The 57,671-nt window shown below is 55.3% G+C and carries 53 protein-coding genes and 1 other RNA gene (2 of these 54 cut by a window edge); 29 read left to right on the plus strand and 25 right to left on the minus strand.

The window, feature by feature from the left end; genetic code table 11:
• The 5 genes from L462_RS18165 to selO all read left to right on the plus strand — a co-directional run.
• On the plus strand, window positions 1–269 hold the end of the coding sequence (locus tag L462_RS18165) for a glutathione peroxidase (protein ID WP_014169696.1). The gene continues 283 nt to the left of window position 1, outside the view; only the last 269 of its 552 coding nucleotides appear in the window; the start codon falls outside the window, past its left edge; its stop codon occupies window positions 267–269.
• Window positions 269–1,024: a vitamin B12 ABC transporter ATP-binding protein BtuD gene (gene btuD, locus L462_RS18160; protein WP_032677976.1), complete on the plus strand. Its 756-nt coding sequence runs from the start codon at window positions 269–271 to the stop codon at window positions 1,022–1,024. The genes L462_RS18165 and btuD overlap by 1 nt, the downstream gene beginning before the upstream one ends.
• A 74-nt stretch (window positions 1,025–1,098) precedes the next feature.
• A complete protein-coding gene (locus L462_RS18155) occupies window positions 1,099–1,563 on the plus strand; it encodes an NlpC/P60 family protein (protein ID WP_020884403.1) in 465 nt (154 codons plus the stop codon).
• 294 nt (window positions 1,564–1,857) lie between these two features.
• Window positions 1,858–2,568, plus strand: coding sequence for an EAL domain-containing protein (locus L462_RS18150; RefSeq protein WP_020884402.1), 711 nt, complete (start codon window positions 1,858–1,860; stop codon window positions 2,566–2,568).
• Window positions 2,569–2,632: 64 nt separating this feature from the next.
• Window positions 2,633–4,075, plus strand: a complete 1,443-nt coding sequence (gene selO, locus L462_RS18145; protein WP_032677977.1) for a protein adenylyltransferase SelO — start codon at window positions 2,633–2,635, stop codon at window positions 4,073–4,075.
• 59 nt (window positions 4,076–4,134) lie between these two features.
• Here selO and L462_RS18140 read toward each other — a convergent pair whose 3' ends face one another.
• The 5 genes from L462_RS18140 to L462_RS18120 are packed head-to-tail and all read right to left on the minus strand — an operon-like array spanning window position 4,135 to window position 8,921.
• Window positions 4,135–4,905 carry a 3-hydroxybutyrate dehydrogenase gene (locus tag L462_RS18140; protein WP_032677978.1) on the minus strand — a complete coding sequence of 257 codons (771 nt, stop codon included), beginning with the start codon at window positions 4,903–4,905 and terminating at the stop codon, window positions 4,135–4,137.
• 10 nt (window positions 4,906–4,915) lie between these two features.
• The gene (locus tag L462_RS18135) at window positions 4,916–6,310 is read right to left on the minus strand and encodes a GntP family permease (RefSeq protein WP_196480799.1); all 1,395 of its coding nucleotides are present in this window, start codon (window positions 6,308–6,310) and stop codon (window positions 4,916–4,918) included.
• Window positions 6,311–6,363: 53 nt separating this feature from the next.
• Window positions 6,364–7,545 (minus strand): acetyl-CoA C-acetyltransferase, encoded by a 1,182-nt coding sequence (locus L462_RS18130; RefSeq protein WP_032677980.1) that lies wholly within the window; start codon window positions 7,543–7,545, stop codon window positions 6,364–6,366.
• A gap of 9 nt (window positions 7,546–7,554) precedes the next feature.
• A complete protein-coding gene (locus L462_RS18125; protein WP_014169704.1) occupies window positions 7,555–8,211 on the minus strand; it encodes a CoA transferase subunit B in 657 nt (218 codons plus the stop codon).
• A 2-nt stretch (window positions 8,212–8,213) separates the two neighbouring features.
• On the minus strand, window positions 8,214–8,921 hold the full coding sequence (locus tag L462_RS18120) for a CoA transferase subunit A (RefSeq protein WP_032677981.1): 708 nt from the start codon (window positions 8,919–8,921) through the stop codon (window positions 8,214–8,216).
• A gap of 140 nt (window positions 8,922–9,061) precedes the next feature.
• Here L462_RS18120 and L462_RS18115 point away from each other — a divergent pair, with 140 nt between their 5' ends.
• A complete protein-coding gene (locus L462_RS18115) occupies window positions 9,062–9,985 on the plus strand; it encodes a LysR family transcriptional regulator (RefSeq protein ID WP_020884395.1) in 924 nt (307 codons plus the stop codon).
• On the opposite strand, the gene L462_RS18110 is transcribed toward L462_RS18115, so the two are convergent.
• From L462_RS18110 to ppsR, 8 genes are all read right to left on the minus strand, one after another.
• On the minus strand, window positions 9,952–10,731 hold the full coding sequence (locus L462_RS18110) for a heme ABC transporter ATP-binding protein (protein WP_032677982.1): 780 nt from the start codon (window positions 10,729–10,731) through the stop codon (window positions 9,952–9,954). The genes L462_RS18115 and L462_RS18110 overlap by 34 nt on opposite strands.
• Window positions 10,724–11,716, minus strand: coding sequence for a FecCD family ABC transporter permease (locus L462_RS18105; protein WP_032677983.1), 993 nt, complete (start codon window positions 11,714–11,716; stop codon window positions 10,724–10,726). Before L462_RS18105 ends, L462_RS18110 begins: the two co-directional genes overlap by 8 nt.
• The gene (locus L462_RS18100; protein WP_032677984.1) at window positions 11,716–12,537 is read right to left on the minus strand and encodes a heme/hemin ABC transporter substrate-binding protein; all 822 of its coding nucleotides are present in this window, start codon (window positions 12,535–12,537) and stop codon (window positions 11,716–11,718) included. The genes L462_RS18105 and L462_RS18100 overlap by 1 nt, the downstream gene beginning before the upstream one ends.
• Entirely contained in the window at window positions 12,534–13,562 is a 1,029-nt protein-coding gene (locus L462_RS18095; RefSeq protein WP_032677985.1) for a hemin-degrading factor, read from the minus strand. Before L462_RS18095 ends, L462_RS18100 begins: the two co-directional genes overlap by 4 nt.
• A 47-nt stretch (window positions 13,563–13,609) precedes the next feature.
• Window positions 13,610–15,595: a TonB-dependent hemoglobin/transferrin/lactoferrin family receptor gene (locus L462_RS18090; protein WP_032677987.1), complete on the minus strand. Its 1,986-nt coding sequence runs from the start codon at window positions 15,593–15,595 to the stop codon at window positions 13,610–13,612.
• 76 nt (window positions 15,596–15,671) lie between these two features.
• On the minus strand, window positions 15,672–15,860 hold the full coding sequence (hemP, locus tag L462_RS18085) for a hemin uptake protein HemP (protein ID WP_032677988.1): 189 nt from the start codon (window positions 15,858–15,860) through the stop codon (window positions 15,672–15,674).
• A gap of 166 nt (window positions 15,861–16,026) precedes the next feature.
• Window positions 16,027–17,073 (minus strand): 3-deoxy-7-phosphoheptulonate synthase AroH, encoded by a 1,047-nt coding sequence (gene aroH / locus L462_RS18080; protein WP_025204385.1) that lies wholly within the window; start codon window positions 17,071–17,073, stop codon window positions 16,027–16,029.
• A 152-nt stretch (window positions 17,074–17,225) separates the two neighbouring features.
• A complete protein-coding gene (gene ppsR / locus L462_RS18075; protein ID WP_020884387.1) occupies window positions 17,226–18,059 on the minus strand; it encodes a posphoenolpyruvate synthetase regulatory kinase/phosphorylase PpsR in 834 nt (277 codons plus the stop codon).
• Window positions 18,060–18,394: 335 nt separating this feature from the next.
• Between ppsR and ppsA the strand changes: the two genes are divergently transcribed.
• The 3 genes from ppsA (at window position 18,395) to L462_RS18060 (ending at window position 24,785) form a co-directional block, all read left to right on the plus strand.
• Entirely contained in the window at window positions 18,395–20,773 is a 2,379-nt protein-coding gene (ppsA, locus tag L462_RS18070) for a phosphoenolpyruvate synthase (protein WP_020884386.1), read from the plus strand.
• A 232-nt stretch (window positions 20,774–21,005) separates the two neighbouring features.
• Window positions 21,006–22,406 (plus strand): MFS transporter, encoded by a 1,401-nt coding sequence (locus tag L462_RS18065; protein ID WP_014169716.1) that lies wholly within the window; start codon window positions 21,006–21,008, stop codon window positions 22,404–22,406.
• 3 nt (window positions 22,407–22,409) lie between these two features.
• Window positions 22,410–24,785 (plus strand): glycoside hydrolase family 3 N-terminal domain-containing protein, encoded by a 2,376-nt coding sequence (locus L462_RS18060; RefSeq protein WP_032677989.1) that lies wholly within the window; start codon window positions 22,410–22,412, stop codon window positions 24,783–24,785.
• Window positions 24,786–24,790: 5 nt separating this feature from the next.
• On the opposite strand, the gene rprA is transcribed toward L462_RS18060, so the two are convergent.
• Together rprA and ydiK are read right to left on the minus strand one after the other, a co-directional pair.
• An RNA gene (gene rprA, locus L462_RS24210) (antisense sRNA RprA) lies at window positions 24,791–24,898 on the minus strand.
• Between the two features lie 208 nt (window positions 24,899–25,106).
• On the minus strand, window positions 25,107–26,222 hold the full coding sequence (ydiK, locus tag L462_RS18055) for an AI-2E family transporter YdiK (protein WP_020884383.1): 1,116 nt from the start codon (window positions 26,220–26,222) through the stop codon (window positions 25,107–25,109).
• Window positions 26,223–26,419: 197 nt separating this feature from the next.
• Here ydiK and L462_RS18050 point away from each other — a divergent pair, with 197 nt between their 5' ends.
• The 3 genes from L462_RS18050 to L462_RS18040 all read left to right on the plus strand — a co-directional run bounded on the left by L462_RS18050 (window position 26,420) and on the right by L462_RS18040 (window position 30,163).
• A complete protein-coding gene (locus tag L462_RS18050) occupies window positions 26,420–29,476 on the plus strand; it encodes a D-2-hydroxyglutarate dehydrogenase YdiJ (RefSeq protein WP_032677991.1) in 3,057 nt (1,018 codons plus the stop codon).
• On the plus strand, window positions 29,473–29,883 hold the full coding sequence (gene menI / locus L462_RS18045; RefSeq protein ID WP_014169720.1) for a 1,4-dihydroxy-2-naphthoyl-CoA hydrolase: 411 nt from the start codon (window positions 29,473–29,475) through the stop codon (window positions 29,881–29,883). Before L462_RS18050 ends, menI begins: the two co-directional genes overlap by 4 nt.
• A gap of 85 nt (window positions 29,884–29,968) precedes the next feature.
• Complete coding sequence (locus L462_RS18040; RefSeq protein WP_003857766.1) at window positions 29,969–30,163, plus strand: YdiH family protein; 195 nt, start codon at window positions 29,969–29,971, stop codon at window positions 30,161–30,163.
• A 51-nt stretch (window positions 30,164–30,214) separates the two neighbouring features.
• Here L462_RS18040 and L462_RS18035 read toward each other — a convergent pair whose 3' ends face one another.
• The gene (locus L462_RS18035) at window positions 30,215–30,844 is read right to left on the minus strand and encodes a winged helix-turn-helix transcriptional regulator (RefSeq protein WP_032677992.1); all 630 of its coding nucleotides are present in this window, start codon (window positions 30,842–30,844) and stop codon (window positions 30,215–30,217) included.
• 67 nt (window positions 30,845–30,911) lie between these two features.
• Entirely contained in the window at window positions 30,912–31,571 is a 660-nt protein-coding gene (locus L462_RS18030) for a winged helix-turn-helix transcriptional regulator (RefSeq protein WP_020884379.1), read from the minus strand.
• 450 nt (window positions 31,572–32,021) lie between these two features.
• Between L462_RS18030 and L462_RS18025 the strand changes: the two genes are divergently transcribed.
• From L462_RS18025 to L462_RS18000, 6 genes are read left to right on the plus strand one after another with little or no spacing between them, the layout of a single operon-like run.
• Entirely contained in the window at window positions 32,022–32,552 is a 531-nt protein-coding gene (locus L462_RS18025; RefSeq protein WP_020884377.1) for a fimbrial protein, read from the plus strand.
• A 54-nt stretch (window positions 32,553–32,606) separates the two neighbouring features.
• Entirely contained in the window at window positions 32,607–33,284 is a 678-nt protein-coding gene (locus L462_RS18020) for a fimbrial biogenesis chaperone (RefSeq protein WP_032677993.1), read from the plus strand.
• A 44-nt stretch (window positions 33,285–33,328) separates the two neighbouring features.
• A complete protein-coding gene (locus tag L462_RS18015; protein ID WP_032677994.1) occupies window positions 33,329–35,854 on the plus strand; it encodes a fimbria/pilus outer membrane usher protein in 2,526 nt (841 codons plus the stop codon).
• Window positions 35,855–35,856: 2 nt separating this feature from the next.
• Window positions 35,857–36,804, plus strand: coding sequence for a fimbrial protein (locus L462_RS18010; RefSeq protein WP_032677995.1), 948 nt, complete (start codon window positions 35,857–35,859; stop codon window positions 36,802–36,804).
• A gap of 8 nt (window positions 36,805–36,812) precedes the next feature.
• Window positions 36,813–37,328 carry a fimbrial protein gene (locus L462_RS18005; protein WP_082209475.1) on the plus strand — a complete coding sequence of 172 codons (516 nt, stop codon included), beginning with the start codon at window positions 36,813–36,815 and terminating at the stop codon, window positions 37,326–37,328.
• 47 nt (window positions 37,329–37,375) lie between these two features.
• The gene (locus L462_RS18000; RefSeq protein WP_032677997.1) at window positions 37,376–38,044 is read left to right on the plus strand and encodes a helix-turn-helix transcriptional regulator; all 669 of its coding nucleotides are present in this window, start codon (window positions 37,376–37,378) and stop codon (window positions 38,042–38,044) included.
• 95 nt (window positions 38,045–38,139) lie between these two features.
• Here L462_RS18000 and fdhF read toward each other — a convergent pair whose 3' ends face one another.
• From fdhF to ycgZ, 4 genes are all read right to left on the minus strand, one after another.
• On the minus strand, window positions 38,140–40,290 hold the full coding sequence (gene fdhF / locus L462_RS17995; RefSeq protein WP_032677998.1) for a formate dehydrogenase subunit alpha: 2,151 nt from the start codon (window positions 40,288–40,290) through the stop codon (window positions 38,140–38,142).
• 192 nt (window positions 40,291–40,482) lie between these two features.
• Window positions 40,483–40,761, minus strand: a complete 279-nt coding sequence (locus L462_RS17990; RefSeq protein WP_014169732.1) for a biofilm development regulator YmgB/AriR family protein — start codon at window positions 40,759–40,761, stop codon at window positions 40,483–40,485.
• A gap of 29 nt (window positions 40,762–40,790) precedes the next feature.
• Window positions 40,791–41,111 carry a hypothetical protein gene (locus L462_RS17985; protein WP_020884369.1) on the minus strand — a complete coding sequence of 107 codons (321 nt, stop codon included), beginning with the start codon at window positions 41,109–41,111 and terminating at the stop codon, window positions 40,791–40,793.
• 4 nt (window positions 41,112–41,115) lie between these two features.
• Window positions 41,116–41,355 carry a regulatory protein YcgZ gene (ycgZ, locus tag L462_RS17980; protein ID WP_020884368.1) on the minus strand — a complete coding sequence of 80 codons (240 nt, stop codon included), beginning with the start codon at window positions 41,353–41,355 and terminating at the stop codon, window positions 41,116–41,118.
• Window positions 41,356–41,696: 341 nt separating this feature from the next.
• On the opposite strand from ycgZ, the gene L462_RS17975 reads away from it, so the two are divergent.
• From L462_RS17975 to L462_RS17935, 9 genes are all read left to right on the plus strand, one after another.
• Window positions 41,697–42,917, plus strand: coding sequence for a diguanylate phosphodiesterase (locus tag L462_RS17975; RefSeq protein WP_032678000.1), 1,221 nt, complete (start codon window positions 41,697–41,699; stop codon window positions 42,915–42,917).
• Window positions 42,918–43,105: 188 nt separating this feature from the next.
• Window positions 43,106–43,834 carry a MerR family transcriptional regulator gene (locus L462_RS17970; protein WP_020884367.1) on the plus strand — a complete coding sequence of 243 codons (729 nt, stop codon included), beginning with the start codon at window positions 43,106–43,108 and terminating at the stop codon, window positions 43,832–43,834.
• 312 nt (window positions 43,835–44,146) lie between these two features.
• Entirely contained in the window at window positions 44,147–44,515 is a 369-nt protein-coding gene (sufA, locus tag L462_RS17965) for a Fe-S cluster assembly scaffold SufA (protein WP_008500631.1), read from the plus strand.
• Between the two features lie 8 nt (window positions 44,516–44,523).
• Window positions 44,524–46,014 (plus strand): Fe-S cluster assembly protein SufB, encoded by a 1,491-nt coding sequence (gene sufB, locus L462_RS17960; RefSeq protein WP_020884366.1) that lies wholly within the window; start codon window positions 44,524–44,526, stop codon window positions 46,012–46,014.
• 9 nt (window positions 46,015–46,023) lie between these two features.
• A complete protein-coding gene (gene sufC, locus L462_RS17955) occupies window positions 46,024–46,770 on the plus strand; it encodes a Fe-S cluster assembly ATPase SufC (protein ID WP_020884365.1) in 747 nt (248 codons plus the stop codon).
• Entirely contained in the window at window positions 46,745–48,016 is a 1,272-nt protein-coding gene (gene sufD / locus L462_RS17950; RefSeq protein WP_032678001.1) for a Fe-S cluster assembly protein SufD, read from the plus strand. The genes sufC and sufD overlap by 26 nt, the downstream gene beginning before the upstream one ends.
• Window positions 48,013–49,233, plus strand: coding sequence for a cysteine desulfurase SufS (gene sufS, locus L462_RS17945; RefSeq protein ID WP_032678002.1), 1,221 nt, complete (start codon window positions 48,013–48,015; stop codon window positions 49,231–49,233). Before sufD ends, sufS begins: the two co-directional genes overlap by 4 nt.
• A gap of 14 nt (window positions 49,234–49,247) precedes the next feature.
• Window positions 49,248–49,664, plus strand: coding sequence for a cysteine desulfuration protein SufE (gene sufE, locus L462_RS17940; RefSeq protein WP_025204370.1), 417 nt, complete (start codon window positions 49,248–49,250; stop codon window positions 49,662–49,664).
• A gap of 97 nt (window positions 49,665–49,761) precedes the next feature.
• Window positions 49,762–50,775: a L,D-transpeptidase LdtE gene (locus L462_RS17935; RefSeq protein ID WP_020884361.1), complete on the plus strand. Its 1,014-nt coding sequence runs from the start codon at window positions 49,762–49,764 to the stop codon at window positions 50,773–50,775.
• 60 nt (window positions 50,776–50,835) lie between these two features.
• Here the strand turns inward: L462_RS17935 and lpp are convergent, their stop codons facing one another.
• From lpp to L462_RS17915, 4 genes are all read right to left on the minus strand, one after another.
• Window positions 50,836–51,072, minus strand: coding sequence for a murein lipoprotein Lpp (lpp, locus tag L462_RS17930; RefSeq protein WP_001082307.1), 237 nt, complete (start codon window positions 51,070–51,072; stop codon window positions 50,836–50,838).
• A 310-nt stretch (window positions 51,073–51,382) separates the two neighbouring features.
• Window positions 51,383–52,795 carry a pyruvate kinase PykF gene (gene pykF / locus L462_RS17925; protein WP_014169744.1) on the minus strand — a complete coding sequence of 471 codons (1,413 nt, stop codon included), beginning with the start codon at window positions 52,793–52,795 and terminating at the stop codon, window positions 51,383–51,385.
• A 377-nt stretch (window positions 52,796–53,172) separates the two neighbouring features.
• Window positions 53,173–54,318: a trans-sulfuration enzyme family protein gene (locus tag L462_RS17920; RefSeq protein WP_032678003.1), complete on the minus strand. Its 1,146-nt coding sequence runs from the start codon at window positions 54,316–54,318 to the stop codon at window positions 53,173–53,175.
• An 11-nt stretch (window positions 54,319–54,329) separates the two neighbouring features.
• Window positions 54,330–55,700 (minus strand): pyridoxal-phosphate dependent enzyme, encoded by a 1,371-nt coding sequence (locus tag L462_RS17915; protein ID WP_032678004.1) that lies wholly within the window; start codon window positions 55,698–55,700, stop codon window positions 54,330–54,332.
• A gap of 399 nt (window positions 55,701–56,099) precedes the next feature.
• On the opposite strand from L462_RS17915, the gene L462_RS17910 reads away from it, so the two are divergent.
• Together L462_RS17910 and L462_RS17905 are read left to right on the plus strand one after the other, a co-directional pair.
• Window positions 56,100–57,122, plus strand: a complete 1,023-nt coding sequence (locus tag L462_RS17910) for a methionine ABC transporter ATP-binding protein (protein ID WP_020884357.1) — start codon at window positions 56,100–56,102, stop codon at window positions 57,120–57,122.
• Window positions 57,115–57,671 carry the 5' portion of a methionine ABC transporter permease gene (locus L462_RS17905; protein ID WP_025204366.1) on the plus strand. The gene runs 112 nt beyond the window's last position, so 557 of the gene's 669 nt are visible here — the first part of the coding sequence; its start codon is at window positions 57,115–57,117; its stop codon lies beyond the right edge, outside the window. Before L462_RS17910 ends, L462_RS17905 begins: the two co-directional genes overlap by 8 nt.

A 57,671-nucleotide genomic window follows, 5' to 3' on the forward strand; every position in this document is an offset into this window, starting at 1 on the left:
GCAAAATCGACGTTAACGGTGAACATCGCCATCCCCTGTATGCGAAGCTGGTGGCGGCCGCGCCGACCGCCGTTGCGCCGGAAGGCAGCGGTTTTTATGAGCGCATGGCCAGTAAAGGACGCGCGCCGCTCTATCCGGACGATATCCTGTGGAATTTTGAAAAATTCCTTATTGGTCGTGACGGACAGGTGGTGCAGCGTTTTTCACCGGACATGACGCCTGAAGATCCGATTGTGATGGAGTCTATCAAGCTGGCGCTGGCGAAATAATGACGTTGCTGATGCAGCTCACGGACGTCGCCGATACGGGGCGTCTCGAGCCGATAACCGGTGCCATCAATGCAGGCGAAATCCTGCATCTTGTCGGGCCGAACGGCGCAGGAAAAAGCACCTTACTGGCGCGCATGGCAGGGCTGACTGCCGGCGCGGGGGAGATAACCCTGCTGGAGCATAACCTTGCTGACTGGTCGCCAGTCTCGCTGGCGCACAGGCGCAGCTATCTGGTGCAGCAGCAGGTCCCGCCCTTTGCGATGCCCGTCTGGCACTACCTGATGCTGCATCTGCACGATAAACAGCATACGTCGCTGCTCACTGAGGTGGCGGCGGGATTAGGGCTAGAAGATAAACTGTCCCGGCATGCCAGCCAGCTTTCCGGGGGCGAGTGGCAGCGCGTGCGTCTCGCGGCCGTCATTTTGCAGATTCACCCGGCCGGCAATCCGCATGGCAGACTGCTGCTTCTGGATGAACCGATGAGCGGTCTGGATGTGGCACAGCAGGCCGCGCTGGACACCCTGTTAAGCTCCCTGAGCAGAAAAGGGATCGGCGTGGTCATGAGCAGTCATGACCTGAACCATACGCTGCGTCACGCCCACCGGGTGTGGCTGTTGGCGCGAGGAAAGATGATTGCCAGCGGCACGCGCGATGCGGTATTGACGCCGCCAAATCTTGCCCGCGCGTACAATATGTCTTTCCGCAGGCTGGATATAGAAGGGCATAAGATGCTGATTTCTACCGTGCAGGCGTAACCGTTTCTTGCCTGTTAACGCCGTTGCACGCTAAATTACGAAAAGAACAAAAAAAGCAGAGGATTCGTCTGAAAATGCGATTCTGGTTTCTCCTGATGGCCGCGTTATTTCTTGCGGGATGCAGTAGCCATCGTGCGCCGCCGCCTAACCCGCGGCTTTCAGATTCTATTACCGTCATTGCCAGCCTTAACGATCAGCTGAGCAACTGGCGCGGCACGCCCTATCGTTATGGCGGCATGAGCCGTGGGGGCGTGGATTGTTCTGGCTTTGTTCTGATGACGTTTCGCGATAAGTTTGATTTACAGCTTCCGCGCGAAACGCGCAAACAGGCGGAAATTGGCACGGAAATCGATAAAGATGATTTGCTGCCCGGCGACCTGGTTTTTTTCAAAACCGGCTCGGGTGACAGTGGGCTTCACGTCGGTATTTATGATACCGATAATCAGTTTATTCACGCCTCGACCAGCCGTGGGGTGATGCGCTCGTCGCTCGATAATGTTTACTGGCGTAAAAACTTCTGGCAGGCACGACGTATTTAGTCTGTCAAAGAGCAGTCTCTTATGATGGCATGATAACTAATAAATCATGCCATTTTTTCTCAAATAAGAGTTTTAAAGTTAAATTTACGAAAAATGACTTATCTCCTCAGGTGTCTGTTTTATCTAAAACTGGCTATTACTGAGCAACCAGGATAAGATTATTTTAGATTCAGGGATAAATCTGAAAAATAATACGGAACTAATGAAATTAATCTTATTAAAATCAAGACAGTGGAATTGTGTCGGCAATTGCTCCAGGATGTCCTCTCTCATCTTTAATGCGGGGCGAGTGCAATGATTATTACGCTAGATAATGCTTACCAGTCTGAACTGATGCTTCTGCCTGCCCGAAATAGCGCCGGCGAGCTTAAAGGTTTAGAGGTTCTGGTTAACTTTACTGGCGTCGGTACCCACGTTCGGATCCCCACCGAACTCGTTATCCCGCGGCTTTCTGCTGAAGAAGAGTTAGCGTTGTTTAACGAGAAACTGCAATTGCTTGATACCTGTAAACTGTTTTTTATTCAGCATCAGTTAATTGCATGGATCAATATTACACCTGTAATTGTTGAATTTTTATTAAGTAATGGGAACGCTGTTTCAATACTTGAGCGTTATCCGTTTCTTGAGTTTACTGTTAATGAGAATTATCCAGGTTTAAATAACGGGAAGGACGATCTGCAACTGGCGAGAATGGCAATCCATTTTCCGCTGGTGCTGGCAAACTTTGGCGCAGGCGCAGCGTCGTTGAAAGCCGTTTATGATGGATTGTTTAAACGGGTCATTCTCGACAAGGGATTTATCCAGCAGCGTGCTTCTGAACTCTCTTTTGAGCCTTTTATGCGCGCAATCCTTTGGCAAATAACGCCTCACTGTCAGTCCGTGCTCGTCGGCGGCATTGATGACCACGGTTTATTGCAGCGCGTCTTGTCCTTTAACTTTGGCGCAATGCAGGGGGCGCTCTGGCCAGCCGTCTCTGCAGAGCACGTCACCACGCTCGTTCAGTGATAACCCTCTCTTTCGCCCGTGTTTAAGTCCGGGTAAACCCTCTACACTAAAAGCAGGAGGACCTATGACCCTGTCTTTTACTGCTCACTGGCATGACGAGTTGCCGGGTTTTTATACCGCACTCAAACCCACACCGTTACAAAATTCCCGTCTTATCTGGCATAATGATCGGCTGGCAGATGAGCTGGCTGTTCCACCTGAGATGTTTCAGCCCTCCGACGGCGCTGGCGTCTGGGGAGGCGAAACGCTGCTTGCCGGTATGCAGCCTCTGGCTCAGGTCTATAGCGGACATCAGTTTGGCGTCTGGGCAGGACAACTGGGCGATGGCCGGGGGATTCTGCTGGGCGAACAACGGCTGCCCAACGGGGAGACGGTGGACTGGCACCTGAAGGGGGCCGGCCTGACCCCTTACTCTCGAATGGGCGACGGGCGCGCGGTATTGCGTTCGACTATTCGCGAATGTCTGGCATCAGAAGCGATGCATGCGCTGGGGATCCCCACCACCCGCGCACTGTCGATTGTAACCAGTGACACCCCGGTGGCGCGTGAAACGATGGAAAAAGGGGCGATGCTTATGCGCGTTGCGCAAAGCCATCTGCGTTTTGGCCACTTTGAACACTTTTATTATCGTCGTGAGCCGGAAAAAGTCCGCCAGCTTGCGGATTATGCCATTCGTCATCACTGGTCTCATTTCCAGGACGAGGCCGATAAATACACTCTCTGGTTCCGCGATGTGGTAGCCCGTACCGCAACCATGATTGCCCGCTGGCAGACGGTCGGGTTTGCCCATGGGGTGATGAACACGGACAACATGTCGCTTCTCGGGTTGACCTTTGATTACGGTCCGTTTGGCTTCCTTGATGACTATCAGCCGGGGTACATCTGCAACCATTCTGACTATCAGGGACGTTACAGTTTCGACAATCAGCCGGCTGTTGGCCTGTGGAACCTGCAGCGCCTTGCGCAAACTCTGTCGCCGTTTATCGACGTTGATGCCCTGAATGATGCGCTCGACAGCTACCAGGACATTTTACTGCGCGAATACGGCGCGTTGATGCGCAACAAACTGGGGCTGGTGACGCAGGAGAGGGGCGATAACGACATCCTGAACGCTCTGTTTGCCCTCATGGAACGTGAAGGCAGCGATTACACCCGCACCTTCCGGATGCTGAGCCAGACTGAGCAACACAGTAGTGCCTCACCGCTGCGCGACGAGTTCATTGACAGGCAGGGCTTTGACGACTGGTTTGCGCTTTACCGTGCGCGATTGCAGCAAGAGCAGGTCGACGACGCAACCCGGCAGGCGCAAATGAACGCGGCGAACCCGGCGATGGTGTTGCGCAACTGGCTGGCGCAGCGGGCCATTGAACAGGCAGAACAGGGTGAGTATGACGAATTACATCGCCTGCATGTGGCTCTGCGTACGCCGTTTGCTGACCGTGATGACGACTATGTCAGCCGTCCGCCGGACTGGGGAAAACGCCTGGAAGTGAGCTGTTCGAGCTAGCCCGGGCGGACAAAACCTGACACCTTGCGGTGCCAGGTTTTTTTATGCCGATACCGCGGTCACTGTGCGACCCATCCGCCATCCATATTCCAGGCGGCGCCGCGGACCTGTACGGCGCTGTCACTGCACAAAAACAACGCCAGCTCGCCTAGCTGTTCCGGCGTAACAAACTCACCGGCGGGCTGTTTCTCTGCCAGCAGTTGCTCACGAGCGACATCCGGTGCGACGCCATCGGCAATACGTCTGTCGATTTGCTGCTGCACCAGCGGGGTCAGCACCCAGCCCGGGCAGATGGCATTGGCGGTAATACCGGAGCGGGCGGTCTCCAGCGCCAGGGATTTGGTAAAGCCCACCACGCCATGCTTGGCGGCAACATAGGCGGATTTCTCTTTCGACGCGACCAACCCATGCACGGAGGCGATATTAATGATGCGCCCCCAGTTTTTCGCCTGCATCGCAGGCAGCGCCAGCCGGCTGGTGTGAAAGACGGAAGAGAGGTTGATGGCGATAATGTCGTTCCATTTCTCCACCGGGAACGCATCAACAGGTGCGACGTGCTGTATACCGGCGTTGTTGATCAGAATATCGACTCCGCCATACCGGGTTTCGGCGTAGTGCATCATGGCTTCAATCTGCTGGACGTCACGCAGGTCCGCATCGTGATAGCCCGGCGTTTTACCCCGTTTCGCGATTTCGTCTCTTGCCGATTCACTGTCGCCGAAACCGTTAAGAATCAACTGCGCGCCGGCCTTCGCCAGCACGCCAGCGATCCCAAGTCCAATACCGCTGGTCGAGCCGGTCACCAGTGCAGTTTTACCGTTCAGATTCATTTTATTCTCCTTACACAATGCCGGTGAGATAGAACACGGCAATGACAAAAAGCACCGCCAGACTTTTGATGAGGGTGATAGCGAAAATGCCGCCATACGCCTGACGATGGCTCAGACCCGTAATGGCAAGCAACGTAATCACGGCCCCGTTATGGGGAAGCGTATCCATGCCGCCGCTGGCCATCGAGGCCACGCGGTGGAGAACCTCCAGAGGGATATTGGCTGCGTGGGCGGCCGCGACAAACGTATCGGCCATGGCCGCAAGGGCGATGCTCATCCCGCCCGACGCCGAACCGGTGATCCCGGCAAGCACGGTCACGCTGATGGCTTCGTTGAGCAACGGGTTCGGGATAGCGGCGAGCGCTTTGGATAAGACCAGAAAACCGGGCAGTGCAGCGATCACCGCCCCGAAACCATATTCAGACGCGGTATTCATTGCCGCCAGAATGGCGCCGCTGACCGCCGTCCGGCTGCCTTCTGCCAGCCGTCCCCGGATATTGCGAAATCCAAAAAGCAGTACCATGACAATACCCGCGATCAGCGCCGCTTCCACGGCCCAGATGGCGGTGATTTTGCTGACCTCGGTGACAATCGGCTTCGCCAGTCCGGGCAGGATAAGCTCATGTTGCGTCCCGTACCAGCCGGGGATCCAGCGGGTAAACAGCAGGTTGAGGATCCCCACCAGCAGCAGAGGGGAAATGGCGATCAGCGGATGGGGCAGATTAATGTTGTCCGGCGTTTCAGGTTCATTTTTCAGATCGGAACCGTAACCTTCATTGTTGTTGAGCGCCTTTCGCCGCTGACGCTCCAGCCAGAGCAGGCCAAAACAGAGGATAAACAGCGAGCCAATCAGCCCAAGCCACGGGGCGGCCCAGGCGTTAGTGCCAAAGAAGCTGGTGGGGATAATGTTCTGGATCTGCGGCGTACCGGGCAGGGCGTCCATGGTAAACGAGAACGCACCCAGAGCCACGGTCGCCGGGATAAGACGTTTGGGGATGCCGCTCTGGCGGAACAGTTCGGCCGCAAAAGGATAGACGGCAAAGGCCACCACGAAGAGCGAAACGCCGCCGTACGTTAACAATGCACACACCAGCACAATGACCGGAATCGCATGGCGGCGCCCGAGGATCTGGATCGCTGCAGCGACGATCGCGCGTGAGAAACCGGAAAGCTCAATCAGCTTGCCAAACACGGCACCCAGCAGGAACACCGGGAAGTAGAGCTTGACGAAGCCGACCATCTTTTCCATAAACAGACCGGTAAACGTCGGGCCGACGGCCCCCGGGTCGGTCAGCAGCACGGCACCCAGCGCCGCGATGGGGGCAAACAGAATAACGCTGTATCCGCGATAGGCCGCGAGCATCAGCAATGCCAGCGCCGCCAGGGCAATCAACACACTCATTATGACTCCTCACTATCATTGTTATATTCGGGTACCAACGAGATGTCCGGGCGCGGTTAGCGCGCAAGGGTTAATGCAATGCCTTGCCCCCCTCCCACACACAGGGTGACGAGCCCTTTTTTCGCGTCGCGGCGTTGCATCTCATGCAGCAGCGTGACGAGGATCCGACAGCCAGAGGCGCCGATGGGGTGGCCAAGCGCAATCGCACCACCGTTAACGTTCACCTTACGTTCATCCCAGCCGAGCAGTTTGCCAACGGCCAGCGCCTGTGCGGCAAAGGCTTCATTCGCTTCAATGACGTCCACCTCATCCAGCGCCCAGCCTGCCCGGGCCAGAGCCGTCTGGCAGGCGCTGACCGGCCCGATGCCCATCACCGATGGATCAACGCCGGTCACGGCATAACTCACGACCCGTCCCAGGATCGGTAATCCGCTTTCCCGCGCTTTTTCACCGCTCATCAACAGTACCGCAGCGGCACCATCGTTCAGGGTTGAGGCATTACCCGCCGTGACCGTTCCATCTTCACGACGAAAGGCAGGGCGCAACTGAGCGAGTTGCTCAGCGGTGGTTCCCGGCCGGGGTTGTTCATCACTGTTGACCAGGCGCGGCGGCTTTTTACCCTCGCTCACCGTGACCGGAGCTATCTCCGCGTCAAACAGACCGTGCTCAATGGCCGACGCCGCTTTTTGCTGCGACCGGGCGGCAAAAGCGTCCTGCTGCTCGCGGGAGATGCCATACTGGCGGGCAACATTTTCCGCGGTGATGCCCATGTGATAATCGTTAAATGCGTCCCACAGGCCGTCCGTTATCATGCTGTCCTGCAATCCTGTATGACCAAAACGCAACCCTGACCGCGCACCGTCCAGCAGGTAAGGGGCATTGCTCATGCTCTCCTGGCCGCCAGCGATAACCACGTCGGCATCGCCGCAGCGGATAGCCTGCGCGGCGAGCTGCACCGCTTTTAAACCAGCACCGCACACCAGATTGACGGTTGTCGCGGGCGTACTGACGGGCAATCCGGCCGTGAGAGCGGTCTGACGGGCGGGGTTTTGTCCGCACCCTGCCGTCAGCACCTGACCGAAAATCAGTTCGTCTACCTGATCTGCGCACAGCTGGCTGTTCTCAAGCAGGCGACGAACCGCTACGGCACCCAGTTCAACCGCGGAAAGGGAGGAGAGCGATCCGCGAAAACTGCCTACAGGGGTTCGCGTGGCCCCGACAATCATGACCTCATTCATGTTCACTCCTCAGTTGAAGCGCATCTCGCGCACGTCGTCCGCCACGATGATTTTCCCGGCTGTTTTACTGACGATGTCGTCAATACTGACGCCGGGGGCGTATTCCCGCAGAATGAACGCGCCGTCTTCAATCTCCAGCAACGCAAGGTCGGTTAACACCCGACGGATACAGCCAGCGCCGGTCAACGGCAGCGTGCAGCGCGGCAGCAGTTTTGACTCGCCGTTTTTTGCGGCATGGGTCATCACCACAATGATGTTCTGCGCCCCGGCGACCAGATCCATCGCGCCTCCCATCCCTTTCACCATCTTGCCCGGGATCATCCACGAGGCGATGTTGCCTTCGACATCCACTTCGAACGCCCCGAGTACGGTCAGGTCAACATGACCGCCCCGGATCATGGCGAACGACTGGGCCGAGTCGAAAATGGCGGCACCGATCCTCGCGGTGACGGTCTGCTTACCGGCGTTGATCATGTCGGCGTCAAGGCTCTGCTCATCCGGAAAGGCTCCCATCCCCAGCAGGCCGTTTTCAGACTGGAGCATCACGTCCATTCCCGCCGGAATATAGTTCGCCACAAGGGTCGGGATCCCTATCCCCAGGTTGACGTAGTAACCGTCGCGCAGTTCTCGGGCGACGCGCATGGCCATCTGTTCACGGGTTAACATCTTCAGACTCCCTCTGCGCGCAGCGTGCGCTGTTCAATGCGTTTCTCGAACTGGCCGACAATCAGCCTGTCGACGTAGATCCCCGGGGTATGAATGGCCGACGGGGGCAGTTCGCCCGGGGCGACGATCTCTTCCACTTCCACTACCGTTATCCGGCCCGCGGTGGCCATCAGCGGGTTAAAGTTTTGCGCGGTATGGCGATAGATAACGTTGCCGTACCAGTCCGCTTTCCAGCCCTTGATCAGCGCAAAATCGCCGGTGATGGCCTCTTCGAGGACATAATGCTTGCCGGCAAACTGGCGAACTTCCTTGCCAGCAGCCACGGGGGTGCCATAGCCGGTGGCCGTGTAAAACGCCGGAATTCCCGCTCCGCCAGCGCGAACCTTTTCTGCCAGGGTTCCCTGTGGGGTGAGTTCCACTTCCAGCTCGCCGCTCAACACCTGTTGCTCAAACAGCGCGTTTTCGCCCACGTACGACGCCACCACTTTTCGTACCTGGCGCGTCTCAAGGAGTATCCCGAGACCAAAACCATCGACGCCGCAGTTGTTTGAAACCACCGTCAGCCCCTGCACCTGACGGCGTCTGACTTCGGCAATCAGGTTCTCAGGAATGCCGCACAGGCCGAAGCCGCCTGCCAGCAATGTCATTCCGTCCGTCAGCCCGTCCAGCGCCTGCGCATAGCTGCCGACGCGCTTATCCAGTCCCGCCATAATCATCCCTCCCGTTATCCGTGCCGGTATCATTAGGGGCGGCGACTCATTTGTTAATTTTGAATTTGTGACCCACTCATTTGGTTTTTTTATTAATTTCCTGTTAACTAAATTTTTTCAATTAGTTAACAAGGTGAAAAATGAGAATGAGTGTCAAACAGTTACGCGCGTTTTTAGCGGTAGCTCACACTCTGAATTTCGCGCATGCCAGTGAACGGCTGAATCTTTCCCAGCCGGCGCTTAGCCTGACGATTAAAGGCCTGGAGGAGGCGCTGGGGGGACCGCTGTTGCAGCGCAGCACCCGCAAGGTGGCGCTAACGCAGGAGGGGGAGACCTTTTTACCGATGGCGCGGCAGCTGCTGGCGGACTGGGATAACGCCGAAGAGGCCATGCATCAGTGCTTTACGCTGCAGCGCGGCAAAATCTCAGTCGCGGCGATGCCGTCATTTGCGGCGAATGTCCTGCCGGAGGTGCTCAAGGCATTTCGCGATCGCCACGCCGGGATCAACGTCACCGTGCACGATGTTATCAACGAGCAGGTAATTGAAATGGTGCGTGAAGGGCGGGTCGAGATGGGGATCGCGTTTGAACCGGCGCCGACTCATAACCTGCTTTTTACGCCGCTGGGTCTCGATCGATTTGTCGCCATTGTGCCGAAATCATCCGCTCTGGCAGCCAAAAAACGCCTGTCATGGGAGGCGCTACTGACGCTGGATTTCATTACCCTGCAGCGCCCTTCGGCCGTTCGTCTGATGATGGAAGAAGAGCTGGCCCGCAGCGGTCGTAAACTGGATGTGGCGCTGGAGAGCCATCAGCTGGTGACGGTGGGCAGAATGGTCGCCAGCGGCCTGGGCGGCAGTGCGGTCCCGGCACTGTGCGAGGCGCAGATGACCTCGTTAGGCGCGGTCTGTATTCCACTCGATAACCCGCCGATTGAAAAATGCATCGGCGTGATCCACCCCGGGCACACGCAGCTTTCAAAAGCGGCGCATGCCCTGCTTGAGACGCTGAAAGATTTTTATCAGCCCGGTCAGGGGGCGAGAAACACCTGCGGTGAGGCGTGAACCGGATGTGGGCCAACGTATACCTGTGCGCCATACCACCGGACCAGCGCGTCGGCCTGTAAAACCGTTTCCGGCGTGCCCTGAGAAACCAGCGTGCCGTTATGCAGCAGCAGGATCCGGTCCGCCCACAGCGCTGCCAGATTGAGGTCGTGCAGCACCACGCACACGTGAAAATCGCCCTGACGGGTCAGGGATTTCAACAGCCGCAGCAGATGCTGCTGGTGGTAAAGATCCAGCGCGGAAGTGGGTTCATCGAGAAACAGCCAGCCGCGCGGCCCGCCGTCATGCCAGAGCTGCGCCAGGGCGCGGGCGAGCTGGATCCGTTGTTGCTCGCCACCGGAGAGGGCCGAAAAGTGTCGGTCTGCGAGGGGCAGGCAGCCCGTTATCGCCATTACGGCTTCGACAACCGGGGCTTCCGGGTAGCGCGTCCAGGGCGCGCGGCCCATACCCACCACCGCGTCGACCGGCCAGTCGAAACCGAGCTGCGTATTCTGGCGCATCACTGCCCGGCGGCGTGAAAGCTTTTGCGGGTGCCACGCCTCAAGCGGCGTACCCGCCAGGCTGCATTGCCCGCCAGAAGGCGTGAGATAGCCCGTGAGCAGGCGCAGTAACGTCGATTTTCCGGCACCGTTAGGCCCAATCAACGCCACCATTTCCCCCGGAGATAACGCCAGCGACACGTCGTTGATAAGCGTCCGTTGCCCGACCTGATAAACAAGACGTTCCGCGCAGTAGCGTTCAGCCATGTGCGCCTCCACGACGAAAAATGAGCCACAGGAACCACGGCGCGCCGAAGAGACTGGTCAGTAAACCGACCGGCATTTCAGCCGGCGCGACCAGCGTGCGCGCCACCGTATCGGCAACCAGCAGCAGCGACGCCCCGGCCAGTACGGAGCCAGGGATCACGGCCCGGTGATCGGCGCCCAGCCACATCCGTATCAGGTGCGGCACCACCAGACCGACAAAACCAATCACCCCGCTGACGGCAACCGCGGCGGCAACCAGTAAGGCGCTGCACAGCAACAGGATCCGCTGTACCTTTGCTACCGCCACGCCAAGGTAGTGCGCTTCTTCTTCACCCAGCTGCAGTAAATTGAGCGTGCAGGCAAGACGCCAGATAATCAGAACGCCTGGCACCATCAGCGAGGTGACGGCCAGCAGCGTAGACCACTGCGCCTGACCCAGGCTGCCCATGCCCCAGAGGGAGAGCTGGCGAAGCTGGGCATCATTGCTGAGCCATGACAGTACGCCGACTGCCGCACCGCACAGGGCATTGAGGGCAATGCCTACCAGTAACAGCCGTGAAAGTGTGCTGTTACGCTGCTGGCTTAGGACAAAAATGACCAAAGTGGCCGCCAGCGCACCCCCAAATGCCGCGATCATGGGAGCGTAAAGCATCATCAGCGCGGGGAGCGAGAGGGGAATAACCACCCACAGAGCCACGGCCAGCGCCGCGCCGCTGCTGATCCCAAGCAGCCCCGGATCCGCCAGCGGATTACGAAAAAGCCCCTGCATTACGCAGCCTGCCAGCGCCAGCGAGCCGCCGGTGACCAGCGCCAGCAGGACCCGGGGGAGACGAATGGTCAGCCAGATCTGACGCAGGGTTTCATCACTGCCGCGCCACAGCAGACTGACCGGCAGATGCAGTGCGCCAGCCCCGGAGGCCGCCAGCGTCATGACCGTCAGGATGGCGGCCAGCATCCACAGCGACAGCGCGATCCGTCTGGACATCAGGGCAGTTGCTCCGCCCGGGTGCGCAATTGCTGTATGGCCTGCGGCGTGCGTACGCTAAAGCCCAGCAGCGCCATATCGTCGATGGTCAGCACCTGCCTGTTCCGTCCCGCCGGCGTTTGCGCCAGGCCGGGAAGTGTCCACACATTCGCTTCGCCGCCCAATGCCTTTACGCCATCCTGCGAAATCACCACAAGGTCAGGCTGGCTGGCAATCACGCCTTCCTGGGACAGCGGCTGATAACGGGTAAAGCCCTGCATCGCGTTTTGCAAACCCGCTGCGCGAATGGCTGCATCCGCGGCGGTCTGTTGTCCGGCAGCCATCGCGGTCATCCCGCCGTGGTTGAGGATAAACAGCACCCGTTTGTCGAGTGGCGAGGTGGGCAGGGCTGCCAGCGCCTGGCGCAGCCTGGCGCGCAATGCGTCCCCCTGTGCTTCGCGATGCGTCGCTTCGGCAATGACTCGCACCTTGTCGTCAATCACGCTCAGGTCATGACTGCCGGGAACGGTGACGACACTGACGTGACTTTCCTCGACCTGTTTTAACGCCAGAGAGGGCTGCGCCTGAGCACTGGCCAGCACCAGCGTCGGGCGCATGGATAAGATCCCCTCCGCGTTAAGCTGGCGCAAATAGCCGACGTCGGGCAGGGCGTTCGCGGCCTGCGGCCACTGGCTGGTGCTGTCGCGGGCAACCAGTGACGATCCCGCGCCAAGGGCATAAATAATCTCAGTCACGTCACCCCCCAGGGCGACAATTTTCTGCGGTGTGGCCGCGAACGTCACCAGCGGCAGGGCGCAGAGCAGGGCGAGCCATTTTTTCATGCGGCCAGCCCTTTTCGGGTCAGGGCGTCGACCTGGCTGCGCCACTGACGCTGCTCTGGTTCACCTTCGCTGCGTTGACCGTACAGCTGAGCGATTTGCGTCCCGTCGGCGGCGAAGAGCTCCAGGCTGGTGACGTGCCCGTCAGCGGTAGGTTTACGCGTCACCCATGTTTCGGCGATGAACGTATCTCGCAGATGCAGGGTAAAGGTTGGGTTGAAGATGTTGAGCCAGCCTTTCATCGGGACGACGTTTTCCACCACGCCGGTAAAGATCTGCACGCAGCCGCGGTTGCCGACGAAGATCATCATCTCATTCCCCTCCAGGCGGACCGTTTCCAGCAGCTGTGCCAGAGCAGTGTTTTCTATCCTGCAGGCCAGATCGTCACCCACCAGACGAAACGCCTGCTGGCGGCTCAGATTGTGGCGCTTCAGCAGGCCGAAGAACTGATGCACGTCGGTCATGGCGCGCCACTCCTGATCAACGAGGGCCGCATCAGCCTTTTCGTTGTGGGCAGGGACATCGGCATGCTTCAGCGCCAGTGGGGGATTATCGGCAAAGATAAAGCGCGTAAGCAGGTCGCCCCAGGCAGAAATATCGGTGTTATCGGTCGTGTAAACTTTCAGCAGGGCATCGCCCTGAAGGTCGAAGAACTGAATGCTCTGACGCTCACCGCGGGCGGTGGTTTCACTGATGTGGAACGCGCTCGCCCACTGGTTGAGAAACAGGCGCAGATCCAGCGCCCGCGGATTCAGTACCAGCCCGGCGTGGCCGCTAAGGTGTTGATGCGTAAACGCGCCCACCTGCTCGTGAACTGCATAGTCGTTACGACAGATGCATTTGGTCTCGCCCACGGCTTCCAGCGCGCCGATGATTTCGCGGATGTCGCCGTGCAGGCGCCAGGCGTCGTGGCCCACGCGGGCGAAGGTCAGCTCTGCTTCGCTGATGTTCATTAAGCCTGCGATGTCACGTGCGTATTGACCCGGGTTTTCTTCTTTCAGCGCAAGCCAGCGTGTGTAGTGATTCATTGTCTCTTCCTTTCGAATAAGGGCCCCGGCAGGCCGGGGCGTGGGGATTACCACTGGTAACTCACAAAAATCTTACCGTTGCGTCCGTCCTGAGGAATGCCCTGAGGAGACCAGTACGCCTTGTCGAACGCGTTACCCAGCACCAGCGTCGTGGTTACCCCTTTGAGCTGCTCCTGGCCTTTATAGCTTACGTAGAAATCGTTAACCGCATAGCCCGGCTGTTCGCTGTAGCTACTGCTGATATGGGTAGAGCGATCGACGAAGGTGCCGATCCAGCCCACGGAGAAACCGCTTTGCGCCACCGGGATATCCAGCTTGCTGGTGACGGTATCCGGGTTGATGCTGGAGATATACTCGCCCGTATCGGTATCTTTTCCCCGGGTGCGGTTGTAGGCGACGTCGAGGTTGAACAGGTCGGCCGTGTATTTCGCCATCACGTCCCAGCCCCAGATTTTGGCGTGGGGAACGTTCATGGACATGGTGGTCGCAGCCGCAAAATCGACGCTGGTGGAGATGTAGTCTTTGGCTTTGGTGTCGAAGTAGCTGGCCTTGAATTCCAGCGCATCGTTAGCAAGCATGACGTCGTCAAAGCGTAGCCCGAAGCCAAACTCCTGCGTTTCATTGGTTTCCGGACGCAGGTTCGGGTTCGGCACCCAGTAGTTAGTGTAAAAGCGGCCGATGGAGAAGTGTTTGGCGTCGTTATACATTTCACCCATGGTCGGCGCACGGAAGGCCTGTGCGTAAGAGCCGAACAGCATCAGCCAGTCGGTCGGGCTGATGGTCAGTCCGGCACGGGAGGACCATCTGTCCGCGTTCACATCGTCGTATCCTTCATTGCTCCCGCGGTAATTATCGTAACGGGTACCGCCGAGAAGCGTGACCGGCAGGTCGCGCAGGGTGATCTCGTCCTGCAGCCAGCCGGAGCTAAAATCGATTTTAGCCTCCGGGAAGCCGGTGGTGGTGCCCCCCGGATGTTGCTCCTGACGGTAGTATTCGCCGCCATAGGTCAGAAGATGTGAGGCAAACGTGTCGCTGAACAGACGGGTGCGGTTTTCCACTTTGCCACCTTTGGTGGTCTGCTTGCGAAACTCGCCGGTGCCGTCAATGTTCTGGGCGTTAATGCGCGCTTCAGACCAGTAGAGTTTCGCATCGGCATTCAGCCAGTCGTTGCCCTGGGGAGCCAGGTGATAGCCCAGCTGAGCGTCTCGCTGAATGGTGGAGCGATCGGTCATGGGATTGCTGCTGGCGTCCGCGGCGGGGGTTTGCGGGTTTTTTGGCTCCTGCGCCGCGTTATTGTAATAGCGCAGGGATCCGCTCAACGTCTGGGCCGGGTCGATGGCCCAGCGGCCTTTTGCCAGCATGTTGTTGATGGATTCGTCATTCGGTGCTGTTCCACCGTCGCTCTGGCGCAGATCGCCGCGATCGCGGCTCGACCAGGCAACCAGTCCGTCCAGGGTTTCGGTACGCCCGTAAGCGCTGGCCCCCATGCCCAGACTGTGATCGCCCGTCGCGCCCGTACCAAACACGCGGTAGCCGCTGTTTTTGCCCGGTTCCAGCAGGTCATTTGCATCGGCGGTGTCATACGCGATCACGCCCCCCAGCGCGCCGCTGCCGTACAGTAAGGCTGACGGGCCGCGAACCACTTCGATACGTTTAATCAGAGCCGGGTCGAGGAACGTGCTGTTCAGGTGGCCAGTGTCGGTCCCCTGGCGCACGCCATCCACCAGCACCAGCACGCCGCGGCGGTCGTAACCGCGCAGGTTGACGTCCTGACCGTTGGTGCGCCCGGTGCCGTCAAGCATCAGGCCTGGGACGTAGCGCAGCAGGTCGGCGGCGGAGCTGGCGGTCTGATTTTCCGGGGCCGCGGTGTCAATCACGCTGACCATCATCGGGGCTTCGAAGGCGCTGCGTGCGTTGCCGGTGGCGATAACGGTCATGTCATCTGTGGCCGCAAACGCGACGCCCGGCAGGGCGCTGACAATGGATAGCGCAAGACAGGACGGGCGCAAAAATGCGGAATGCAGGTGTGGCATAGCAACTCTCCATAAAGAATCGAAAGCGCTGGCTGCCTGGGGATCACCTGGGTGGCTGGCGAAGGTATTGTGGTATTTATTTGGTGAGGATCAGCTTCCCGGCATGGGTCTGGCGCAACAGATAAAGCTGGCCGTCATGCTCGATGATCACGCGTCCCTCGTCCCCCAGCAGGCTTTTACTGTCGATCCGACGATCGGGGCGCGCTGGGGCAGGTGCTGTGTGTGTGTTTTCGGGCGTTGCCGCGTTGTTATCCGTACGTGACATAATGTTTATAAATAACAATCAATGTAACAATGATAATCATTATCAACAAAGTGAAAATTCACGGCAAGCGTTTTTGTGAAAAAACTGTGATGGGATCAAAACAGAAGCGGATGTGGCCGTGCGCATACGTAGACCCTCTCCCGCAGGAGAGGGTAAAAGGCAAGGACTAAAAACGTGAATCGACCGCTGCCGCCAGTTTCTCCAGCAGCAGTTCGCTGTCTTCCCAGCTCAGGCACGGGTCGGTGATCGACTGGCCGTAAACCATTGGCTGTCCGGCTACGATTTTTTGCGTGCCTTCCCGGATAAAACTTTCGGCCATAATGCCCGCGATGGCGGTTGAACCGCTGACGATCTGCTGGCAGATCTCATCACACACATCCAACTGGCGGCGATGCTGTTTCTGGCAATTGCCGTGGCTGAAATCCACCACCAGGTGTTCCGGCAGGTCGAACTCGGCCAGCGTTTCACACGCCGCAGCAATATCTTGCGCGTGGTAATTAGGCTTTTTCCCGCCACGCATGATGATATGCCCGTATGGGTTGCCGCTGGTCTGATAAATGGTCATCTGACCGCGCTTATCCGGCGACAGGAACATATGGCTGGCACGCGATGCACGGATCGCGTCAACGGCAATTCGCGTGTTGCCATCGGTACCGTTTTTAAAACCAACCGGGCAGGAGAGGGCAGAGGCCATCTCACGGTGGATCTGGCTTTCCGTGGTGCGCGCGCCGATAGCGCCCCAGCTGATGAGATCGGCGATAAACTGTCCGGTCACCATATCGAGAAACTCGGTGGCCGTCGGTACGCCCAGCTCATTGACCTGCAAAAGCAGTTTACGCGCCAGCTCAATGCCATAATTAACACGGTAGCTGCCGTTCAGGTCCGGGTCGGAAATCAGCCCTTTCCAGCCCACGACGGTGCGCGGTTTTTCAAAGTAGGTGCGCATGACAATTTCAAGGCGATGCTGGTACTTGTCCCGCAGTCCCTGAAGCCGTTTTGCGTAATCCATTGCGGCATCCAGATCGTGGATGGAGCAAGGGCCAATCACCACCAGAAGACGTTTGTCTTCGCCATTAAGGATTTTTTCAATGCGACGGCGGGATGCCGTGACATGTTCCGCTACACCCGCGGAAACAGGATGCCGCTGTGCCAGTTCAGCCGGTGTGACCAGGCTGTCAATGCGCGCAGTGCGGAGTTCATCGGTTTTATTCATGAAATGTCTCAGAAAAATTTTTGCTTCATCGGCAGACTACCGGGAAGTGATGGGCATCACCTTAAACCAATCCCTGCTGAATTCAAGTTCGGCGCGTCTGCGCGCCGAGGATGTGGTGATGATACCCGATTCTGAGTTATTGTACTAGCATGTTAGTACATGCGGCGGTTGAGCCCCATGATATCGAGGATTTTGGTGGCGATCTCTTCTACCGAATAGTTAGTGCTGTTTAGCCACGGGATCTGGTTTTTGCGGTACAGCGCTTCCACCTCGGAAACCTCCATTCGACACTGGCGCATTGAGGCGTAGCGGCTATTCTCACGCCGTTCTTCACGTATTGCCGCCAGCCGTTCCGGGTTGATGGTCAGGCCAAACAGCTTGTGCTGGAGCGGCTTAAGGGCGGCTGGCAGCACCAGATTGTCCATGTCGTCAGCAATAAAGGGGTAGTTGGCGGCACGGATACCGAACTGCATCGCCAGATAAAGGCTGGTCGGGGTTTTTCCGCAACGCGAGACGCCCAGCAGTATCACCTGCGCCTGGTCGAGGTTACGCAGCGAAATACCGTCGTCGTGCGCCAGGGTGTAATCAATGGCGGCGATACGCGCATCGTATTTGGTCAGGTTGCCGGGGTTCAGCCCGTGCGTTCGGTGGGCGATAGGCGTCGGGTCGAGTTTCAGTTCGCTCTGCAGCGGGGCCACCAGCGCCTGGACGATATCCTGACAGAACCCTTCACTTTGCAAAATAATCGCGCGAATTTCAGGGATCACGATGGAGTAGAAGACCAGCGGGCGGACCCCCGTCTGCTGGAAGATGGCGTCAATCTGGTCCTTCACCGCCTTTGCACGGCTCTCATTTTCCACAAACGGCAGCGTGATGCTGTTAATCGAAACGGGGAACTGCGACATCACCGCATGTCCCAGCACTTCGGCGGTAATCGCCGTACCATCAGAAATATAAAAAACGTGGCGATCGACAGCATTATCCATTTTACCCACCCTGAATATCGTACGTAATTGTCTGAAAGCATAAATTAAAAAAGTAAATTACACAGCAAAGAACTTATCCTAATTATAAATGAAACGGTGTTTTTGATTTTCCTGAAAAGTGGATTTCATTTTTCAATTAGCGACTTTATTTTTAGGGTTTTTGGCTGAATATATAGGAATCATCGGGTTAGCGGATGGTGGGAAAGTATCCGAAAAGTTGAAAATTTAAATTGCTTACACGATTCACCGTTTTTTTAGCGGAAATAATTATGCCAGTATAAATACGTAGTCAGGTGTTTCTTACTCCGATCAAATATCACAAAAGGATTGTTTCGATGTCCAACAATGGCTCGTCACCGCTGGTGCTTTGGTATAACCAACTCGGCATGAATGATGTAGACAGAGTTGGGGGCAAAAATGCCTCCCTGGGTGAAATGATTACAAATCTGTCGGGTATGGGTGTCTCCGTACCGAACGGGTTTGCCACAACCGCCGATGCCTTTAACCTGTTTTTAGACCAGAGCGGTGTAAACCAGCGCATTTATGACCTGCTGGATAAAACGGATATTGATGATGTGACCGAGCTTGCGAAAGCCGGTGCCCAAATCCGCCAGTGGATTATCGACACACCTTTCCAGCCGGAACTGGAAAAAGCCATTCACGAAGCCTATAACCAGCTCTCAGCAGATGATGCCCAGGCGTCGTTTGCCGTGCGTTCTTCTGCCACCGCGGAAGATATGCCCGATGCGTCATTCGCCGGACAGCAGGAAACCTTCCTTAACGTCCAGGGTTATGACGCCGTGCTGGTGGCGGTGAAGCACGTCTTCGCGTCCCTGTTCAATGACCGCGCCATCTCTTACCGCGTGCACCAGGGCTATGACCATCGCGGCGTGGCGCTTTCTGCTGGCGTACAGCGCATGGTGCGCTCCGACGTGGGCTCTTCCGGCGTGATGTTCTCCATCGACACCGAATCCGGCTTCGACCAGGTGGTGTTCATCACCTCGGCGTGGGGTCTGGGTGAGATGGTAGTACAGGGCGCGGTGAACCCTGACGAATTCTACGTTCATAAGCCGACACTGGCCGCAAACCGTCCGGCGGTCGTTCGCCGCACGATGGGCTCGAAAAAAATCCGCATGATCTATGCCCCGACGCAGGAGCATGGCAAGCAGGTTAAGATTGAAGACGTACCGCAGGAAATGCGTGACCGTTTCTCCCTGACCGATGCAGAAGTGCAGGAGCTGGCGAAACAGGCGGTACAGATCGAAAAACACTACGGCCGTCCGATGGATATCGAATGGGCCAAAGATGGCAACACCGGCAAGCTGTTTATCGTGCAGGCGCGTCCGGAAACTGTCCGCTCCCGCGGTCAGGTGATGGAGCGTTATACCCTGCACGCACAGGGCAAAATCGTGGCGGAAGGCCGCGCGATTGGCCATCGCATCGGTGCCGGTCCTGTCAAAGTGATCCATGACATCAGCGAGATGAACCGCATTCAGCCAGGCGATGTGCTGGTGACCGACATGACCGACCCGGACTGGGAACCGATCATGAAGAAAGCGGCGGCCATCGTCACCAACCGCGGTGGCCGTACCTGCCACGCGGCAATCATCGCCCGTGAGCTGGGGATCCCTGCCGTTGTCGGTTGCGGTGACGCGACCGAGCGCATGAAGGACGATCAGAAAGTGACCGTCTCCTGTGCGGAAGGTGATACCGGTTACGTGTATGCCGATATTCTCGACTTCAGCGTGAAGAGTTCAAGCGTCGATACCATGCCGGATCTGCCTCTGAAGATCATGATGAACGTTGGTAACCCGGATCGTGCGTTTGACTTTGCCTGCCTGCCGAATGAAGGCGTTGGCCTGGCGCGTCTGGAATTTATCATCAACCGTATGATTGGCGTTCACCCGCGCGCGCTGCTGGAATTTGACGACCAGGACGCGAAGCTGCAGAACGAAATCCGCGAGATGATGAAAGGTTACGACTCGCCAAAAGAGTTCTACGTCGGTCGTCTGACCGAGGGGATTGCCACGCTGGGCGCGGCGTTTTATCCGAAGCGCGTGATCGTGCGTCTGTCCGACTTTAAGTCAAACGAATACGCGAATCTGGTGGGGGGTGAGCGTTACGAGCCAGAAGAAGAGAACCCAATGCTCGGCTTCCGTGGAGCCGGACGTTATGTTTCTGACAGCTTCCGTGCCTGCTTCGCGCTGGAATGTGACGCCGTGAAGCGCGTGCGCAACGACATGGGACTGACCAACGTTGAGATCATGATCCCGTTCGTGCGTACCGTGGATCAGGCAAAAGCGGTGGTGGAGGAGCTGGCACGTCAGGGTCTGAAGCGCGGCGAAAACGGGCTGAAGATTATCATGATGTGTGAAATTCCGTCCAACGCCCTGCTGGCTGAGCAGTTCCTGGAGTACTTCGACGGCTTCTCTATCGGCTCGAACGACATGACGCAGCTGACGCTCGGTCTTGACCGTGACTCCGGCGTGGTCTCTGAACTGTTTGATGAGCGTAACGAGGCGGTGAAAGCGCTGCTGTCGATGTCCATCCGCGCGGCGAAGAAACAGGGTAAATATGTCGGGATTTGCGGTCAGGGTCCGTCTGACCATGAAGACTTTGCCGCATGGCTGATGGAAGAGGGGATTGACAGCCTGTCCCTGAACCCGGACACCGTGGTGCAAACCTGGCTGAGCCTGGCCGAACTCAACAAGTAACGCCATCAGCACCAGAAAAAGGCGAGGATATATTCCTCGCCTTTTTTTATTTCATGCCTTATTTGCTCCCCATCACAAATAAAGTAAAAAACCAAATATCATAATTTGTCTGTTAATTTAGACAATTGTTAGCGCGCAAAGCGTTGCTAATACTTGAGCCTTACCGCGCATTTCCCTCGCTGATGCGCAACTGGTTGAAATACGTTTTAACCTGATAAAAAGGCAAATAACAATGACAATCTCCTCTGTATTGCGTACCAAAGATAAAATAGGTTATGGCTTAGGTGATATGGCCAGTGCGCTGGTCTGGCAAACGGCAACCTTATTTCTCGCCTATTTCTATACGGATGTTTTCGGTTTGCCGGCGGCCATCATGGGAACCATGTTTTTAGTGGTGCGCGTGGTGGATGCTTTTGTCGACCCTTGCATCGGCGCGCTGGTCGACCGCACCCAGACGCGGCACGGTCGCTTTCGTCCCTGGCTATTGTGGTTTGCCATCCCATTTGGCGTAAGCTGCCTTATCACCTTCTATGTACCGGACGTCGGGCCGACGGCGAAAATCGTCTATGCCTGCTTTACTTACGCCATCTTAAGCCTTATTTATTCCGCGATTAACGTCCCGTATTGCGCCATGCCCGGGGCGCTGACGCTGGATCCGCGTGAGCGTCACTCGCTGCAGTCCTGGCGCTTCGGCCTGTCGTTCATCGGCGGGTTGATTGTGACGGTGATCGCCTTACCGCTGGTCTCGCTGTTAGGCCAGGGCAACGTTCAGAAAGGCTATTTCTATGCCATGAGCATGATGGGCCTGCTGGGTATTATTCTCTTCTTCTGCTGTTTCCTGATGACCCGCGAGCGTTATTCCCCGCGCAATGACACCTCGGGTTCGATGATCGGCGATTTAAAACTGCTGGCCGGAAATAGCCAGTGGCGAATTGTTTTCCTGTTTAATATTTTGCTGTTAACCGCAGTGGTGACGCGTGGTTCTGCCACCATGTATTACGTGAAATATGTGCTTCTGCGCCCGGAGCTGGTATTTGCCTTTATTGTTTCCGGGATGGTAGCGTCCTTAACGGGGGCATTATTATCTGAACGTCTGTTGGGGAAATTTGACCGCGTCCGCGCCTATCAGTGGACCATTATTTCCTTCGTGATTTTCGGCGCGCTGATTTTCTTCCTGCCGCCTTCGCAGATCTGGCTGATTTTTGGCCTCAACATTATCTTTAGCTTTATTCAGAACCTGACCACGCCGCTGCAGTGGACCATGTTCTCTGATGTGGTCGATTATGAGGAGCATCGCAGCGGCCGTCGTCTGGATGGTCTGGTCTTTTCTACCGCGCTGTTTGCCATCAAATTTGGTCTGGCGCTGGGCGGGGCGGTGGTCGGTTGGGTTCTCGGGATGGTGGATTATGCGCCCGGTCAGGCAACCCAGGCACCGCACGTGCTCTCTACCATTAATGCGCTCTTCACCCTCATCCCCTGCGTGCTGTTCCTCTGTATGGTCGCGCTGCTGACCATTTACAAACTCAACAGCAAGCTCGTCAATTCCATCGCCCGCGAGCTGGCCAGCAAACGCGAGGTGCGAGACGAGACAGGACAACTCACCCCGGCCACCCATTCCGCAATACAGGAGTAACACATGACTGCGATTTATAAGGACGCGGGACGTCCCGTGCATGAACGCGTCGCCGACCTACTGGCACGCATGACCCCGGAAGAGAAGTTCGCCCAGATGCATGCCTACTGGTTGATCCTCGATGAAAACGGTAACCACCGCGAACGCAGCGATCTGAGCGATGAATTCGCGGGCGTGAGCGAACAGGCTGCGCTTAGCGAACGGCTGAAACTGGGGGTGGGACAGATCACGCGTCCACTGGGCACCCATATTGTTGATGCGAAAACAGGCGTGCGTGCCGCTAACCGTCTGCAGCGCATGATGATGGAAGAGACGCGCCTCGGTGTTCCGGCGCTGTTCCATGAAGAGTGCCTGGTGGGGCTGTTGTGCAAAGATGCCACGCTGTTCCCGTCGTCGCTGAACTACGGTTCGACCTGGGATCCGCAGCTGGTGCAGCGTGCGGCAGAACAGATTGGCAAAGAAGCACGTTCCGTTGGCTGCCAGCAGGGGCTGGCCCCGGTGCTGGATGTCTCTCGCGACGTTCGCTGGGGACGCACCGAAGAGACCTTCGGAGAAGACCCGTGGCTGGTGGGGGTGATGGCCACGGCATACGTAAAGGGTTTGCAGGGCGAAAAGCGCGATCTTCTGGCAACGCTCAAACATTATGTGGGCCACTCCTTCAGCGAAGGGGCACGCAACCACGCGCCGGTGCATCTGGGCTTTAGCGAACTGAACGACACCTTCCTGCTGCCGTTTGAGATGGCGGTGAAGCTGGCCAATGCCGGTTCGGTGATGCCTGCCTATCACGATATCGATAACCAGCCCGGACACAGCGACCACTTCCTGATGACAACCGTGCTGCGTGAACAGTGGGGGTTCGATGGGATCATCGTTGCGGACTACGGCGGCGTGAGCCTGCTGCACCAGCATCATGGCATCTCGCACGATGCCGCCGAATCTGCAGCGCTGGCCTTCAATGCCGGGCTGGATGTCGAACTACCAAAAGATGACTGCGCGCGTCATCTGGCACAAGCCGTTGAGCGCGGACTGATTTCCATGGCGAAAGTCGATGAAATAGTGGCACGCGTCCTGACCGAAAAATTCCGTCTTGGCTTGTTTGAAAAACCGTATGCCGATGAACAGGGCATCGATTTGCAAAATGAGGCAACGCGTCAGGTTGCAAGGGAAGTGGCGACCCGTTCGCTGACGCTGCTTGAGAATAACGGCATTTTGCCCCTCGGCGGCAACCCTCGCGTGGCGGTCGTCGGGCCAACGGCAGACGATCCGCTGGCGCTCCTCAGCGGTTACAGTTTTCCGGTGCACTTAATTATTAGCGACATGGTGGAAGAGACCTCGCAGGTCACGACACCGCGCGCGGCGCTCGAGCAGTATCTGGGGGCCTCGCGGGTACGTTATGCCAAAGGCTGTCACATTATCGAAAAACGGATGGCGGGTGCGCCGGTGTTTCCGGGTGACAGCGGCGGTAAACCCATGCAGCAATCTCCGGTTTCGCAGCGTACCGACCTGATCCCTGAAGCCGTGAAAGCCGCACAGGAGAGTGACGTGGTGGTGGCCTGCGTTGGCGATCTCGCCGGGCTATTCCAGAGCGGAACCGTCGGGGAGGGCTCTGATACCGACTCTCTGAATCTGCCGGGCGTACAGCAACAATTGCTGGCTGCGCTGGTGGCCACCGGCAAGCCGGTTATCGTGGTCATGACCGGCGGGAGGCCTTACAACCTTCAGGGGCTGGAAGATAACGTCGCCGCGCTGATGATGGCCTGGGCGCCAGGGCAGGAGGGCGGCTGGGCGATTGCGGATGTATTAACGGGCCGCGCTGAACCGCAGGGACGTCTGGTGGTCAGCGTGCCGAAAAGCGCGGGAGCAATGCCCTATTACTACAACCACAAGCTCAAAAGTGGCGGCACACCGTTCGCTTTCCATTTCGGCTCCCGCTATCCCTTTGGCTTCGGTCTCGGCTGGACGCAGTTTAGCTGGGGAACGGCGCGCGTGGCTGAACCCCGCGTTCCGATCGACGGCGAGGTGGTCGTAAGCCTGGATATCACCAATACCGGTGAGCGCAGCGGCAGCGAGGTGGTACAGGTCTATGTCCGGGATAACGTCGCCACGCAGGTGCGGCCATTGCAGGAGTTGAAGGCGTTCCAGCGCGTCACGCTCTCACCGGGTGAAACCGCCACGCTCACCTTTACGTTGCCCGTTGAGATGTTCAACTTTACCCGTCGTGATGGCAAACGGATCGTCGAACCGGGTGAATTTGAGCTGCAGATTGGTGCATCGTCGGGGGATATTCGCGAGGTGGTGACGGTCAATGTGACCGGGGAAACCCGTGTATTGTCAACGGAATGGCGGATGCTTAGCACCTGTGACGTCAGCCGCGCGTAACCAGGATAAAAAAAAGCCCATCGTGGGAGATGGGCAAAGACTACACACAGCAATTCGTTGTTTCACTCAGGGGATTTCCATGCTTATAAATCAAGGTGTTGATTTATAACCGTGTCCTAATAGTAGGCATGTCAGCTTTTAGCGTCGATCAGATTCGTCTCAATAGTTAAAGAGACGTAAAGATTTCTTGAGGTTAATAGGGGACTTAGAGCCGTTATAGCGGGTCTGACCAGTGCGCAACGAATAAATACTTAAGCAACGTTTAAGTATTGAAGGGGAATATGTAGGCCGGGTACGCGACTGCGTTACCCGGCCTGTCCATTACTGCTTGTTCTTATCTTCCAGCTCTTCCAGTTCGCTCAAAATCACGTCCGGGTCCGTTCCCGGAGGCGGGATTTCGTGCACCCAGGCGGAGAACAGACGCCAGGTCACGGCCAGAAGCACCGGACCAATAAACAGACCAATCATCCCAAAGGCAATCAATCCACCAATTACGCCTGAGAGAATAAGGATCAGCGGCAGGTCTGCGCCCATGCGAATAAGGATGGGACGAATAACGTTATCCATGGTGCCGACCACGCAGCTCCAGACCAGCAGAACGGTGCCCCACGTGGTATCTCCGGTCCAGTACAGCCAGATAATGCTGGGTACCAGCACCAGCAACGGACCCAGTTGCGCAAGGCAGGTCATCAGCATGACCACGGTGAAGACGGTGGCGTACGGCACGCCAGAAATCGCAAGACCAATACCGCCCAGCACCGCCTGAACCAGCGCCGTTACCACGACGCCAAGCGCAACCGCGCGCACGGCCTGCGCCGCCAGCAGAACCGCGGCATCACCCCGTTTGCCCGCCAGGCGAGTGGCAAAATGACGAACGCCTAATGCCACCTGCTCACCGCGCCAGTACAGCAGGGCGCTAAAGACCAGCATCAGCGTACAGTGCATCATAAAGCGGCCAATGTGCGCCGCCTGACCCACAAACCAGGTGGTGGTGGTGCCAATATACGGGCGCACTTTCGCCATCAGGGCGCTGCCACCCATCTCCAGCAGGCCATGCCAGCCGCTGTAAAGTTTTGCGCCAACAACCGGAATGCTGTTAAGCCAGGCGAGATCCGGCGGCGTCAGATCGCCACTGGTCACGGCGCGAATCACCGGGCCGCTGGAGTCGACAAGGCTGTTGACCAGCAGCGCAACGGGAATAATGAACAGCAGGAACAACAGCAACGTCATCACCAGGACCGCCAGCCCACGACGTCCGAAGAGCAGTTTCTGCAACCGTAACAGTAAAGGCCAGGTGGCAACCACAACGGTTGCAGCCCAGGCGAAGCCGAGAATGAAGGGTTGAACGATCCACAAACACGCAATAATCATGAGGGCCAGGAACAGCACCGACAGCAAAATTTGCGCAACATCCCTGGGCTGGCGAAGATTGACCATAAATGAAACTTTCCTTAATTGAACACCAGCGTGGCTGGCGGGAACGGAAAACCGCGATTCTCTAATCATTAATGATTTCAGCGATTTTTGACAGGCGAATTCTGCCTGTAATTCTGCAGAGCGTATAAGAAAAAAATGTGATAAAACTTTTACGATACACGCAAACGATTTCACACCTCTAATTAGGGTCGACAGTAATGATCCCACAGATTTCTCAGGCACCTGGCGTCGTTCAGCTGGTGCTTAATTTTTTGCAGGCACTGGAGCAACAGGGTTTTACAGGGGATACCGCCACACATTATGCCGACAGGCTGACAATGGCGACCGACAACAGTATCTACCAGCTTCTTCCCGATGCAGTCGTGTTTCCCCGTTCAACGGCCGATGTGGCGCTTATTGCGCGACTGGCAACGCAGGAGCGATTTACCTCGCTGGTGTTCACGCCACGCGGCGGCGGCACCGGCACCAATGGTCAGGCGCTGAACCAGGGCATCATCATTGATATGTCGCGCTATATGAACCGCATCATTGAGATCAATCCCGAAGAAGGATGGGTGCGTGTCGAAGCGGGCGTCATCAAAGATCAGCTTAACCAGTACCTCAAGCCTTATGGTTACTTCTTTGCCCCCGAGCTCTCTACCAGCAACCGTGCGACAATCGGTGGGATGATTAACACCGATGCCTCCGGGCAGGGGTCGCTGGTCTACGGTAAAACCTCCGATCACGTTCTTGGCGTGCGTGCGGTGCTGCTGGGCGGCGATATCCTGGATACCCAGCCGATGCCGGTAGAACTGGCGGAAACGCTGGGTAAAGACAACACGGCCAACGGACGGATTTACCGCACCGTGCTTGAGCGCTGTCGCGATAACCGCCAGCTGATCCTCGACAAATTCCCTAAACTGAACCGCTTCTTAACCGGCTACGATCTGCGTCATGTCTTTAACGATGACCTGACGCAGTTTGATTTAACCCGCGTGCTGACCGGCTCCGAAGGGACGCTGGCATTTATTACCGAGGCGCGGCTGGACATTACGCCGCTGCCGAAAGTGCGTCGGCTGGTGAACGTCAAATACAACTCCTTCGATTCTGCCCTGCGAAATGCGCCCTTTATGGTTGACGCGCGGGCGCTGTCGGTGGAAACCGTCGACTCTAAAGTGCTTAATCTGGCTCGGGAAGACATCGTCTGGCACTCGGTGAGTGAGCTTATCACCGATGTACCTGATAAAGAGATGTTGGGTCTCAACATCGTTGAATTTGCCGGCGATGACGAAGCGCTGATTGAAAGCCAGGTCACCACGCTCTGTCAGCGGCTGGACGAACTGATTGCAGCAGGCGAAGGTGGGGTGATTGGCTGGCAGCTTTGCAGCGAACTCTCCGGCATTGAGCGTATTTACGCGATGCGTAAAAAAGCGGTGGGGCTGCTGGGCAACGCGAAGGGGGCTGCAAAACCGATTCCCTTTGCTGAAGACACCTGCGTCCCGCCTGAGCATCTGGCGGATTACATCGTTGAGTTCCGCGCCCTGCTGGACAGCCACGGTCTGAGCTACGGCATGTTCGGCCACGTGGATGCCGGGGTGCTGCACGTGCGTCCTGCGCTGGACATGTGCGATCCGCAGCAGGAGATCCTGATGAAGCAGATCTCCGACGATGTGGTGGCGTTGACCGCGAAATATGGCGGTCTGCTCTGGGGAGAACACGGGAAAGGGTTCCGCGCGGAGTACAGCCCGGCGTTCTTCGGTGAAGCGCTCTACGCTGAACTGCGTAAGGTCAAAGCGGCATTCGATCCGGATAACCGTCTCAACCCGGGTAAAATTTGCCCGCCAGAGGGCGTCGATGCCCCAATGCTGCAGGTGGATGCCGTCAAGCGCGGCACCTATGACAGACAAATCCCGATTGCGGTGCGCGCCTCCTGGCGTGGTGCAATGGAGTGTAACGGTAACGGTCTGTGTTTCAACTTCGACGTGAAAAGCCCAATGTGCCCGTCGATGAAAATTACCAGTAACCGCATTCACTCGCCCAAAGGCCGGGCAACGCTGGTCCGCGAATGGCTGCGTCTGCTGGCCGACCGCGGGGTTGATCCGCTGAAGCTGGAACAGGAATTACCGGAAAAACGCGCCAGTCTGCGCTCGCTGATTGAACGTACCCGCAACAGCTGGCATGCGAACAAAGGCGAGTATGATTTCTCCCACGAGGTGAAGGAGGCCATGTCCGGCTGCCTGGCCTGTAAAGCCTGCTCAACCCAGTGTCCGATCAAGATTGATGTGCCGGAGTTTCGCTCACGCTTCCTGCAGCTTTACCATACCCGCTATCTGCGTCCAATGCGTGACCATCTGGTGGCGACGGTGGAGAGCTATGCCCCGCTGATGGCGCGTGCGCCGAAGACCTTTAACTTCTTCATCAATCAGCCGCTGGTGCGAAAGCTTTCCGAAAAACATATCGGGATGGTGGACCTGCCGCTGCTGTCAGTCCCTTCGCTACAGCGTCAGCTCGTGGGGCACCGCTCGGCGAACATGACGCTGGAGCAGCTTGAGGCGCTGACCCCTGAGCAGAAAGCCAATGTGGTGCTGGTGGTGCAGGATCCGTTTACCAGCTACTACGATGCCCAGGTGGTAGCCGATTTTATCCGTCTGGTAGAAAAACTAGGCTATCAGCCGGTGGTACTGCCGTTCTCACCAAACGGCAAAGCGCAGCACATTAAAGGTTTCCTTACCCGTTTTGCGAAAACGGCGCGGAAAACCGCTGACTTCCTCAACCGGGTGGCGCAGCTAGGGATGCCGATGGTCGGTGTCGATCCGGCGCTGGTGCTCTGCTACCGCGATGAGTATAAGCAGACGCTGGGGGAGCAACGCGGTGATTTCCACGTCATGCTGGTGCACGAGTGGCTGCCGGCGGCGCTGCAACAGGCGACCGTGAAGGATGTGAGCGGTGAATCGTGGTATCTGTTCGGTCACTGCACGGAAGTGACGGCACTGCCGGGCGCCCCGGCGCAGTGGGCGTCTATCTTTGCCCGCTTCGGGGCGAAGCTTGAGAGCGTCAACGTGGGCTGCTGTGGCATGGCAGGTACCTACGGGCACGAAGTGAAAAACCACGCGAACTCGCTCGGTATCTATGAGTTGTCGTGGCATCAGGCGATGCAGCGTTTGCCGAGGAACCGCTGTCTGGCTACGGGCTACTCCTGCCGAAGCCAGGTGAAACGGGTTGAAGGGAACGGGGTGCGTCACCCATTACAGGCCTTACTGGAGATAATTGGATGATCTGGAAACGAGCCGTGACGCTGCAGGCGCTGAATGCCATGGGCGAGGGGAATATGGTAGGGCTGCTGGACATTCAGTTCACGCGTATTGGCGAGGATGAACTGGAGGCCACGATGCCTGTCGATCATCGCACGCATCAGCCGTTTGGTTTATTGCACGGCGGCGCATCCGTCGTGCTGGCCGAAACCCTGGGGTCCGTGGCGGGCTATCTTTGCACCGAAGGGGAGCAAAAAGTCGTCGGGCTGGAGGTGAATGCGAACCATATTCGCTCGGTGAGAAGTGGACGGGTGCGCGGCGTTTGTCGCACGCTACACGCCGGTAGCCGCCATCAGGTGTGGCAGATTGACATTCTTGACGAGCAGGATCGGCTCTGCTGCTCGTCGCGACTGACGACGGCGGTCGTGTAAAGTTTTCAGATGTTTTGCCTTTGGTCAAAAACTAGCCAGCCTCTTGTGATATACTGGTCAGGTTTTGTACATAAGCGAGGACATCATGGATACTGAAATAACCCCAACACAGCTGGCAATTGAATATTTACGTCGTGATAAAAGCAACCTGTCTCCGGCGCAGTACCTGAAAAAGCTGAAACAGCTTGAACTGGAGTTCACAGATTTGCTGGCGCTCTCTTCAAATGAGCTTAAAGAAGAGATCTACTTTGCCTGGCGGTTGGGCGTTCACGTCCATTGATCGTGACAGTAAAAAAAAGGCCGCGTCAGCGGTCTTTTTTGTATCTGACATTCAGTACCGGGCAGGCAGTTTATTGATTTTAACGAGCCTGCCATCTTCTATCTCAATGAACCCGCCTGTTTTCAAATCCGCCAGAATACGCATCACCCCGCTGCGCGACAGCTGGGTTTTTTCGCGAATATACCGCTCTGCGGTGATGGCGTTGCGATAACTCTCATCTTCATCCATCAGCTTTATCAATTGCTGGCGAATCATCTCATAGGCCGTGGGCGCGCCCTGAGGCATCACATTATTGTATAGCCGGTTATAAACAAACATCAGGTGCTTAGACAACAACCCCCATAACCCATTCTCTTTGATAACGGCTTCTACCTGAGCGGTGGTAAGCATACCCGTCAGGCAGGGAGTCACGGTTTTAAGATAATCATTGAAGTAGATGTCTGTCAGATTGGCGAGGCCAAAAAGCGCCGGGCTACGTGCGGTGGTGAGCATCATGTTGTCGCTTCTGCGGTAGATAGCAACGGTGCCTTCGAGGATCAAATAGCACACGCTCTGGCCATTCACCTGGAGATCCAGCTGTTCGCCGGGAGCAACATTGCGCGTGGTACAGTAGGGTTGCAGGAATGAAATCAGTTCTCGCGCGTGAGGAGAACCACGATGCGTTTTTTCAGTAGAGGACATAACCTATAACCCGTAGCGATAACCCCCCTGATTATAGCGTTACTCCTTATCGTAAACACGAGGCCAATCAGTATTTACGTGGTAAATGACGGATTTCCAGCAGCACGCCACGCTCCATCGTGATGTACTTTCCGGTACGCAGTTCCGCGAGAATACGCATAATCCCACTGCGTGAAAGGTAGGTTCGACTCTTGATATACGCTGCCGCCGTGATGTTTTTCCGTACGGCTTCTGGCTCCTGCATCAGTTCGACCAGCTGAAACCGGATAATGTCATAGGCTGACATCTGCGATATTTGCGCGCAGTGCTCGTATACCCGGGAGGCGGTATAGATGAGTAGTTTTGAAAAGTGTTCCCATAAGTTTTTTTCCGCCACGATCTTATTAAAATTATCCAGAGAGACATGCGCTATTTCTGAGGTTTCAAGCGCTCTGACGTACAGATGTTCAGAGGAGAACTGGCTGCTGACACCCAGAATAAAAGGTGAGGATTCTGAGTTTAAAACAATACCATCGCCACGACGATGCAGCGCAACGCTGCCGTGTAACAGCAAAAAACAGAGGCGAACATCATTATTGTGATACTGAATAATTTCGCCTTTCGCGAGAATATGCCTTTCCGTAAAAGGCAGCACAGTACTGATTAACTTATCAATATGGGCATACGGCTTTAAATCCAGTACGGTAGATTTTACATCGGTGAGGACCGCTGTCATTCGCGTGTTCATAAGGTGCTCCACTGCTTTCATTGCGATCATGGGTGACCGGCGTAGAGAATTATCTTAAAAAACAGCGACTACGGGAATATGCAGCACAGGTCTAAAAGTAGACTTTCAATATTATCCTGACTAACATTTTGAATTTAATGATCTTAACACCCCGGTCTATTAATAGACTGCCTGTTATATGCATAAGGCATTCCTTATTTACAATGTTTTATTTTTGTTAATTACGGGTCTACGGAAAGACTCCGAAAATGATTGTCGACGTCAACGGAGTTGTATAAATTTTATTTCATCGACAGCAAGTCATATGCGTCTTCAGACGTTTAATGAAATAAAGTTATTTCATTTTTTTGCTGCTGTCTGTAAAAGACAAAACATTAAGCGGGTGAAAAAACCGACGCGTCTTTTTGTCTGAATGTTAATAATAAATAAAGTGATACAGGATATAGCATGATGAAAAAAACACTTCTTCTGGCAACGATCGCAGCAGGTTCCGTACTGACAATGGCCAATGCGTTTGCCGCTGCAGGTACCGTTAATTTTAACGGAAATATTCTGGATTCTGCCTGTGATGTTGATGTGGCATCGCAGAACCAGGTGGTTGTACTTGGGGATTATTATAAAACAGAGTTTACCGCGACGGGGGCGAGAACCGCGGCAACGAAATTCGATATTATTTTGAAAAACTGTCCGGTCTCGGTCACGAATGCCAAAGTGCGCTTTGACGGTACTCCGGATGCGTCTAATAGCAATCTTCTGGCAATTGACACCTCCGTGGCGGGTGCTGCAACGGGCGTGGCGATCAACCTGATGACCGCGGATAAAGCCGACCTGCCTCTGCATGGCAGCAATGGTTACACCTACATGCTCAGCAGCTCCGCAGACAATACGCTCAATTTCTATGCCCAGTATATTTCGACCACGGCCAGCGTCACGGCGGGCCCGGCGAATTCTGTCGCCAACTTCTCGGTGGTTTATAACTAGCTCTTTTGCCTGAACGTCGGGGCCGCCCCGGCCCCCAATTTGATGAGGAACAGAATGTATTTTTTCAGAACCCCTTTACTGGCAACAGCGTTGTTATCTCTGATGCTGTCAACGGCTCATGCCGGCGTCATTATTGGTGGTACGCGCATTATTTTTGATGGCGCTAAAAAGGAAACGTCACTCAGTGTGAATAACCCTGATGGTACGCCGTATTTAATTCAGTCATGGATCGACGCGCAGGAAGGGGCGTCAGGCAAGGTGCCTTTTATTATTACGCCGCCTTTGTATCGTCTGGATGGCGGGCAAAAAAACGTTGAGCGCATCGTGATGACGGGAGCACTGCCTCAGGATCGGGAAAGTTTATTTTGGCTGAATATTAAAGCGATTCCGTCTGCCTCAACGCAGATGAACGCATTACAAATTGCGGTTAAAACGCGTATCAAACTGATTTATCGGCCCGCTGAGCTGCACGCGTCCACGCCTGACGAACAGGCCAGTCAATTACGCTGGCGCAGAACCGGGAATGAACTTCAGGTTAATAACCCGACCGCGTATGTCATCAATTTTAATGAAATCACCCTTGGGGGTAAAAAAATCGATGACGTGTCGTATGTCTTACCCGGTGGCTCAGTCCGTTTCACGTTACCGCAGGGGGCCAGCGGCAGTGTACTGACGTTTAAAGTGATTAATGACTTCGGCAGCCCTGGGGGCGCGCATCAGGCAACCTTATAACCGGTGAAACGCGGGCATTGCCTGTCATAAATGAGTTAAAAGCGATGGCAATACACTATTTTCGGGCTCGACCTGCACCCCTGGCGACAGTGATCGGATTAATACTTGCAGGTTCATCGCAGGCGCTTTTTGCCGGTGAGACATTTAATGCCGAACTGGTTGAACTTGATAATCCAGGAAGAGGGAGAACGGATTTATCGGCATTTGAATCCGGATCGCAGGCACCCGGCACCTATCACGTCGATATTGTTCTTGATGACCAGCTAATGGCGACCCGCGATATCACCTTTACTGCAGTAAAAGACGAAAAGGGCAATGACGTCCTCCGACCGTGCCTGAGTCTTGACCAGTTAAAACAGTGGGGCGTAAGAACCACGCTTTTCCCGCAGCTGGCGGCGAACAACGGTGAATGCGCAAACCTTCAGGCGATCCCGCAGGCCAGTAGCGATTTTCAGTTTGGCGCACAGCGGCTGGTGATCAGCATTCCTCAGGCCGCCATCGACCTGCCAGCCAGGGACGCGGTTCCGCCAGAAATGTGGGATGAGGGGATTAATGCCGCCATGCTTAATTACAGTCTGAGCGGCGCAAACGCGTGGGCGAAGAACACTCGTGGCAGCCAGAATGATAGCCAGTACGCCAACCTGCGCCCCGGGGTCAATATCGGGCCGTGGCGCTTACGTAATTACACCACCTGGTCACGGGATTCCACCGGTGAGGATCGGTGGGACAACGTGTATACCTATGCGCAGCGCGCCGTTATTCCGCTGAAAGCACAGCTGATTATCGGGGACAGTACCGCACCGGCGGATGTTTTCGACAGTATGCCATTTCGCGGCGGTCAACTGGCCTCGGATGATGACATGCTGCCGGACTCTCTTAAAGGTTATGCGCCCGTGGTCCGCGGCATCGCGCGAACCAATGCGCAGGTGGTGGTCCGCCAGAATGGTTATCAAATTTATCAGAGCTACGTGGCGCCAGGCGCGTTTGAAATCTCGGACATGTATCCCACCGGCGGCGCAGGCGATCTGGATGTGACCATCAAAGAGGCTGACGGGAGTGAGCAGCATTTCACGCTGCCTTATGCCTCGCTGCCGGTCCTGCAGCGGGAAGGACGACTGAAGTATGCGGTGACGGCCGGGCAGTATCGCGCCTACAACAGCCGCGTGGAGAAAACGTCTTTTGGTCAAATCACCGGTATTTATGGGATTCAGCACGGCATCACCCTTTACGGTGGGATGCAGGGGGCTGATAAATACCGTTCAGTGGCGTTTGGCATCGGTAAAAACATGGGGAATATCGGCGCGATCTCTGCCGACGTGACCCAGGCCTGGTCAACGCCGAATAACACCGACAAAACATCCGGTCAGTCCTTGCGCGCGCGTTACAGCAAAAATATGGCGAAGACCGGGACAAACTTTTCAATTGCGGGATACCGATATTCAACCCGTGGCTATTACGGGATGCAGGACGTGCTGGATTCCTACGGCGACAGCAGCGCCCTGCAGGACCGGCGGCGTAACCGTGCTGAACTGACCATGAGCCAGACGCTGGGCGGCGCGCTGGGTTCACTGACGCTCAGCGCCGCACGCGAAGATTACTGGAATTCTGGTCAGGCGATGGCCTCCTGGAGCGTGGGCTATAACAATGACTGGAACAACGTCAGTTACGGTTTGACCTGGACCTACAGCAAGAATGGACGCGGGAGCGCACAAAACGCGGACCACGATCGGTTGCTGGCCTTTAACGTCAGCGTACCGTTGGACAAATTCTTGCCGCGTACCTGGGCTAACTATGGCATGAACGCCAGTAAGCACAACGGCACGACGCACGTGGTCGGGCTGAACGGCGTGTCTCTGGAAAACAGTGCCCTGAACTGGAACGTGCAGCAAGGTTATGGCACACAGGGCACGGGAAATACCGGCAACCTGAACGGCGACTATAAAGGCACCTATGGCGAAATTGTCGCGGGCTACAGCTACGACAAACACAGCGAGCGCCTGAATTACGGGTTGCAGGGGGGCGTCATTGCTCACCGTGACGGCATCACGCTTTCGCAGCCGCTCGGTGAAACCAATATCCTGGTGAAAGCGCCGGGTGCACACGGTGTCGATATTCGCAATCAACCCGGGGTTCGTACGGATTACCGCGGGTATACGGTGGTTAACAATCTGTCGGTATACCGAAAAAACGACATCACTCTTGAGCCGGAAACTATGCCGGATGACGTGGAGCTTGAGATTAATACGCGCACCGTAACACCGACCCGCGGGGCGATAGTGGAAGCCGATTATGTGTCTAAAATCGGGCGCCGGGTGTTAATGACCCTGTCCGACGGGCAGTATGCCGTTCCGTTTGGTGCGGTCGTCACGCTCAAAGGCGACAGCAACAGCAGCTTTATTGTGGGCGACCGTGGTCAGGTCTATTTAACGGGACTGCCCGGGCAGGGAGAAATCGTGGCAACCTGGGGAAATCAACCCGGTCAGCAGTGCCGCGCGCAGTTTAGCCTGCCTGCACAACCCACCTACGGCGGAATAACCGACGTTAACGCGCTTTGCCGCCAGGAAGGTTAAAAATGAAATTTGCTTTATCTCTGATCCTGCTCTGTTTACTGAGCGGGTGGAATAGCGCCCGTGCCGGCACCTGTACAACCATCACGCCGCAAATATCGACGATATCTGTGGGCACGATTAACGTGCAGCGTGATGCCCCCGTGGGCACCATTATTTTTTCTCGCGCCGCCTCATCAACGGGAACCTATTTAACGGGATGCTCTAACCCGCTGATGCTGGGATTCAGTATGCGATATAACAATGGGAACCTGAGCAGCTACGGTAACCATGTTTATGCCACCAATGTCAGCGGTATTGGTATTCGCTTTTCCTCGGGGAATTATTTCGAAAACCCGGTTTACACGTTTTCGTATAACGCGGTGACGTCGTATGTAGATTGGTTTGGTGGAAAAGTTGAGCTGGTGGTGACCGGCCCGGTAACGTCGGGCGCTTTAACGCCGGGCGTTATCGGAACCGTGGCGCTTCAGGGAAGTGACGGTGTTTATCGTGACGGTCTGACGGTCCAGTTAACTGACGGCACAATTAATGCGCTGGCATGCACGATAACGACGGCGCAGTTGACGTTCCCGATAGGCGATATTCCGGCCTCATCGTTTGGCTCCGTTATTGGAACCACGCCATCCGGCGCCCAAAATACGCAAAATCTGGGGTTAACCTGCAGTGCCGGCACCAATATCAGTGTGTCACTCAGCGGTATGCAAAATCCGGACAGCGCCAATACCAGCGTCATGGCATTAATCGGTCAGGGGAATGCCGGTACGGCAAAAGGGGTAGGGGTTCAGCTACTTTATAACGGTTCTCCTTTGGTAATGAATGGTCGCCTGTTATTAAAACAGTCTGCGGGAGGACAGGAGACGCTCCCGTTAACCGCGCGCTATTACCAGACGTTAACCACCGTGGAGTCAGGTGCGGCAAATGCGTCAGCCACGCTCACGATAACCTATCAATAACCGGTGAGATGATGAAAATAATTCCCGCGGCGTTGCTTGTGTCAGGTTTACTGTGCAGCAAAGCGCTATGTGCAGACAGCGTAAATATCGGGGTCACCGGAAATATCGTGGCCTCACCCTGCCTGTTTAATAACGGTAATACGAATCTCGATATTAATCTGGGCAATATCCAGGCGAGTAATATGGTGACGCCAGGATCATCCTCAGACCCGGTTACGTTTGATCTATTATTTACCCAATGTCCGGTGGGGACGCGTAGCGTCACCGCTACCTTTACGGGTACACCCGACCCTGTTGCCGGCGCCGACTATTACATTAACCGCGGTACGGCCACCCACGTGGCGATAGCAATGCGCGAGGCCGGAAGTGGCATACTGAAAGGGAACGGCTCCAGCATGACGGAATATGTCGCCTCAGACCGGACGGCGAAGATGGCGATGCAGGCTGCGGTTATATCCACCGGAGGCAGGGCGACGCCCGGCACCCTCAGCGCAGTGGTGGTCATTACGCTGCAATACAATTAAGTCGCGCGGGATTTCACGCGCATTTTTGCTTCCCGTCGGTGTGGTCTATGTTGAATATTTTAATTAGCGAGACGGATTCGTTATTTCAGTCTGGTCTGCAGTATTTTTTTATGGATTTCTTTTGGCGTAATTTTAATGACTGTATTCACTTTGATTATGAAATGACGCCGCATAACGTCAGCACGGCGGATATTATTGTCCTCTCTTTATGCCAGGGAGAAACCCTGACCTGTTTTCCGGAATTACAGTCACGGCAAAAAGGCATTGTGATCGGCTGGGTTGACGATGAGCAACGGTCTACGGCGTCGCAATCCTGTTATCAGGATATTATTTTCATCTCCCGCAGGGCCTCTCTTAACATGATTGGCGAGACGGTATGGTGCGCTTGGCGTAAAACGCAGTTGAAGGGGCATGTGCTGCAGAAAACGTCCTGTTTCGATTGCGAGCATAAGATATTATCACCGCAGCAAATACGCATCGTCATGAACCTGTATAAAGGCTTATCCGTTATGCAGACGGCAGACGCGTTACAGATCAGCTATAAGACCGTTTTTGCGCACAAATACATGATCATGCAAAAATTTAACCTGCGAAGTGATTATGAGCTTATCGCGCTGCTCAACAGGATGGTGAAGAAAAACGCCACACCCAATATTTTTCGTGATTCTGTGAGGCAGGGTTTACAGGACCGCCCTTGTTTTGAGGCGTTTATATAAAGAACAAAAAATCTATGACTACTGATATTTAGCGATGTTACATATGATTATAAGCAAACGTATAACGAGGCTCGCCGTGGCGAGCCTCTTTTTCCTCAGACGTTCACCGCCGTGATTAACCGCGTCTTCATGGTCTGATAAGACGACGCCGCAAAGTCTTCCGCCCAGCGTTGGTCTTCAATCGCCTCAAGCTTAACCGCACAATACTTGGTTTCTGGGGTTTTGGAGACCGGGTCAAGGTTATCCTGCGTCAGTTCGTTACAGGCACCAATCCACCACTGGTAGGTCATATAAACCGCACCGGCGTTGATGCGCTCGCTGATGCTGGCACGGGTAATGACTTTGCCCCGACGGGAATGCACCCACACCAGCTGTCCGTCTTTAATGCCCAGGTTGTCCGCATCAAGGGGGTTCATTTGTACACGGCCTGGTTCGTCGGCAAGGCTTTGCAGCGCGGCGCAATTGCCGGTCATTGAACGGCAGGAGTAGTGGCCGACCTCACGCACGGTGCAGAGCACCAGCGGATACGTTTCGTCCGGGATCTCGGCTGGCGCGCGCCAGGCTGCCGCAAAAAGCTGGCCTTTGCCGCTCGGCGTATCGAACTGGTTATCTTTATAGAGATACGGCGTCCCCGGGTGATCGAGCGTTGGACACGGCCATTGCACATGGCCCATTTCACCCATTTTTTCGTATGTCACGCCATAGAATAGCGGACAGAGCTCGCGCATCTCGTCCCAGATCTGCTGGTTGGATGTGTAATGCATCGGATAGCCCATTTCGGTAGCAAGCAGGCTGATGATCTCCCAGTCCCGTTTCACGTTGCCGCTGGCCTCAATGGCTTTACCGAAACGCTGGAAACCGCGGTCGGCACAGGTAAAGACGCCCCCGTGTTCTCCCCACGATGTGGCAGGTAACAGAACATCCGCCACTTCCGCCGTTTTCGTCATAAAGATGTCCTGAACCACCACAAAATCGAGTGCTTCAAAACCGCGGCGCACCAGCCCCAGATCGGCTTCAGTCTGAAGCGGATCCTCGCCCATGATGTAATAGGCTTTTACCTTGCCTTCCAGCGCAAGGTGAGGGACTTCGGTGATACGCGTTCCAACCTCTTTGTCCATAATCCCGACATCGATTCCCCAGGCAGTGGCGAATTTCTGCCGGACAGCCGGGTCCGTAACGTCCTGATACCCCGGGAACATATTGGGCAGAACGCCCATATCACACGCGCCCTGAACGTTGTTTTGACCACGTACTGGCCCAACGCCGACAGCAGGTCGACCAAGATTTCCGGTCAGCAGCGCCAGGCTGGAGAGACCTTTGACCACGTCTACAGCCTGACCAAACTGCGTTACGCCCATGCCCCACATGACGGTGGCGGAAGGCGCAGCCGCGAACGTCCGCATCGCCTGACGCACATCCCAGGCTGGAATGCCGGTGAGATGTTCGACGTTTTCGGGCGCGTAGTCTTTGACCGTTTCCCGATAAGCGTCAAGCCCTTCGGTAAAGCGCGCGACGTAGTTTTTGTCGTACAGCTCCTCTTCCAGAAGGACATAGCCAAACGCATTGACCAGCGCCATGTTGCTGCCGTTTTTCAGCTGCAGGTGCTGGTCGGCAATGCGTGCGGTTTCAATGCGACGGGGATCGCAGACGATGATTTTCGCGCCATTTTCGCGGGCTTTTAAGACCCGACGGGCGACGATGGGGTGCGAATCGGCGCAGTTATAGCCAAACACCAGCAGGCATTTTGAGTTTTCAATATCGTTAATGGAATTGCTCATTGCACCGTTGCCGAGGGTTTCCTGTAACCCGGCAACAGAAGGGCCGTGACAGACGCGCGCGCAGCAGTCCACGTTGTTGGTATTCAGCACCGCACGGGCAAATTTTTGCATCACATAGTTCGTTTCATTCCCTGTTCCCCGGGAGGAACCGGTGGTCATGATGGACCGCGGGCCATACTGCTCTTTTATGCTCCTGAGTTTATGGGCGGTATAGCGGATCGCCTCTTCCCAGGTGACGGGGGTAAAAGCCTCTCCCTTGTGGTAGCGGATCATGGGCTGAGTCAGACGGGGGGTAAGCAGACGCGTATCGTTCAGGAAGTCCCAGCCATAAAAGCCTTTCAGGCACAGGGTGCCCTGGTTTGTTACGCCTTCGGCCGCTTCGGCACGGAGGATACGGTTATTTTCGACGACAAGGTTTAATTTGCAGCCTGCACCACAGTAGGGGCAGACGCTGGCGATTTTTTTCATCAATAACAGACCTGTTAAGAAATGAAGCAAAGTTGACTGGGTAGCCCAGTCCCGTAAACGGGAGTAAGCAGGAACCATGCCACATTTACTTTGTAGGTTTTACAGGGTGTTATACGAGGAGGGAACGTGTCATCGTCAGCCCGATCGTCAGTTTTGACGATGACACGTTAGTATTCACAGAGGGGAGGGTTTTTAGAGATCGTCCATGGTGTGACCCACAACGATTTCCAGGGTCTTACGTATGACATCTGCCTGCACAACGTCGTTTGTGGATTCCAGCGTCTGGATCAGCCACAAAATGATCGCTTTGTTGGACAGGTGTCCTTCAGAAGCCAGAACACAGCGTACTGCAGTAGAAAAAACAGCGGACTCTTCAGCAAAACGATCGCCTGCGTGACGGAAATATTCCGACAGCGCGCTTTCTAAAAAAGCGGAATGGTATTCGGGTTGAAGCTGAATATTTTGTCTCATTTGTTCTCACCGTAGCTGTAAAATTGCAGTCAATGTATTTTTCTGGGATCGGACGGTTTTCCATTTCCAAATAACGGCACTACATTGTCTCTTTTAACGTTGAGAGATCCCTCTCTATCGGTTCGTCCTTGCGCGGTTCTGCGACGTTTCAGGGCGATGTTGTTTGAACCGATGTCGGCAATCACCATCGCAAGTGTCTCCCGCCGCTGGGGATCCTTTTCATGCGCTTTCATATCACGCAGACGCTGAACCAGAGCTTCGGTTGTGACGGGGCCTCGCTCTTTCAAAAGAGAAAGAACGGCTTCACCGATAAGCTGGTCAATCAGTCGGTCTGCATCACTGCTGTTCATAACATTACCGTTCGAAAAGCAGACCAAGCAGCATGTGGTAATGCTGTTCCTCTTCAGGCCCATCGGCCTTTTCGAGGCGGCTTAAGAGTTTGGTACAGAGCGATTTGCGATTCAGATTTCGCCCGTCGCTAAGAATCTCAACCACGACCTGACCGAGCGTCTCCTGTTGGGTAGGAAGCGCGGCCTTCTCGAAGTAGTGCGCGATCGCTGCTGCTGAATCTGCGACATAATCCTTCTGCTGCATGTTTCGCTCCTGTAAAAAAATGTAATCACTAACGTTACATTTAAGGTATACACAATTTCCAAATCTGTACATAGAAAATGTACAATTTTTTAAAATAATTGTGATATATTTTATAAATTCTATGTTTATCAGGTAGTTGGGTCATGAGAATGAAGCGTTTCCGTTACAGAATATATTGTACAATACGCACGGTGATGGATAAGTTGTACAACGCAGGAAACGGATGCGTTAGGTGCCGTAAATGGTTGAGATGTAAATTATTTGTCACGTAATTAATATGCTATAACAGATGTTTACCGACGTGTTTTTGTGGCCAACCCCTAACCCCCTTCAGGATAAGCATGCTTACAACCATCATATACCGCAGTCATATCTGCGAGGACGTTCCAGTGAAAGCGCTGGAAAACATGGTAGCTGCTGCAAATAGTAAAAACCGGCAATCCAATGTCACGGGGATCTTGCTGTTTAACGGCACGCATTTTTTTCAGTTGCTCGAAGGCCCAGCGGAAAACGTTTCATCCATTTACGAGCAGATTTGCCAGGACACGCGCCACCATAACGTGGTGGAGCTGATGCGCGATCACGGCCCCTCCCGACGCTTCGGCAAGGTTGGCATGGAGCTTTTTGACTTGCGTCAGTTCGACAGGGAAGAGGTGCTTCAGCAGGTTCTCGACAAAGGCACCAGCAGGTATCAGCTGACATATAGCGATCGCGCCCTGCAGTTTTTCCGCACTTTCGTGGAGGCCACGGAGAAAGCCAACTACTTTGAACTGCCCCCTGCAGATGCCTGGGATTTTATCCCAGAAGAGACGCCTTTATCGGCGCAACCGGAGGTGGTGGCTAAAGGTGCGGATTGCAGCTTTGCGTTCCAGCCTATCGTGGATCCGTTTATGCAGCAGGTCGTCTCCTGGGAGGCCTTGATCCGCACGCCCACCGGTGAATCCCCCGGAACCTATTTTGCCCAAATTCCTCGTGAAGAGGTGTACGCCTCTGATTTGAAAAGCAAGCAGGTTGCGCTCTCCATGGCGAGCGCTCTGGGATTACAGGATCAGACATTATCCATTAACCTGCTGCCCATGACGCTGGTCAACGTGCCTGGCGCCGTGGATTTCCTGCTGACGGCCATTGACGCGAATGGCTTTGTGCCGGAGCAGATTGTGGTGGAATTCACCGAGAGCGAAGCGATTTCCCGTTTTGAAGAGTTTACCCATTCGGTCAGGCAGCTAAAAAGTGCCGGTATCAGCGTAACCATCGATCACTTTGGTGCCGGTTTTGCCGGTCTGCAGTTACTGGCGCAATTCCAGCCTGACAGAATTAAGATTAACCGCGATCTGGTCGCGAATGTGCACAACAGCGGCCCGCGGCAGGCCATCATTCAGGCGATTATCACCTGCTGTTCCTCGCTGGAGATCCAGTTCTGTGCCGTTGGCGTTGAGAAGCCTGAAGAGTGGATGTGGCTGGAGTCTGCAGGCATTTCCCAGTTCCAGGGGCATCTGTTTGCCAGCCCGCGTCACGGGGGAATTCCGGCGATCGCGTGGCCAGAGAAGAAGTTTGAATTTTGAGAAAGCTGTACATAAACCTGCAAGCTTGACTGTACGCGCGGCAAAATTTGTACAACAATACATTAACGGGTGAAGGAACTTGTATACCCTTCACCCGCTCAAAAAGAGGCCTTAGTTATACAAATGGTTTGTACAATCTGATAAGGTTGGTCTGGTTGGGTATGGAAGTTCTAAGCGTGAGGGAGTTAATGGCCTATTACAGTATCGGCGAAGTGGCCGAACGATGCGGTATCAACCCCGTTACGCTGCGTGCCTGGCAGCGCCGTTATGGATTGTTGAAGCCGCAGCGAAGCGAAGGGGGCCATCGTCAGTTTGACGATGAAGATATCCTGCGTATTGAAGAGATCAAACGCCTGATGAAAAGCGGCGTTTCGGTCGGCAAAGTCAAAGGCTTGCTGGAAAACAAAGAAGTGATGACTCAGGGTAACTGGGCATCAATCCAGGAAGAGATGATGACGGTTTTGCGTTATGCCAGCCCGGCAAAGCTGCGCGCCAAAATAGGCGAATTCCGCCGCGATCACGCGATGGATGCGCTTATCGATAATATTATTTCTCCCGTTCGTCAGCGAATGAATCAGGATCAAAATACGGTGCGTCATATGGCGAGCCTGCTTGACGGTGTGCTGATCGAGTTTGCTGTCGCAAGCCTGGCTGAGTCACGTAAGAAAGCCGGTAAAGATGCTCTGCTTATTGGCTGGGAGTGCGATGACCGCACCCACTTGTGGCTTGAGGCTGCGCGTCTGGCACAAAAGGGATGGCATATTGACGTGCTGGCCGACCCGATTGATTCCCCTCGTCCGGAGCTTTTTCCTGGGCAAAGAATTTTCGTCTGGACCGGTAAAGCGCCGACGCCGCGTCAGCAGGAACTGCTTGACCACTGGCGTGAACAGGGTTTTGTTGTTTCCTTTCATCATTAATTTTCGCAGGCCTTGAAGGCCTTTTTTTTGCTCGTCGTTCCCCTGGATAAAATCTATCTTAAAAATAGGTATTTCCGATGCATATTTTACTTTTCCCCTTTACTCCGCTTTTCTGATTCGATAACCCATTATTTTTCAAAGTATTGAACAATTAAATCCATCCCGCCCGCATCCGCTGACAGGGTCTATGCTTAATAAAAGTATGCAAAAAGGGCGATTTAGCCCAATGCCCCTGCTGACAGAGGGTTGAAGTGATAATCGTTATCACTAACATGGTGTTATGCCCTGGGGCTTATTAGATGAGGTGGACCTATGGAACTGCATTCAGAAACCTTCAATCCTGCCGACTTCGCCTGGCGTGGCTTAACGCTCACGCCAGCGGCGGCGGCACATATTCACGAACTGGTGGCGAAAAAGCCAGAGATCCTCGGCGTGCGCCTGGGGGTGAAACAGACCGGCTGCGCAGGATTCGGTTACGTGCTCGATACCGTCACAGAACCCGAGAAGGATGATCTGGTATTCGAAACTGACGGCGCAAAATTGTATGTCGCCCTGCAGGCCATGCCGTTTATTGACGGCACGGAAGTGGACTACGTACGTGAAGGTTTAAACCAGTTATTCAAATTTCATAACCCGAAAGCCCAGAACGAATGTGGGTGCGGCGAAAGCTTTGGGGTATAGGCGGTACTATGTCTCGTAATACTGAAGCAACGAGTGATGTTAACACCTGGAGCGGCGGCCACCTCAATTATAAAGAGGGGTTCTTTACCCAGCTGCAGACCGATGAACTGGCGAAAGGCATCAATGAAGATGTCGTCCGGGCGATCTCGGCCAAACGTAATGAACCTGAGTGGATGCTTGAGTTTCGTCTGAGCGCCTTCCGGGCCTGGCTGGAAATGGAAGAACCTCACTGGCTGAAAGCGCATTATGACAAGCTGAACTATCAGGATTACAGCTACTACTCTGCGCCATCCTGCGGGAGTTGCGACGACACCTGCGCCTCACAGCCTGGCGCGGTGCAGCAAACCGGTGCGGACAACAGCTTCCTGAGCAAAGAAGTGGAAGAGGCGTTTAACCAGCTGGGGGTGCCCGTTCGCGAAGGGAAAGAGGTGGCGGTGGACGCCATTTTTGACTCCGTCTCAGTGGCGACAACCTACCGTGAAAAACTGGCAGAGCAGGGGATTATTTTCTGCTCCTTCGGCGAAGCGATTCACGAGCACCCTGAGCTGGTGAAAAAGTACATCGGCACCGTGGTGCCGAGTAACGATAACTTTTTTGCCGCGCTTAACGCGGCGGTAGCGTCTGATGGCACCTTTATCTACGTGCCAAAAGGCGTTCGCTGCCCGATGGAGTTGTCGACCTATTTCCGCATCAACGCGGAAAAAACCGGTCAGTTCGAACGCACCATTCTGGTGGCCGATGAAGGCAGCTACGTCAGTTACATTGAAGGCTGCTCCGCACCGGTCCGTGACAGCTACCAGCTTCACGCCGCGGTGGTTGAAGTCATCATCCATAAAGATGCCGAGGTAAAATACTCCACGGTGCAGAACTGGTTCCCGGGCGATGGCAACACCGGGGGTATTCTGAACTTCGTGACCAAGCGTGCGCTGTGCGAAGGCGAAAACAGCAAAATGTCCTGGACCCAGTCGGAAACCGGCTCTGCGATCACCTGGAAATACCCGAGCTGTATTCTGCGTGGGGATAACTCGATCGGTGAGTTCTACTCCGTGGCGCTGACCAGCGGCCATCAGCAGGCAGATACGGGTACCAAGATGATCCACATCGGTAAAAACACCCGGTCGACCATTATTTCCAAAGGCATCTCCGCCGGGCACAGTCAGAACAGCTATCGTGGGCTGGTCAAAATCATGCCGACGGCCACCAATGCCCGAAACTTTACCCAGTGTGACTCAATGTTAATTGGCGCAGACTGCGGGGCACACACCTTCCCGTACGTTGAATGCCGTAACAATACCGCCCAGCTTGAGCACGAGGCGACGACGTCACGTATTGGGGAAGATCAGCTCTTCTACTGCCTGCAGCGCGGGATCAGTGAGGAGGATGCCATCTCAATGATTGTGAACGGCTTCTGTAAGGATGTGTTCTCTGAACTGCCGCTGGAATTTGCCGTTGAAGCCCAGAAACTCCTCGCCATTAGTCTTGAACACAGCGTCGGTTAAGGAAAGCACATGTTAAGTATTAAAGATTTACAGGTTAGCGTGGAAGACAAAGAGATCCTGCGTGGTCTCAATTTTGACGTCAAACCGGGTGAAGTCCACGCCATTATGGGGCCCAATGGCTCCGGGAAAAGTACGCTCTCCGCGACGCTGGCAGGACGCGAAGATTACGAAGTGACCCACGGGTCGGTCGAGTTTAACGGCAAAGATTTGCTGGAGATGTCGGTGGAAGAGCGGGCCGGTGAAGGTATCTTTATGGCCTTCCAGTATCCGGTGGAGATCCCGGGGGTGAGTAACCAGTTCTTTCTGCAAACGGCGCTGAACGCGGTACGTAAATATCGCGGACTGGAGGCGCTGGACCGCTTTGATTTCCAGGACCTGATGGAAGAGAAGATTAAGCTGCTGAAAATGCCGGAAGACCTGCTGACCCGCTCGGTCAACGTCGGTTTTTCAGGCGGTGAGAAAAAGCGTAACGACATTCTGCAGATGGCGGTCCTTGAGCCTGAACTGTGCATTCTGGATGAAACCGACTCCGGTCTGGATATCGATGCCCTGAAGATTGTCGCTGACGGGGTGAACTCCCTGCGCGACGGCAAACGCGCGTTCATCATCGTCACTCACTACCAGCGTATTCTGGATTACATCAAGCCGGATTACGTCCATGTGCTTTACCAGGGGCGTATTGTGAAATCCGGTGATTTCACGCTGGTTAAACAACTGGAGGAGCAGGGTTATGGCTGGCTTACCGAACAGCAGTAATGCGCTCCAGCAGTGGCACCGTCTGTTTGAAGCGCAGGGCAATACGCGCTCGGAACAGGCGCAACAGCACCTGCAGCAGATGCTGCGTCTCGGTTTGCCGTCACGCAAGCAGGAGAACTGGAAATACACGCCGCTTGATGGCCTGCTGAACGGCGAGTTTGTCACCCGCCTGGCAGACATCAGCCCGGCGCAGCGCGATGCCCTGGCATTGAGCGTGGATGCCGTGCGTCTGGTCTTCGTCGATGGTCAGTTCCGCCCTGAGCTGAGTGACAGCACCCAGGACAGTGGGTTTGAGATTGCCATTAACGATGACCGTCAGAGCCTGAGCACCCCGGTACAGCCCGAGGTCTTCCTGCATCTCACCGAGAGCCTGGCGCGGAGCGTGACGCATATTCACGTTAAGCGTAACCAGCGTGCGGTAAAACCACTGCTGCTGATGCACATCACTCAGGGAGCAGACGGCGACGAGATCAACACTGCTCATTACCGCCACCACCTTGAGCTGGCGGAAGGGGCGGAGGCCACGGTGATTGAGCATTACGTCAGTCTCAACGATACCCGGCACTTTACCGGGGCGCGTTTGACAATGCATGTTGCCGCCAATGCCCAGCTTCACCATATCAAACTGGCGTTTGAAAACCCGCAGAGCCACCACTTTGCGCATAACGACATGCTGCTTGGACAAGATGCCGCGGCATACAGCCACAGCTTTTTGCTGGGCGGCGCGGTACTGCGCCATAACACCAGCACGCAGCTTAACGGCGAGAATACAACGCTTCGCATCAACAGCCTGGCGATGCCGGTTAAAACGCAAGTGTGCGATACACGCACCTGGCTTGAGCACAACAAAGGCTACTGTAACAGTCGCCAACTGCACAAAACCATAGTCAGCGACAAAGGGCGGGCGGTGTTTAACGGCCTGATTAACGTGGCGCAGCACGCGATTAAAACCGACGGGCAGATGACCAACAACAACCTGCTGTTAGGACGCCTGGCGGAAGTGGACACCAAACCACAGCTTGAAATCTATGCCGATGACGTGAAGTGCAGCCATGGCGCGACGGTCGGGCGAATTGATGACGAACAGATGTTCTATTTACGCTCCCGCGGTATCGACCAGCAGGCGGCGCAGCAAATGATCATCTATGCGTTTGCCGCTGAACTGACGGAAGCGCTGCACGATGGCCTGTTAAAACAGCAGGTGCTGGTCCGTATCGGGCAGCGTCTGCCTGGAGGCGAAGCATGAGTTTTCCCGTAGAGAAAGTACGGGCAGATTTTCCGGTTCTGACCCGTGAAGTGAACGGTCTGCCCCTGGCGTATCTGGACAGTGCGGCCAGCGCGCAGAAACCGAATCAGGTGATCGAAGCGGAAGCGGAATTCTACCGCCACGGTTATGCCGCCGTGCACCGGGGGATCCACACCCTGAGTGCGGAGGCGACCCAGCGTATGGAAAATGTGCGTACCCAAATCGCCACTTTCCTCAATGCACGCTCGCCAGAGGAACTGGTGTTTGTGCGTGGTACCACTGAGGGGATCAACCTTGTTGCCAACAGCTGGGGCAACGCGCAGGTCCACGCGGGGGATAACATCATCATCACCCAGATGGAGCACCATGCCAATATCGTACCGTGGCAGATGCTCTGTGAGCGTGTCGGCGCGCAACTGAGGGTGATCCCATTGAACGTTGATGGCACCCTGCAGCTTGGGCAACTTGACGCGTTGCTGGATGCGCGTACGCGGCTGGTGGCCGTGACCCAGGTTTCTAACGTGCTGGGAACCGAGAACCCGGTGGCAGCGATTATTGAGAAAGCCCACCAGGCCGGCGCGAAGGTGCTGATTGATGGTGCGCAGGCGGTCATGCACCACGCGGTCGACGTCCAGGCGCTGGACTGCGATTTCTACGTCTTCTCCGGGCACAAGCTCTATGGGCCGACCGGGATTGGCGTGCTGTACGTGAAAGAAGATATTCTGCAGGCGATGCCACCGTGGGAAGGGGGCGGCTCGATGATCGCGACCGTCAGTCTGTCGGAAGGGACCACCTACGCACGCGCGCCGTGGCGCTTTGAAGCTGGCACGCCGAATACCGGCGGGATTATCGGGCTGGGGGCAGCCATCTCCTATGTTACGTCTGTTGGCCTTGACGCGATTCAGGAGTACGAACACCTGCTGATGCACTACGCGCTGCAGGAGCTTGCCAGCGTACCGGCGCTAACCCTGTATGGCCCGGCGGACCGCCAGGGGGTGATTGCGTTCAATCTGGGTAAACACCATGCATACGATGTGGGCAGTTTCCTCGATAATTACGGCGTGGCCGTTCGCACCGGACACCACTGTGCTATGCCGTTGATGGCGTTTTACCAGGTGCCGGCGATGTGCCGCGCATCGCTGGTGATGTACAACACAACGGAAGAGGTCGACAGGCTGGTGGCGGGGCTTAAACGCATTCACCAGTTGCTGGGCTAACGGAGAGGCGAAAGATGGCAGATTTGCCGGATAAAGAAAAATTACTGCGTAACTTCGGGCGTTGCGCAAACTGGGAAGAGAAGTACCTCTATATCATTGAACTGGGCCAGCGTTTACCGCCGCTCAGCGAAGAGGCACACAACCCGGAAAATATTATTCAGGGCTGTCAGAGCCAGGTCTGGATTGTGATGGAGCAGACGCGCGACGGCGTGATCGAATTACAGGGCGACAGCGATGCCGCTATTGTGAAAGGGCTTATTGCGGTGGTATTTATTCTCTATCACCAGATGTCAGCGCAGGATATTGTCGCTTTTGATGTCCGCCCGTGGTTTGAAAAAATGGCCCTGACCCAACACCTCACCCCGTCCCGTTCCCAGGGGCTGGAAGCGATGATTCGCGCCATCCGCGCCAAAGCTGCAATCCTTAGCTAGACTTACAGAACAGCATTCATTCTGTTTCGCGAGGTGGTTCCCGCCTCGCTGGTTTTTCAGCTTTCTGGCATCCGGCCAGTGAATAAGGAATCTCAGCATGAAGCGCGCGTCTCTAATAACTCTATTACTCCTGGGTTCGCTCGGTGCTCTTAATTCGGCCCGCGCGATGGATTACCCGTTGCCGCCCGCAGGCAGCCGTCTGATTGGGCAAAATCAAACCTACACGATACAGGAAGGGGATAATAAACTTCAGACCATCGCTCGCCGGTTTAATACTGCCGCACAGCTTATCCTTGAAGCCAATAATACTATTGCGCCGGTAAACCCTGCGCCGGGGACAGTGATCACGATCCCTTCGCAGATGCTGTTGCCCGACACGCCCCGTGAGGGGATTGTCGTGAACCTGGCGGAGCTGCGGCTTTACTACTTCCCGCCGGGCGAAAACATTGTTCAGGTTTTCCCGCTCGGCATTGGGCAACTGGGGCTGGAAACGCCGGTCACCACCACCCGGGTCAGCCAGAAGATCCCTAATCCTACCTGGACCCCAACACCGGGCATCAGAGCGCGCTCTCTGGAGCAGGGCATTAAATTGCCGCCCGTGGTCCCGGCCGGGCCAAATAACCCGCTAGGACGCTTTGCATTGCGTTTAGGCGTGGGTCACGGGGAATACCTGATCCACGGCACCAGTGCGCCGGACAGCGTCGGCCTGCGGGTCAGCTCTGGCTGTATGCGCATGAACGCGCCGGATATCAAAGCGCTGTTTGAGCAGGTGCGGGTCGGCACGCGGGTGCAAATCATTAATGAGCCGGTGAAGTTCTCCGTTGAGCCTGACGGTAAACGCTATATTGAAGTGCATCGTCCGCTGGCGCAGGTTGAGGGTGAAAACCCCCAGATGACACCCATTTCGCATTCCGCAGACTTTGCGACGTTTGTCTCGCAGTCAGGAAGTGATAAAGCGCTTATCGATAAAGCCTTGTCACGCCGCGCGGGGATCCCGGTAGCCGTGTCGGCCGATAACGGCGCGTCAGCGCGTCAGAACGTATTGTCAGTACAAAACAGTCGGACATCCGCTGCGGTCGCGGAAGATGACGGTGAGAAGGTGACGCAGTAGGGGTTTGACGAAGACAAAAAAAATGGCGCACAATGTGCGCCATTTTATTAACAGGTACTATTACTTACGGTATTTAGTAGCCTGGTTGTCCAGACGCTGGTTAGCGCGAGCTGCGTCGTCTTTAGCAGCCTGAACGTCGGAACGCATTGCGTTCACGTCGTTGCTCAGCTGGTCAACTTTAGCGTTCAGAGTCTGAACGTCAGAAGACAGCTGATCGATTTTAGCGTTGCTGGAGCAACCAGCCAGCAGAGTAGAACCCAGGATTACCGCGCCCAGTACCAGTTTAGTACGATTCATTATTAATACCCTCTAGATTGAGTTAATCTCCATGTAGCGTTACAAGTATTACACAAAGTTTTTTAGGTTGAGAATATTTTTTTGATGGGAATACGCCTATTTTTGATCGTTCGCTCAAAGAAGCATCGAATCGGCCCTTTTTTGGCAAAAAGCTCTGTAAAAAAAGGCATTTTTCATCGGATTCATCTTAGATAATTCGCAATTAAATAGAGAAACCCGATTTGCTTTTTGAATGACTTTGGCTAATGCATGAAATAAAAAAAGCGTCCCGGAGGACGCTTTTTATGAAAATTAATTCGTTCGGGAATTATTACAGCACGTGAACAGATGCTGTGTTGGTGGTTCCGCTTGGTACCAGCGCACCAGAAACCATGACCACAACGTCGCCTTTCTGTGCCAGGCCGCTTTCCAGCGCCAGCGCTTTACCCTGAATGTAGAAATCGTCGGTAGACGCGATTTCTTTCACCAGATGCGCAACCACGCCTTTGCTCAGCACCAACTGACGGGCAGTGGTTTCGTTGGTGGTCAGCGCCAGGATCGTCGCGTCCGGGAAGTATTTACGGACTGCGCGAGCAGATTTACCGCCCTGGGTGGCAACCACAATCAGAGGCGCTTCCAGTTTCTCAGCGGTTTCTACCGCACCGCGGCAGACTGCTTCGGTAATACGCAGTTTGCGGCTGTCGTTGTTGAAGTCCAGACGGCTGGTCATCACGCGGTCAGTACGTTCGCAAATGGTCGCCATGATGCCAACGGCTTCCAGCGGGTATTTACCTTTCGCGGATTCGCCGGACAGCATGACTGCATCGGTACCGTCGAGGATGGCGTTCGCCACGTCGCCAGCTTCTGCGCGGGTTGGGCGTGGGTTTTTGATCATGGAGTCCAGCATCTGCGTTGCGGTGATAACCACTTTACGCGCGCGAACACACTTCTCGATCATCATCTTCTGCGCGAAGATAACTTCTTCAACCGGGATTTCAACACCCAGGTCACCACGTGCAACCATGATGCCGTCTGACGCTTCGAGGATTTCGTCGAAGTTGTTCAGGCCTTCCTGGTTTTCGATTTTGGAGATGATCTGGATCTTCTCGCCACCGTGCGCTTTCAGGTGCTCACGGATTTCAACCACGTCGGAACGTTTACGGATGAAGGATGCCGCAACGAAGTCGACGCCTTGCTCGCAACCGAAGATCAGGTCTTGTTTGTCTTTTTCAGCCAGGGCTGGCAGCGCGATGGAAACGCCTGGCAGGTTAACGCCTTTGTTTTCACCCAGGTCGCCGTTGTTCAGCACTTTACAGATAACCTTGTTACCTTCGATGGCGGTCACTTCCATGCCGATCAGACCATCGTCTACCAGCACGGTGTTGCCAACGGACAGGTCGCTGGTGAAACCTTCATAGGTGACCGCAACGATTTCGTTGTTACCGACAACAGTCTTGTCAGTGGTGAAGGTGAAGGTCTGGCCCGCTTTCAGAGAGACGTCGTTACCGCCTTCCAGTTTGATGGTGCGGATTTCTGGACCTTTGGTATCCAGCAGGATGGCTGCTTTTTTACCGGTCTTGCTCATCACGTTGCGCAAGTTCTGAATACGCTGACCGTGTTCAGCATAGTCACCGTGGGAGAAGTTCAGACGCATAACGTTCATGCCGGCGTCCAGCATTTTGCTCAGCATCTCTTCAGATTCGGTTTTCGGGCCGATAGTACAAACAATTTTCGTCTTTTTCATGACAGTCTTAGTCTTTAAGTTGGGAAGGATATGGAAATCTCGCTCCGGGGGCGCACCGCCGCGGAGTCAAACCTGTGTTGCAAAAGAGTATATGACACGCACTAAGGATAGGAGACATCAAATGAGCGTGCAGAAGAAAGTGTGCCTGAGTGACAGCCCAACGAAGGAGAGGAGTAGTTGTACGTTGTTTTTTGTATTCCAAGCGCTGAAACCATTCACCAGGGATTAGGCGCGCATTATACGCTGATTTTAAGATAAAAGGAAAATGAAAACAGCGTTTCAAAAATAATCTGTGCAGATCCACATGAGATTGTTATCAAGGCGTTAAGGTTAGATGACATCTTATCGCGGCAGGTGCGTGACCTGCCGCGTTTTGCTTAGTTTTTCAGCGCCTGGCTGAGGTCGGCAATCAGGTCTTTGGCATCTTCAATGCCCACGGACAGGCGAATCAGCTGCGGTACGATGCCGTTGGCCAGCCGCTGCTCAAGCGGAATCGAAGCGTGAGTCATGCTGTAAGGCTGGCTGACCAGACTTTCCACGCCACCCAGGCTTTCGGCGAGGGTGAATAATTTCAGTGTGCGGATCACCTCTGTGGCCCGTTGCGCATCACCTTTCACCACCAGAGAAATCATGCCGCCCGGCAGCGCCATCTGCGTGCGGGCAAGCGAATATTGCGGGTGTGATTCCAGCCCCGGATAAAATACCTTTTCGACCTGCGGTTGTTGTTCCAGCCATTGCGCAATGGCCAGCGCGTTGGTGCTGTGTTTTTCTACCCGCAGCGACAGCGTACGAATACCGCGCAGCGTCAGGAAGCTGCTAAACGGATCCAGTACACCGCCGACTGCGTTCTGCAGGTAGGCAAGCTTGTCCGCCAGCGCGGCGTTATCCCCCACAACTGCCAGTCCGGCGACCACGTCCGAGTGACCATTCAGGTATTTGGTGGCAGAGTGCACGACGATGTCGAAACCCGTTTCCAGCGGGCGATGGATGACGGGCGATGCGAAGGTATTATCGGCCACGCTGATGACGTGATGACGACGGGCGATGTCGGCGATAGCCGCCAGATCCGCCAGTTTAAGCAACGGATTGGTTGGCGTTTCAACCCATACCATCCGCGTATCCGGCCGAATGGCGGCTTCAAGACCGGCCAAATCGTCCGGCTTGACCCAGCTCACCTGCAGGCCGGTGCTACGTTTGCGCACGTTTTCAATCAGGCGCCAGGTCCCGCCGTAGACATCGTCAATGGCGACGATATGGCTGTCTTTGTCCAGCAGTTCAAGCACGGTAGAGATGGCGGCGAGGCCGGAAGCGAAGGCATAGCCGCGGGTCCCGCCTTCCAGTTCGGCGATGGCGGTTTCCAGCGCATGGCGGGTCGGGTTGCCGCTGCGCGAATATTCATAGCCGGTGTGCTCGCCAGGTGACGGTTGCGCAAACGTGGAGGTGGCGTAAATCGGGGGCATGACCGCGCCATGCCGATCGTTAAACTCACCGCTGTGTACGCTCAGGGTTGCCAGATTTTTCATCATGTATTCCTTTATTGCTGAAGACGGTTGCGCCAGGCGGTAAGAACATCGCTGCGCGTAATCAGGCCCAGGAAGCGGTCATTGTCATTAATGACCGCCACCAGACCGCGATCGAAAATGGCGTTCAGGGCGCTTTCCGGGGCGTTTTTATCGAGGAACTCCACCTGACGGGTCATTGCCGCGGTCACGGGAAGCGAGAAGCGGTCGCCATCGCCACCGATATGGCGCAGAAGATCCCACTCGTCGATGATGCCCACGACCTGACCGTTCTCCAGGACCGGCAGCTGGGAGATGTCATACAAACGCATCCGCGCCAGTACGGCGGAGAGGGTGTCATCCGGCGCGGCGGTGACGGTTGCGCCTTCATCGTGGCGCAGGGCAATGTAGTCGGAGAGATCGCCAGCCTGCGGCCGGGAGATCAAACCCTGCTGGCGCATCCAGTCATCGTTGAACATCTTTGAGAGATATTTGTTGCCACTGTCGCAGGCGAAGGTCACAACCCGTTTCGGGGTGGTCTGTGCCTGGCAATATTTCAGCGCAGCCGCCAGCAGGGTGCCGCTGGAGGAGCCTGCCAGGATGCCTTCCGTTTTCAGCAGCTCGCGGGCGGTGGTGAAAGCTTCGCGATCGGTGATGCGCCAGGCACGATTCACCCCTTCGATGTGTGCCAGCGGAGGAATAAAGTCTTCACCAATCCCCTCCACCAGCCACGAGCCCGCATCCTGATAGCGTCCCGTTTCTACCTGATCGGCCAGGACCGAACCGGCCGGGTCGGCCAGCACAAATTCAGTCTGCGGTGAGTGCTCAGCGAACCACGCCTGAAGCCCACCCAGCGTCCCGCCAGATCCCACGCCGACGACGATGGCGTCAATCTTACCGTCAAGCTGTTCATACAGTTCAGGCGCGGTGGTAGTGCGGTGCGCCAGCGGGTTGGCTTCGTTATTAAACTGATCGATGTAATACGCCCCCGGCAGTTCATTCGCCAGACGTTGCGCGTAATCCTGATAGTAGGCAGGGTGGCCCTTATTGACATCGGAGCGGGTCAGTACCACCTGAGCCCCCAGTGCCCGCAAGTGGAAAATCTTCTCGCGGCTCATTTTGTCTGGCACCACCAGGATCAGCGAATAGCCCTTCTGCGCGGCGATCAAGGCCAGGCCAAGACCGGTATTTCCCGCCGTCGCCTCAATAATGGTACCGCCTGGCTGGAGCTGGCCGTTACGCTCCGCTTCGTTAATCATCGACAGTGCAACGCGGTCTTTAATCGAACCGCCCGGGTTTTGGTTTTCCAGCTTCAGAAACAACGAGCAGAGACCGGTATCAAGCTTATGCAGCTGGATAAGCGGGGTGTGGCCAATCAGTTCGGTGACGGAGTGGTAAATCGTCATGGTGTTTTCCTTTCAGGAGGTCATGACAGGATGATAGGGCGGGGAAATTAACCCCTTAAAGAATCCTTCACTCCGTTTTAGAACAGAAAAGAATATAAATGCCGTTTTTGGATGGAGGGATAGCAAGACGTAAAGTGCTCTGGATGTGAGGATGGCTATATCAGTCAAAAATGCTGCAAAATTAACCGTTTTCATCAGGTGATGAACCGCTGATATGCACATGCCAGATAATCATTTCTGAAATTGGTCTAAATGCCTGCCGGCGCGAAAACCGCTATTTATTCCTGCAAGTTATAACAAATTCCTTTTTGTTCATTTAAAAGGTGATAACGCCTGTTTACTATCATTTGGACATCCATACTGCTAAACCGCCATGCGCGGGACGGATTACACATAAGAATGATTGTACTCAGCAATATTTCGAAGGTTTTTGACAACGGGAAGGTTGCACTCACTGCCGTTGATAACGTCAATTTGACGATAGAGCAGGGGCAGATATACGGCATTATCGGTTACAGCGGCGCGGGTAAAAGTACTCTTATTCGTTTGCTGAATGGACTGGAAAAACCCACTCGCGGCAGTGTGACCATCAACGGACAGGACATTTCTGCCGCAAAGGGCGAAGCACTGCGCCAGGCGCGTCTGAAGATCAGCATGGTCTTCCAGCACTTCAATCTGCTTTGGTCGCGCACGGTGAGTGAGAATATCGCGTTCTCAATGCAAATCGCCGGTGTGCCAAAAGCCAACATTAAGGCCCGCGTGGCCGAACTGGTCGATCTCGTTGGGCTGAAGGGACGCGAGAACGCCTATCCCTCGCAGCTGAGTGGCGGGCAAAAACAGCGTGTGGGGATTGCGCGTGCATTGGCCAATAACCCCGACGTATTGCTTTGCGATGAAGCCACGTCAGCCCTCGATCCGCAGACCACCGATCAAATCCTCGATCTGCTCCTGGACATTAACCGCCGCTTCAGGCTGACCATCGTGCTGATCACGCACGAGATGCACGTGGTGCGCAAAATTTGCGACCGCGTGGCGGTGATGGAGAACGGCAAAGTGGTGGAAGAGGGGGAGGTGCTGAGCGTCTTTACCCGTCCGCAGCAGCCTATCACTCAGCAGTTCGTCCGCCAGGTGAGCCAGTATGCCGAGGAAGAGACGTTTAATACGGAGCTGGCAGCTGACCTTGAAGGTAGCGTCATCAGGTTGACCTTTACGGGCCACAGCACCCATAAGCCGATCGTGGGCGAGCTGACTCTGCGCTACGGCCTGCCGTTTAACATTCTGCACGGAAAAATGACCCAAACGGCCCACGGCGTATTTGGGCAACTCTGGGTACATGTCGTGGCATCGGATGAACAACTGAGCAATATCCTCGCCGACCTGAAGCACAGCGATATTGAAGGCGAGGTAATTAAACATGGCTGAGACGCTTTTTCCTCATCTGAAGTGGGAGCAACTCTGGGCGGCGACGCTGGAAACGCTGTACATGACTGCCCTTTCCGGCGTGGCAACCTTTGTTCTTGGGATCGTCCTTGGCCTGGCGCTGTTTTTAACCGCGCGCGGCGGGTTGTTCCACAACCGCGCGGTCTACAGCGTGATTTCAATTGTGGTGAACGTGTTTCGTTCTATCCCGTTCATCATTCTGATTGTGCTGTTGATCCCGTTCACGAAAACCCTTGTCGGCACCATTCTTGGCGCCAACGCGGCGCTGCCGGCTCTGATTGTCGGTGCGGCACCGTTCTACGCTCGCCTGGTCGAAATTGCCCTGCGTGAAGTGGACAAGGGGGTTATTGAAGCCACGCGCTCAATGGGCGCACGGCTGAGCACCCTGGTGTTTCGGGTTTTACTGCCGGAGTCATCACCTGCACTGGTATCAGGTATTACGGTCACGCTGATTGCGCTGGTGAGTTACAGCGCCATGGCGGGGGTGATTGGCGCAGGCGGTTTGGGAAATCTGGCTTATCTGGAAGGATT

The organism is Enterobacter sp. BIDMC 26 (assembly GCF_000534435.1).
Lineage (GTDB): Bacteria > Pseudomonadota > Gammaproteobacteria > Enterobacterales > Enterobacteriaceae > Enterobacter > Enterobacter ludwigii.

Bases quoted from the DNA above. Each gene is read 5' to 3' on its own strand.
- hemP (WP_032677988.1), bottom strand. From the start codon at position 15,860: ATGTCACGTACGGATAACAACGCGGCAACGCCCGAAAACACACACACA.
- L462_RS18120 (WP_032677981.1), bottom strand. From the start codon at position 8,921: ATGGCGGGACTGGATAAGCGCGTCGGCAGCTATGCGCAGGCGCTGGAC.
- sufS (WP_032678002.1), top strand. From the start codon at position 48,013: ATGAGTTTTCCCGTAGAGAAAGTACGGGCAGATTTTCCGGTTCTGACC.
- L462_RS18035 (WP_032677992.1), bottom strand. From the start codon at position 30,844: ATGTCCTCTACTGAAAAAACGCATCGTGGTTCTCCTCACGCGCGAGAA.
- L462_RS18030 (WP_020884379.1), bottom strand. From the start codon at position 31,571: ATGAACACGCGAATGACAGCGGTCCTCACCGATGTAAAATCTACCGTA.
- ycgZ (WP_020884368.1), bottom strand. From the start codon at position 41,355: ATGCAGCAGAAGGATTATGTCGCAGATTCAGCAGCAGCGATCGCGCAC.
- L462_RS18140 (WP_032677978.1), bottom strand. From the start codon at position 4,905: ATGAATCTGAACGGTAAAACTGCACTGGTGACCGGCTCGACCAGCGGT.
- L462_RS18100 (WP_032677984.1), bottom strand. From the start codon at position 12,537: ATGAAAAAATGGCTCGCCCTGCTCTGCGCCCTGCCGCTGGTGACGTTC.
- sufC (WP_020884365.1), top strand. From the start codon at position 46,024: ATGTTAAGTATTAAAGATTTACAGGTTAGCGTGGAAGACAAAGAGATC.
- L462_RS17985 (WP_020884369.1), bottom strand. From the start codon at position 41,111: ATGAACAGCAGTGATGCAGACCGACTGATTGACCAGCTTATCGGTGAA.
- L462_RS17910 (WP_020884357.1), top strand. From the start codon at position 56,100: ATGATTGTACTCAGCAATATTTCGAAGGTTTTTGACAACGGGAAGGTT.
- pykF (WP_014169744.1), bottom strand. From the start codon at position 52,795: ATGAAAAAGACGAAAATTGTTTGTACTATCGGCCCGAAAACCGAATCT.
- L462_RS18015 (WP_032677994.1), top strand. From the start codon at position 33,329: ATGGCAATACACTATTTTCGGGCTCGACCTGCACCCCTGGCGACAGTG.
- L462_RS18050 (WP_032677991.1), top strand. From the start codon at position 26,420: ATGATCCCACAGATTTCTCAGGCACCTGGCGTCGTTCAGCTGGTGCTT.
- L462_RS18115 (WP_020884395.1), top strand. From the start codon at position 9,062: ATGAGAATGAGTGTCAAACAGTTACGCGCGTTTTTAGCGGTAGCTCAC.
- L462_RS18000 (WP_032677997.1), top strand. From the start codon at position 37,376: ATGTTGAATATTTTAATTAGCGAGACGGATTCGTTATTTCAGTCTGGT.
- menI (WP_014169720.1), top strand. From the start codon at position 29,473: ATGATCTGGAAACGAGCCGTGACGCTGCAGGCGCTGAATGCCATGGGC.
- aroH (WP_025204385.1), bottom strand. From the start codon at position 17,073: ATGAATAAAACCGATGAACTCCGCACTGCGCGCATTGACAGCCTGGTC.
- sufB (WP_020884366.1), top strand. From the start codon at position 44,524: ATGTCTCGTAATACTGAAGCAACGAGTGATGTTAACACCTGGAGCGGC.
- ppsA (WP_020884386.1), top strand. From the start codon at position 18,395: ATGTCCAACAATGGCTCGTCACCGCTGGTGCTTTGGTATAACCAACTC.
- L462_RS17970 (WP_020884367.1), top strand. From the start codon at position 43,106: ATGGCCTATTACAGTATCGGCGAAGTGGCCGAACGATGCGGTATCAAC.
- sufE (WP_025204370.1), top strand. From the start codon at position 49,248: ATGGCAGATTTGCCGGATAAAGAAAAATTACTGCGTAACTTCGGGCGT.
- L462_RS18155 (WP_020884403.1), top strand. From the start codon at position 1,099: ATGCGATTCTGGTTTCTCCTGATGGCCGCGTTATTTCTTGCGGGATGC.
- L462_RS17935 (WP_020884361.1), top strand. From the start codon at position 49,762: ATGAAGCGCGCGTCTCTAATAACTCTATTACTCCTGGGTTCGCTCGGT.
- L462_RS18005 (WP_082209475.1), top strand. From the start codon at position 36,813: ATGATGAAAATAATTCCCGCGGCGTTGCTTGTGTCAGGTTTACTGTGC.
- L462_RS18025 (WP_020884377.1), top strand. From the start codon at position 32,022: ATGAAAAAAACACTTCTTCTGGCAACGATCGCAGCAGGTTCCGTACTG.
- L462_RS18150 (WP_020884402.1), top strand. From the start codon at position 1,858: ATGATTATTACGCTAGATAATGCTTACCAGTCTGAACTGATGCTTCTG.
- L462_RS18105 (WP_032677983.1), bottom strand. From the start codon at position 11,716: ATGTCCAGACGGATCGCGCTGTCGCTGTGGATGCTGGCCGCCATCCTG.
- L462_RS18010 (WP_032677995.1), top strand. From the start codon at position 35,857: ATGAAATTTGCTTTATCTCTGATCCTGCTCTGTTTACTGAGCGGGTGG.
- L462_RS18065 (WP_014169716.1), top strand. From the start codon at position 21,006: ATGACAATCTCCTCTGTATTGCGTACCAAAGATAAAATAGGTTATGGC.
- sufA (WP_008500631.1), top strand. From the start codon at position 44,147: ATGGAACTGCATTCAGAAACCTTCAATCCTGCCGACTTCGCCTGGCGT.
- fdhF (WP_032677998.1), bottom strand. From the start codon at position 40,290: ATGAAAAAAATCGCCAGCGTCTGCCCCTACTGTGGTGCAGGCTGCAAA.
- L462_RS18125 (WP_014169704.1), bottom strand. From the start codon at position 8,211: ATGTTAACCCGTGAACAGATGGCCATGCGCGTCGCCCGAGAACTGCGC.
- L462_RS18095 (WP_032677985.1), bottom strand. From the start codon at position 13,562: ATGAATCACTACACACGCTGGCTTGCGCTGAAAGAAGAAAACCCGGGT.
- L462_RS17975 (WP_032678000.1), top strand. From the start codon at position 41,697: ATGCTTACAACCATCATATACCGCAGTCATATCTGCGAGGACGTTCCA.
- L462_RS18090 (WP_032677987.1), bottom strand. From the start codon at position 15,595: ATGCCACACCTGCATTCCGCATTTTTGCGCCCGTCCTGTCTTGCGCTA.
- selO (WP_032677977.1), top strand. From the start codon at position 2,633: ATGACCCTGTCTTTTACTGCTCACTGGCATGACGAGTTGCCGGGTTTT.
- L462_RS17915 (WP_032678004.1), bottom strand. From the start codon at position 55,700: ATGACGATTTACCACTCCGTCACCGAACTGATTGGCCACACCCCGCTT.
- ydiK (WP_020884383.1), bottom strand. From the start codon at position 26,222: ATGGTCAATCTTCGCCAGCCCAGGGATGTTGCGCAAATTTTGCTGTCG.
- btuD (WP_032677976.1), top strand. From the start codon at position 269: ATGACGTTGCTGATGCAGCTCACGGACGTCGCCGATACGGGGCGTCTC.
- L462_RS18130 (WP_032677980.1), bottom strand. From the start codon at position 7,545: ATGAATGAGGTCATGATTGTCGGGGCCACGCGAACCCCTGTAGGCAGT.
- ppsR (WP_020884387.1), bottom strand. From the start codon at position 18,059: ATGGATAATGCTGTCGATCGCCACGTTTTTTATATTTCTGATGGTACG.
- L462_RS18020 (WP_032677993.1), top strand. From the start codon at position 32,607: ATGTATTTTTTCAGAACCCCTTTACTGGCAACAGCGTTGTTATCTCTG.
- sufD (WP_032678001.1), top strand. From the start codon at position 46,745: ATGGCTGGCTTACCGAACAGCAGTAATGCGCTCCAGCAGTGGCACCGT.
- L462_RS17920 (WP_032678003.1), bottom strand. From the start codon at position 54,318: ATGAAAAATCTGGCAACCCTGAGCGTACACAGCGGTGAGTTTAACGAT.
- L462_RS17990 (WP_014169732.1), bottom strand. From the start codon at position 40,761: ATGAGACAAAATATTCAGCTTCAACCCGAATACCATTCCGCTTTTTTA.
- L462_RS18060 (WP_032677989.1), top strand. From the start codon at position 22,410: ATGACTGCGATTTATAAGGACGCGGGACGTCCCGTGCATGAACGCGTC.
- L462_RS18110 (WP_032677982.1), bottom strand. From the start codon at position 10,731: ATGGCTGAACGCTACTGCGCGGAACGTCTTGTTTATCAGGTCGGGCAA.
- lpp (WP_001082307.1), bottom strand. From the start codon at position 51,072: ATGAATCGTACTAAACTGGTACTGGGCGCGGTAATCCTGGGTTCTACT.
- L462_RS18040 (WP_003857766.1), top strand. From the start codon at position 29,969: ATGGATACTGAAATAACCCCAACACAGCTGGCAATTGAATATTTACGT.